Source organism: Actinomadura harenae (assembly GCF_003696215.1).
GTDB classification, from domain to species: Bacteria; Actinomycetota; Actinomycetes; order Streptosporangiales; family Streptosporangiaceae; genus Spirillospora; species Spirillospora harenae.
Genome location: NZ_RFFG01000002.1, coordinates 110,561 through 168,231, shown reverse-complemented (window position 1 = coordinate 168,231; position 57,671 = coordinate 110,561). Strand labels below are relative to the sequence as shown.

The following is a 57,671-nucleotide window of genomic DNA, read 5'->3' as shown; positions in this document are numbered from 1 at the left end:
GGCGACCTTGGTCTGGGTCATGTCGTCCACCCCGAGCACCACACGCCCCGCGGAACCCCCGCCAAGGTCCCGCTCATGGGTGAATCCCGGAACCGTCCAGCCGTCGACCACGGTGTGAGCCATCCCTCCGATCCGGCGGCGCCGGTGGAAACCCGGGGGTGCCGCCGCTCGCGACACCGACATCCCGCCTGAAGCATTCTCGCCTGTCCCGAAGGGGCAGACGACGCCTTTGCTGGAATATCGGCCGGTACCAGGCGAGGTCAAGGCGCGTCACCGAACTGCAACTGGTTGACTGGAGGGGTGACCGAAGCAGACAAGTCCCAGGAGTTGTTCGAACGGGCCGGACGGGTGATCCCCGGTGGCGTGAACTCGCCGGTGAGAGCGTTCCGGGCCGTGGGCGGCACCCCCCGTTTCATCGCGTCCGCGCGCGGGCCGTACCTCACCGACGCCGACGGCAACGAGTACGTCGATCTCGTCTGCTCGTGGGGGCCGATGATCCTCGGCCACGCGCACCCGGCGGTCGTCGAGGCCGTGACCAAGGCCGCCGGGCGCGGGACGTCCTATGGAGCGCCGTCGGTCGGCGAGGTCGAGCTGGCCGAGGAGATCGTCGCGCGGACGCCGGTGGAGGCCGTCCGGCTGGTGAACTCCGGCACCGAGGCGACCATGTCGGCGATCCGGCTGGCGCGCGGGTTCACCGGGCGCTCCAAGATCGTGAAGTTCGCCGGGTGCTACCACGGCCACGTGGACGCGCTGCTCGCCGCCGCCGGGTCCGGCGCGGCGACGCTCGCCCTCCCCGACACCCCCGGCGTGACCGGCGCGACCACCGCCGACACCATCGTGCTGCCCTACAACGACGTGATCGGGATCGAGCGCGCGTTCGCCGTCCACGGCGACGAGATCGCGTGCGTGATCACCGAGGCGGTGCCCTGCAACATGGGCGTCGTCCCGCCGACCTCGGGCTTCAACCTGCTGCTGAAGCAGCTGTGCGAGCGGTCCGGCGCGCTGCTGATCGTGGACGAGGTGCTCACCGGGTTCCGCGCGTCCCGGTCCGGCTGGTACGGCGTGGAGGGCGTCGCGGGCGACCTCATGACGTTCGGCAAGGTGATGGGCGGCGGGCTGCCCGCCGCCGCGTTCGGCGGCCGCGCCGACGTGATGGCCCGGCTCGCCCCGGCCGGCCCCGTCTACCAGGCCGGGACGCTGTCGGGGAACCCGCTGGCGACCGCGGCCGGGCTCGCCACGCTCCGGAACGCGACCGACGACGTGTACGCGGCGATCGACCGCAACGCGAAGATCGTCTCCGAGGCGGCGGCCGAGGCGCTGGCCAAGGAGGGCGTGCCGCACCGGCTGCAGCGCGCGAGCAACCTGTTCTCGGTCTTCTTCACGGACGTCCCGGTCGTGCAGAACTTCGCGCAGGCGCAGAAGCAGCACACCGCCGCGTTCGCCGCGTTCTTCCACGCGATGCTCGACCGCGGCGTCTACCTGCCGCCGTCCGCGTTCGAGGTGTGGTTCCTGTCGGCCGCGCACGACGACACCGCGCTCTCGAAGATCGTCGACGCGCTCCCGCACGCGGCCAAGGCCGCCGCTGCGGCGTCGGCCTAAGGGTTTTTTGGTTGGGGGCGCACCGCTGGGGCGCCCCCAACCTGCTTTCTTTTAGAAGGCGGCCTTGAGGGCGCGTTCCACGGTCTCCGGGCTCGGCGGCAGGAACGGCGCCCGGACGGACGCGTCGTCGATCAGCCCGCGAGCCGCCAGGCACGCCTTGAGGACGGTCGGTGACGGCTCCGAGAACAGGGCGTCCACCAGCGGGACGAGCCTGTCGTGCATGGCGAGATCGAGGTTCGCGTAGGCGGACGGCACGAGATTGCCCGTCGCGGCGATCACGCCTCCGGCGCCTAGCGCGCGCATGGGGAACGCGTAGGCGTCGTCCCCGCACAGCACCTTCTCGCCTGCCTCGGCCAGCAAGACGAGCGTGTCTCCGTCGATGCCACCCGGACAGTGCTTCATGCCCACGACGCCGTCCAAGTCCAGGACGCGCAGGAGGGCCTCTGCGGAGAGGGTCCGGCCCGTCCGGTACGGGATGTTGTACATGAGGACCGGCACGTCCACGGCGGATACGACGGACGCGTAGTGGGCGACGACGCCGTCCTCGGTGGGGCGCAGGTAGTACGGGGCGACGACGAGCAGCGTGTCCGCATAGGGAGCGCGCTCGCGCGCCTGCGCGATGGTGGCGTCCGTGCCCATCGTTCCGGCGCCGACGGTCAGCGGCACCCCGTACGCGTCGCAGACGCCCCGTGAGACGCGCAGGACGGTCTCCACCTCGTCCGGGGTGAGCGTCGCGGCCTCGCCGGTGGTGCCGAGCGCGACGAGGCCGTCCGCCCCGCCGTCCAGGACGTGCCGGGCGAGGCGTTCGAGCGACGCGGCGTCCACCTCGCCGTCGGGCGTGAAAGGCGTGACCAGCGGGACATGGATTCCATGCATGGGAGTCACCTCGTGGGAACGGGATCGGGAACCGGGTCGGCGACCCGGGACGTCCGGCGCGGCCGGATCCGGACGGCGCCGAGCGCGACCCCGCCGACGATCAGCGCGGCGGCCCCGAGCCGCGCCGGGCTCACGTTCTCGTTCAGGACGACCATGGCCGCGGCCAGCCCGAACGGCGGGACGAGCAGCGAGTACATGCCGACGGTGCTGGCCTCGTACGTGCGCATGAGGTGGCCCCAGAGGCCGAAGCCGAGCAGCGTGGACAGGTAGGCGATGTAGGCGAGCGCGCCCAGTCCGGCCAGGGACGTGTGGGCGAGCGAGTGCCCGATGTCGCCGGGGCCCTCGAAGAACAGCGACAGGGCGAGCATCGGCAGCGGCGGCACCAGCGACATCCACACCATGAACCCGAACGGGTCGACCGGGCCGGTGGCGTGCGCGTTCATCCGGCGCATCGCGACGTTCGCCAGACCCCACATGAACGCGCCCGCGACGCACAGCAGGAACGCGCTGAGGGGGCCGCTCGTCCCGCCGGACTGGAGGACGCCGAGCCACGCGACCCCGCCGAACGCGACCGCCATCCCGGCGATCTGCCCGGCGTGCAGCCGCTCCCGCAGCGCCGCCCACGCGATCAGGGCCGTGAACAGCGCGGAGAGCTGCATGACGACCGACGACAGCCCGGCGGGCATGCCGATCCGCATCGCGATGAACAGCAGGCCGAACTGCCCGACGCCGAGCGGCAGCCCGACCAGCAGCAGCCAGCGCGCCGGGACGGGCGGACGCCGCACGAGGAACACGGCGGGCACGGCGGCCGCGGTGAAGCGCAGGGCGCCGAAGAACAGCGGCGGATAGTGTTCGAGGCCGATCTTGATCGGCACGAAGTTGAAGCCCCAGACCGCGGCGATCAGCACGGCGAGCAGGACATGGCGGGGACGCATGCCTTGATCGTCCACAGAACGGTGTGTTTAGGACAAGCTAGAACTTCTTGACAGATGGATTTAGCATTGCTTCATGCTGGATCTGGAACGGCTGCGCGCCCTGCACTCGGTGGCGACCTACGGGTCGGTCAGCGCCGCCGCCGACGTGCTCCACGTCACCACCTCCGCCGTCTCCCAGCAGCTCGCCAAGCTGGAGCGGGAGACCGGCCAGAAACTCCTCGAACGCAACGGCCGCGGCGTCCGGCTCACCGACGCCGCCCAGCTGCTCGTCGGCCACGCCGGACGGATCCTGTCGCTGGTCGAGCAGGCCCAGGCCGACCTGGAGGCCCACCGGGGCGCCGTCGTCGGGCAGCTGTCGGTCGGCGCGTTCCCGACCGCGATCCGGGGCCTGTTCCCCGCCGCCATGCGCGCCCTCCGCGCCGACCACCCCGACCTCCGCGTCCTGCTGAGCGAGCAGGACCCGATGGAGAGCATGCCGCTCGTCCTGCGCGGCGACCTCGACATGGCCGTCGTCCAGGACTGGAACAACGAGCCGCTGCCGCTCGCCGAGGGCCTGGTCAAGGGCGCCATCTGCGCGGACGTCGCGGACGTCGCGCTGCCGCCCGGCCACCGCCTCGCCCGCCGGAGCGGGATCGACCTGGAGGAGCTGGCGGGCGAGACCTGGATCAGCTCCACCCCCGGCTCGATCTGCTGCGACTGGCTCCACCGGACGCTCCGCTCGATCGACTGCGAGCCGCACATCGACCACCACGCCTACGAGTTCGCGACCCAGCTCGCCCTGGTCGCGGCCGGGCTGGGCATCGCGATACTGCCCCGGCTCGGCCGCTGCGACGTCCCGCCCGAGGTCGAGATCGTCACGCTGAAGGCCCCGCTCACCCGCCGCGTCTACGCGGTCTGGCGCGAGGAGGCCGCCCGCCGCCCCGCCATCCGCGCGGCCCTGGACGCCTTCCGCACGGCCGTCCCCGCCGACGTCCCGGTCAGCGTCCCCACCGTCGCGCCCGCCGCCGTCCCGGCCGTTGGCCCCGCCGCCGTCCGGGCCTGACCGCGCCGGACGCCCGCGGCGGATCGGGGTGATCCGCTAGATTCGCCCGGATCGATCTTGATCGAGGGGTGCGGGCGATGGGCGGGTGGCGGGTTCCGGGGTTCACGACCCTCCGGGAACTCGGCGAGGGCGGGCAGGGCGCGGTCGTGCTCGCCCGGCACGACACCGCCGGGACGCTCGTCGCGATCAAGTACGTCGCCGCAGACGCCGACCGGGCCGTCCTCCGCCACGAGGCGGCCATGCTCGGACGCGCCGACAGCCCGCACGTCGCACGGCTCTACCGGCTGGTCGAGACCGACGAGGGCGCCGCGATCGTCATGGAGGCCGTGGACGGCGTGCCGCTGCGGACCGTCCTCGAACGGGAGGGCGCGCTCGCCCCCGAGGCCGCCCTCGGCGTCCTCAAGGGCTCGCTGCTCGGCCTCGCCGCGGCGCACGCCCTCGGGGTCGTCCACCGCGACTACAAGCCCGCCAACGTCGTCGTCCCGCCGGACGGCCGCAGCAAGCTGATCGACTTCGGCATCGCCGTCGGAGCCGGGCGGGAGAGCGGCGGCGCGGGCACGCCCCCGTACATGGCGCCCGAGCAGTGGCGGCGCGGCGTCGCCACTCCCGCGACCGACGTGTACGCCGCCACCTGCGTGTTCTTCGAGTGCGTCGCGGGCCACCGGCCCTTCGCCGGGTCCGTGGCGGAGCTCCAGAACGCCCATCTGAACGCTCCGCCGCCGGTCGAGGACGTCCCGGAGGCGCTGCGCCCGCTCGTCGGGCACGGGATGGCCAAGGACCCGGAGGGACGCCCGGCGAGCGCCGCGGACTTCGTCGCGGAGCTGGAGGCCGTCGCGTCCGCCGCGTACGGGCCGGACTGGGAGCGCCGGGGCGTCCGCGCCCTGGCCGCGTCGGCCGCGGCCCTGGCGTCCCTGTTCCCGATCGCCGCGCTCGTCGGCTCCGCCGGGGGCGGAGCGGCCGCCGGAGCCGGGGCAGGTGCCGGGGCGGCGGTGTCCCAGGGGCTGCTGGCGTCCACGACGGCGAAGATCGCGCTGGGCGTCGCGGCGACGGCCCTGGTCGCGGGCGGGGCGGCGACCGTCCGGCACTACACGGCCGCGCCGCCGCCCAAACCGCGCCCGACGGCGAGCCCGACGAGTCCGGCGGCGGCCGTGCGGCTCATCGCGTCGCACCAGTGCAAGGTCAGCGGGCCGCTCGGCGACGACCAGACCCCCAAGAGCGCGCCCCCGAAGGTCCGGACGGCCGTGAGCCTCCCGGCCGGGGCCGCCGTCTACCGCTTCGCCCAGGGCGACTACGTGGTCGGACCCGCCGGGCAGACCTGCTCGCGCACGTCCGGGAACAGCAGCGCCAGCGCGACCATCGGCCGCGGCGCGGCGTCCGGGAGCGTCTCCACCTACTCGCCGTTCTCGATCGGCTCGTTCAACATCGGCACGTGCCTGTACTTCCCGGACTCGCCCGAGGCGGCGAAGATCCGGAGGTCCGGCGAGTGCACGTCCGACCTGCGCGTCCGCCGCCCGCTCGACCTCGGCCGGACGGACCTGAAGGCGATGGTCGGGCTGGACCCGGTCTCGACCGAGGCCGCGCCGCCCTCGCCGTACGTCTCGGTCGTCCTGGGGATCCTGAACGGCCCGTCGCTCACCTGCCGCCTGCCCCAGGCCCAGGCGGACGTCTGCGCCGCCGCGCTCACCTTCGGCGTCGAGCGGGCGGCCGGGAAGCGGCCCTTCGCACCCGAGGCGCTGGAGAGGGTCCAGCGCCGGATCGCGGACGCGGTCGCCGCGTCCAAGCGCTGAGCTGGGATGATGAGGACATGACGTACGAGCTGCTGCTGTGGCGATCCGACCACCCCGTGACCCGGGAGGAGGCGGAGGCGATCGGCGAGTCCGGCGCCGAGCCGACCCCCGTGATCGGGGAGTTCGTCGTCGAGCTGCGCCGCCTGCACTCCGACGTCCAGGTCACCGAGACCGGCGTCGGTGGGCGGTTCGCGCGGGTCGAGATGGCCGACGACCGCGCCGACCAGGTGTCCACGGACGTCTACGCGATCGCCCAGGGCCACGGGCTGATCGTCTGGGACCCGGTGCGCGGGCTCGTCCACAACATCGCGCCCGTCGGCGTCTACCAGGGCATGCAGCTCCACACCGGCGACGGCATGATCGTGATCGACCCTGACCTGGGGCTCGTCCGGGACGTCCTGACCCGCCTGGGGACCGGCAACCCGTTCGCCGCGCTGGTCGTGTTCGGCCACCACTTCGTCCAGGTGTCCCCGGAGGACGGCGCCTACGAGCTCGAGTACAAGGACGGCGCGCGCGGCGAGCTCTACCGCGCGCGCGTCCCCGAGCTGGCCGAGGTGCAGCGGGCCTTCCACGAGTACGCCAACGACGACCGCGGCTTCCTGGACAGCCACACCTGGGCGAACGTCACCACCGGCTGAACGTCACCACCGGCCGGACGTCACTGTCCACTGAAGCTCAGTACCGGAAGATGGCGCCGGTCGAGGTGTCGGCACCGTCCCAGACGAACCGGCCCGTCGCCCAGACGGACGTGCCGCCGGGAACGTGGGACAGCTGGCCGACCCGCGTGGCCTTGCCCTTCACCGTGGGCAGGGCCACCTTCGCCCAGTGCCCCTTGGTGACGTGGAACAGTTCGCTGTAGGTGGCGGCCCACACGCCGCCCTTGCCGTCCTGGGCCATCGAGACGATGTCGTTCTTGGTCGGCGGGTCGAACCGCCGCCAGGACTTCCCGTCGAAGTGCAGCGCCATCGGCAGGGTGGCGTAGTTCGCCGGGTTCACGTACCGCGCGCCGGCGATCCACACGTCCGAGGACGAGCGCGCGGCGACCGTCCGCAGCTCCGCCGGGTGGCCGCCGACGACCGGCAGCGCGGGCAGCTTGACCGTGGACAGGGACTTGCCGTTCCAGTGCCGGGCGACCGGGGACGGCTTCGCGGCCCCGTTGTCGCCGACCGCCCACATGTTCTTGCTGGAGACCGAGGCTCCGGCGGCCATCCTGAACCCGGGCTTCACACGGCTCCAGGACCGCCCGTTGTAATGCCAGGTGCCGAACTTGAACCCGCCGTTCTCGGAGCCGTGGACCCAGACGTCCTTCGGGCCGTTGACGACCGCGCCCCCGACCTCCCACGTCGACTTCCAGGCATGGGCGACCGTCCACTTGCTGCCGTTCCAGCGCAGCGCGTAGGTGCTGGCCCCGTGGGCCGCGAAGACCCAGACGTTGTTGGACGCCGATCCCGCGACGGTGTAGAGGAGGGTGTTCTTCTGGAACGCCGTGGGGAGCTTGGTGTCGATCCAGCGCTTCCCGTCGAACCGCCAGGCGTGGGGCTTCGCGCTGACGCGTCCGACGACCCACACGTTCTTGCTGTTGACCGCGGCGACCCCGAAGTAGTCCGCCTTGGCGTTCGACTGGACGGTTCGCCAGGCCGGTGCGGCGGCGTCGGCGGCGACGGCCGGTACGAGCGCGGCGAGCGCGACTCCGGCGGCGGCGACGGCTGAGATTGAACGACGCATCATTGGCCTTTCTCGTGATCCTGCCAGTGGGACGCCCGAGTCGATCTTGAGGTTGTCACACCCCCAGGCGGTATTCTCCGGCGCGAACGGTGTCCGATTCGTCCTATCTTGTGTGACGAAGGGGAACGAGGTGGCGCGGCTCGCCCACGGGCCGGCGCGCCACCGGGGGCGAGGGGTGCGCCGTGTGCGGAGCCGGGGTCGGAGAGCTCATCGGAGCGGTCGAGCTGGCCGCCGTCGCGTCCAGCGTGGCGCTCGCGCGCCGGTTCGTCCGGGACGAGCTGGCCGGCGACCCGCGCCGTGACACCGCCGAGCTCCTCGTCTCCGAGGCCTGCACCAACAGCGTCCGGCACTCCCGCTCCGGCGACGGCGGCCGCTTCACCCTGGCCCTGCGCGACCTGGACGGCGTCCTGCGCTGCGAGGTCGTGGACGCGGGCGCCGAGACCGTCCCGACCAGGCGCGTCGGCCACGAACCCCGCGACAACGGGTACGGGATCGTCCTCATCGAGGCCCTGTCCGACCGGTTCGGGTTCTCCTCCGGCGCGTCGGGCTGCCTCCACACCTGGTTCGAGCTCGGCCCGGCCGGCTGACGCGCGAGCCGGGGGCCCGGAGTCGATCTTCAGTGCCGTCCCTCGCCGTGCGCGTGGGGGCGGGGCGGACGGCGTCCCGGGTGCGGGTAGCCTGGCGACGCGATGACTGAGAAGACGATCGTTCACCTGCTGCGGCACGGTGAGGTGCACAATCCCGACGGGGTCCTGTACGGCCGGCTGCCCGGGTTCCGCCTCAGCGAGGACGGAAACGAGATGGCCAAGACCGCGGCCAAATGGTTCGAGGGGCGCGACGTGACCGCGCTGTTCTCCTCGCCCATGCAGCGCGCCCTGGAGACCGCCGCGCCGCTGGTCGACACCTTCGAGCTGCCCGTCACGGTGGACGACCGCCTCATCGAGGCGGACAACCACTTCGAGGGCCTGACGTTCGGCGTCGGCGCGGGCAGCCTGAAGCGGCCCGAGCACTGGCGCTACCTGTGGAACCCGCTCCGTCCGTCCTGGGGTGAGCCCTACACCCAGATCGCGCGCCGGATGCGCTCCGCGGTGATCGCCGCCCGGGACGCCGCGACCGGCCACGAGGCCGTCTGCGTCAGCCACCAGCTGCCGATCTGGATCCTGCGCCTGCACGCCGAGCACCGCCGCCTCTGGCACCACCCGGGCCGCCGCGAGTGCAACCTCGCCAGCGTCACCAGCCTGGAGTTCGAGGGCAGCCGCCTCGTCGGCGTCTCCTACGCCGAACCCGCCGTGGGCATCGGCGGGGGGACCGGTGTCGCGGGCGCCTGACCCTGTCGCTACATTGAGTACTACGTCTTGTAGTAGGAGGGTGCGTTGAGTCTCCGGATCCCGCTCGTGAGCGCCGCCGCGACGTCGTCCGTCGTGCTGCTCGCGGGCTGCGCGGGCGGCGGCACCGGCGGTCCCACCGCCGGTGACAACCGGTTCATCGCCGGAAACGGCAAGATCCAGGAAGTGTCCGCGACGACCCGGCACACCGCCCCGCAGGCGGAGGGCAGCACCCTGGAGGGCAGGCCGGTCAAGCTGTCCGACCTGCGCGGCAAGGTCGCGGTGGTCAACTTCTGGGCGTCCTGGTGCGCGCCCTGCCGGGGCGAGTCCCAGTCGCTGGAGCAGGTCTACCAGCAGAACAAGAACAACGGCGTCGAGTTCCTCGGCGTCAACTTCAAGGACGACAAGGACAACGCCCTCGCCTTCGAGCGCGGGCGCAAGGTGTCCTACCCGAGCGTCTTCGACGGCGACGGGCGCATCGGCCTGGCGTTCAAGGACGTCCCGCCGAACGCCATCCCGACCACCCTCGTCCTCGACCGGCAGGGCCGGATCGCGGCGCGGGTGCTCGGCGCGACGACCTTCTCCACGCTGAACCCCATCGTGACCAAGGTCCTCGCGGAAAAGTGATCCTCGCGGCGGTGAACACCGAGACGACCGTCACCAGCGGCTCGCTGCTGGCGGCGGCCCCGCTGGCCGCGCTCGCGGGGCTCGTCTCGTTCGTGTCGCCGTGCGTCCTGCCGCTCGTCCCCGGCTACCTGTCGTACGTGACCGGGATGACCGGCGCGGACCTCGCCGAGCAGCGGCGCGGCCGCCTGCTCGGCGGCGTCGCGCTGTTCGTCGGCGGCTTCACCTTCGTCTTCGTCAGCATGGGCGCGGTCGCGGGCGGCCTCGGCCGCTGGATGCTGGAGTACCAGACCACGATCCAGCGCGTCCTCGGCGTCATGACGATCGTGTTCGGGCTGGCCTTCATGGGCTTCATCCCGGGCCTCCAGCGGACGTTCAAGTCGGGCCGGCTGCCGAACGCCGGCATCGCCGGGGCCCCGCTGCTCGGCGTGATCTTCGGCCTGGGCTGGACGCCCTGCATCGGCCCGACGCTCGCCGCCGTCCAGTCCCTGGCGATCACCGAGGCCAGTTCGAGTCGCGGCGCGCTGCTGTCGGTCGCCTACTGCGTCGGTCTCGGCCTGCCGTTCCTGCTCACCGCGCTCGCCTACCGCCGCGCGCTCGGCGCGTTCGCCGCCGTCAAGCGGCACTACGCGCTGGTCATGCGGATCGGCGGCGGCATGCTCGTGCTCATCGGAATCGCGCTGGTGACCGGGCTCTGGAACGAAATGACCATCCAGATGAAGTCGTTCATCGGCGGCTTCGAGACCCCGATTTGAGCCATGGCCGAGACAGACACTGAGAGCGCGAAGGCGGAGAAGGCGGCGACGACCGGCGAAGCGGCCGAGCCGGCCGCCCTGGACACCGCGTCCGACGAGGACACCGCGTCCGATCAGGACAACGCGTCCGATCAGGACAGCGCGGCCGACAAGACCGAGGAGGCGGCGACCGCCGCCCCCGCCGGGCGGACGCCCGCCCAGGAGGGCCCGCGTCCCAAGGGCATCGGCCCGATCGGCTGGCTCCGCTGGGCCTGGCGGCAGCTCACCACCATGCGGACGGCCCTGATCCTGCTGTTCATGGTGGCGCTCGGCGCGATCCCCAGCTCCTTCCTGCCGCAGCGCGGGCAGGCGCCGGAGAAGGTCGCCGCCTACTTCCAGCAGCACAAGGCCCTCGCACCCTGGCTCGACCGGTTCTCGCTGTTCGACGTGTTCGCCGCGCCCTGGTTCGTGGCGATCTACATCCTGCTGTTCGTGTCCCTCGCGGGCTGCGTCCTCCCGCGCCTGGTCAAGCACTTCCGGGCGATGCGCGCCCAGCCGCCCGCCGCGCCCCGCAACCTCGCCCGGCTGCCCCAGTCGGCCACGTTCGAGACGACCCGCACCCCGGACGAGGTGCTCGCCGAGGCCAGGGCGCTCCTCAAGAAGCGCCGGTTCCGCGTCGCGGACGGCACGGGGTCGGTGGCGTCCGAGAAGGGCTACGTCGGCGAGCTCGGCAACCTGATGTTCCACCTCGCCCTGCTCGGCCTGCTGTTCTCCCTCGGCGTCGGCAACCTGTTCGGCTACCGGGGCGACGTGCTGCTCCGCGAGGGCTCGTCCTTCGCGAACACCCTCGCCCAGTACGACCAGTTCAAGCCCGGACGGGCCTTCGACACCGGCGAGCTCTCGCCGTTCTCGATCACCCTGGACGACTTCCAGGCCAAGTACGAGCTCAAGGGCGAGAAGCGCGGCCAGGCCACCGACTTCCACGCGGCGATCACCTACCGCGACACCCCGGACGGCCCGCAGAAGCACTACAACCTGAAGGTCAACCACCCGCTGAAGATCGGCGGCACCAAGGTCTACCTGCTCGGGCACGGCTACGCGCCCCAGTTCACCGTCCGGGACGGCAAGGGCCAGGTCGCCTTCCGCGGCGCCGTCCCGTTCCTCCCGCAGAACCCGCGCACCCTCCAGTCCGAGGGCGTGATCAAGGTTCCGGACGCGCAGCCGACCCAGCTGGCCTTCTACGCGATCCTGTGGCCGACCGCGACCGCCACCTCCGACGGCAAGCAGATCGTCTCGGAGTTCCCGGCGGCGCTGCGGCCGGTGATCTCCATCGTCGGGTTCAAGGGCGACCTCGGCCTGGACAGCGGGAACGCCCAGTCGGTGTACCAGCTCGAGGGCCTCGGCAAGACGCTGAACCCGATCAAGCGCGGCGAGAAGCTCATGGAGCCGGGGGAGACCTTCAAGCTCCCCGACGGCTCCGGGTCCATCACCTTCGAGGGCATGAAGGAATGGACGAGCCTGTCGGTCAACCACGACCCGGGCCGCGTCCCCGCCCTCGCCGCCGCCGTCCTCGCCATCCTCGGCGTGATCGCCTCGTTCACCGTCCGGCGCCGCAGGGTGTGGGTCCGTGCGAGCGCCGCGGAGGACGGGCGTACCGTGGTGCATGTCGGCGGGCTCACGCTCGGGAACCCGACCCCGGAGTTCGACGACGTGGTGGCCGCGCTGCGCGGCACGCCACAGGGCTCCGAGACCTCGGAGCCGACGACCCCGGTGTCCGAGGAGACCGGAACGCCGGAGGACGCAGCCACCGGCGACAAGTCCGACCTGTCCGGAGCCGAGACGTCCACGTCGGCGGCGGACGACCCTTCTGACAAGGAGTGACGAGGGTGCATACCGCCGACCTCGCCAACCTGAGCGACAAACTGATGCTCAGCACCGTCGTGCTGTACATCGTCGCGCTGGTGGCCTACGCGGCCGACCTGGGCTTCGGCCGCAAGAGACAGCCCGCCGCCGCGGTCCGCACGGAGGCCAAGGTCCTCGTCGGGGCGGACGGCCCGGACGTGACCGAGGTCGTGGCGTCCCCGGAGCCCGCCGCCGAGGACGACCGCCGCCGGATCGACTGGGCCCGCCTCGCCGTTCTGCTGAACGCGCTCGGCTGGGCGTCCCACCTGGGGATCATCCTGTCTCGCGGCCTCGCGGCGCACCGCTGGCCGTGGGGCAACATGTACGAGTTCCTCACCGCCATCGCGTTCGCCGCGGTCACCGCGTACCTGGTCGTCCTGGTCCGCTACAAGGCCCGCTTCCTCGGCGCGTTCGTCATGGGCGCCGCCGTGATCGCCCTCGGCGTCGCCAACATCTGGCTGTACGACTCGGTCGGTCCCGTCACCCCGGCGCTGAACTCCTACTGGATCGCCATCCACGTGACCGCCGCGATCATCGCGACCGGCTCGTTCACCGTCGCGGGCGCCGCCACGATCCTGTACCTGCTGAAGTCCCGCCGCGAGGCCGGCGGCCCGATCGCCGAGGACTCGGTCTGGGCCCGCGTCCCCGCCATCGACGCCCTGGACCGCCTGGCCCTCCGCGTCACCACCTTCGCCTTCCCGATCTGGACGGCCGCCATCGTCATGGGCGCCATCTGGGCCGACGAGGCGTGGGGCCGCTACTGGGGCTGGGACCCCAAGGAGACCTGGTCCTTCGTCACCTGGATCGCCTACGCCGCCTTCCTCCACGCCCGCGCCACCGCCGGCTGGAAGGGCCGCAAGGCCGCCGTCCTCTCCCTGGTCGCCTTCGCCTGCCTGATCTTCAACTTCTTCGGCGTCAACTACATGTTCTCCGGCCTCCACTCCTACGCCTGACAGCACCGCGAAGGGCGTCCTCCCCAGGGGAGGACGCCCTTTTCGCATGCCCGGCCGGCCCGGCCCCGAGAAGGTCCGCGCCGTCAGTCCGCGCCGTCAGTCGTCGCCGTGGATCCGGCGGCTCAGGGCGTGGAGGAACGCCGGGTCGTCGTCGGGGCCCTTCGGGGCGTCCGGGTGGCGGTCGAAGCCGGCTCCGGGCGGCAGCAGCACCGACTCCAGCCGCCGTCCGCGCGGACGGCCCGCGAGCAGCCACAGGACGGAGCCGAGGACGAATCCGAGGAGGGCGATCAGCAGCCAGACGGGCTTCGGGAGGAGCCGCACCTGGCGTTCGTCGCTGGTGAGGACGTCCAACAGGCAGAAGAGCCAGCCTCCGACGAGGACGACGGCGATGAGCGCGTAGGCCATGGGTCAACGTTAGTCCTCGACTTGGGGGGATGACGGCGTGTCGGGGTTCGGCTTACGCTGCCCGGAGGCCCCGCACGGGGCCCCGCGAGAACGCGAGGAGCCCGATGCGGTTCAAAGGCATCCATCGCCGGTCCCCCGGAGTCGGGTCGCGCCGTGGGGACGCCCGGTACTCGCCCTCGCCGCCCGAGCCCGGGCGGTCGCGGGACTCGGGCGCCTGGCAGAGCCCCGAACCGGCGCAGATCCGTCCGCGGGGCGCGCAGCCCCGCGACCGGTTCGGGCGGTTCCGCAAGGGCGGCCGCGACGACGCGTACGCGGCCCGTCCCGAGGGCGACGTCCCCGGCCCGGACCCGGCGGCCGCGGCCGGACGCCACCGGATGCGCGCCGAGCAGCCCGCGAAGGTCTACTCGTGGAGCGACTTCGAGCTGGACGACGAGCCGGTCCCGCCGCGCGCCGCGCCGCGTCCGCCCGACAGCCCGCCCGCCCTGGACGGACTGCGCCACTGCGGCGTCCTGGAGAACGTCCTGCACCGGCAGTGGGACGCCCGGCAGGGCCCGCCGTCGCCCGAGGTCGTCCGCGCCGTGGAGAGCCTGGCCATGCTGCCGGACTCGCTGAAACGCAGGCTCGCGGACGGCCTCTCGGGGATCTACGTCGGCCCGGGCGGCGTCCCGCACCTGGACGACATGGGGCACCTGCGCGGCCGCCCGCTGCCGTCCGGCCGCGCGACCTGGGACATCTGCGCCGGAGCGTACGGCGACCGGAAGATCGTTGTCGGTGACCGTCCGTCCCCGACACCGGACGTGATGATGCACGAGGTCGGGCACGCGCTGGACGACGTCGACGGCGGCGACGGCGCCTGGCAGTCCGACACGCCCGCGTTCCGCGAGCTCTACGAGATGTGCGGGCCGTACCTGATGAGCGACTTCCACCAGCAGCCCGACGCCCTGGGGCGCCGGGAGTTCTTCGCCGACGCGTTCGCCGCGATTTCCTCCCGGCAGCGTCCGGCATTGGTGGATATGCTCTCCGGCAACATCCGCGCCGCCCTTGAGGTCATGCTCTTCTTCAACCGCCGATACGGAATCTGACCTTGCCCTCCGCCAACGGAAGACAAGCCAGCGAAGGTGATTCCCGATGTACGTGATCCGGCTCCCCGACGGCACGCTCAGGGTGCCGCACGGTGTCCTGCTCGACGGCGGTGACGGCGGACGGGTCATCGCCGACGCGTACGTGGAGATCGGCCCGGCCGACCCCGACTACGACCGCCTCCTCGGCCAGTCGCTCACCGAGCAGGAGCTCGAGGCCCGCCGCCGGTCCTGGCGCGAAGGCGACGCCGACCTCCAGGCCACCTTCGAATCCTGGAAACGCGACCAGGACTCCTGACCCCCGAGCGCCACCCCGCCACCCCGCCACCCCGAGGAGCGGAAGGCCCGGATCGCGCGCCCCTTGCGCCACTCGGTGAACGCCATGTCGCGCGCAGCTTGTTCTCCCAGGTGAGAGCCACTCTTTGCACCGTCCCCACGCTTAGTGCCCCGCATGTGAAGGGCGTCCGCAATGGCGCCGCGCGGTGTGAACGTCGTCGTTGCGCGTCTGCTGCCGTTTAGGGGGTGGGCGCGTAATCCCTTTGAGGGGAATGGTGGGGGCCGGGAGAAGGGGGTGGGGTGTGGAAAAGGGAAGCGTGGCGAGTGAGGGATGCGAAATCCGTGGACTAATGGCCCGGGGAGTGGTGGAAACGAGGTGCCGTGACGCGCGGGGAAGGCGCCGAGACGTGGGGCTGGAACGTTGCAAAAGGGGTGCGGGGAAAAGGGAGGGGTCGCGGGCGTCCAAGAGGCCTCGGGGTGAGGCGGGAGGCCCGGTGGCGCTGAGGACGCGCGGACTCGGCGGGTCGTCCGCGCGCCGTCAACGTGTTCGTTCGGGCACCCGCGAACGGGTGCCCAAAACAGAAGACCGCCTGCTACCGGCGGGTGTGCCGGTGAGGCGGGGCCGGAAAGTCGGTGCCGGGGCCGTCCGCGCCGGGCAGGCGCGGGCGGGTCCCGTCAGCGGACGGCCGAGTGCTCTGCGACCGGTTCGTCGCCGCGCAGCAGCGCGTGCACTTCGGACTCGCGGAAGCGGCGGTGGCCTCCGGGCGTCCGGATGCTGCTGATGCGGCCCGCAGCGGCCCATCGGGTGACCGTCTTGGGATCAACCCTGAAGAGCGCGGCGACCTCTCCGGGGGTCAGCAGGCGCTCGCTGGTGCTCTCCACGTTCTCTCTCCCCCTTTGTCCCGCTCTCGGTGCGGGTGGACTGTTTCCTAGTGTGGCGGAGCAAGACCGATTTCTCCCTTGTTTTCGCAAAACATCACGCTGCGTAGTTCGGCGAGCTGGAGAGATCACCGACCGTAAACATGGTTTTGGACACTACGGACACCGTGCCCACCTTCCGTACCTCGCGCCCCGCCCGTGACGGCCGCCGGGCGGTCCGTTATCGCGCGCCGATCGTGAGCGAATAACCTCGCTTCCATGCCCGCACTCGTGACCCTCGCGGACGTCGAGCACGCGGCCGGCCTGCTCGCCGGAACCGCCGTCCGGACGCCGCTCGTGCCGTTCCCGACCAATGACGGCGGCCGGCTGCTGCTGAAGGCCGAGTCGCTTCAGCCGGTCGGCGCGTTCAAGCTGCGCGGCGCCTACGCGACCATCGCCGGGCTGCCCGAGGACGAGCGCGCCAAGGGGGTCGTCGCGCATTCCAGCGGCAACCACGCCCAGGCCGTCGCCTGGACGGCCCGCGCCCACGGCGTCCGCTGCGTGCTGGTCATCCCGCACACGACGCCGGGCGTGAAGGTGGAGGCGTGCATCGCGCTCGGCGCGGAGATCGTCTACGTCGAGCCGACGCTCGAGGCCCGCGTCGAGACGGCGGAGAAGCTGGCCGCCGCGCACGGGTTCACGCTCGTCCCGCCGTTCGACGACCCGCGCGTGATCGCCGGGCAGGGCACCGTCGGGCTGGAGATCGTCCAGGACGAGCCGGACGTCGACCTGGTGCTCGTCCCCGTCTCGGGCGGCGGGCTGGTCTCGGGCGTCGCGGTCGCGGTCAAGGCGCTCCATCCGAACGCCAGGGTCATCGGGGTCGAGCCGGAGCTCGCGGCCGACGCGCGCGAGTCGCTGCGCGCGGGCCACCCCGTCCAGTGGGCCGCCGAGGACACCGGGCGCACCGTCGCCGACGCGCTGCGCGTCCAGCGGGTCGGCGACCTCACGTACGCGCACATCCACGAGCTCGTGGACGACATCGTGACCGTCACCGAGGACCAGATCAGGCTGACCATGCGCCGGATCGCGCGTGAGGCCCGTCTCATCGCCGAGCCGGGTGGAGCGGTCGCGGCCGCCGCGTACCTGTACCGCCGCCCGTTCCTGCCGCCCACGCGGACCGCCGTGGCCGTCCTGAGCGGCGGAAACGTGGATCCGGCACTCTTCCTGGAGGTCCTCGGGCAGGGGTGAACCGGGGCATCGGGAGACCGGGAGTAGCCTGGAGCCGCCATGCGTTCCGTTCTGTTCTACACCTCCGCGCGCCTGGGGATCTTCGTCGCCACGACGGCCGTCCTCTGGCTGACGCCCCTGCGCAAGGCGCCGATCTTCCTGCTCCTCGGCGCCCTCGTCATCAGCGGTGTCATCAGCTACGTGCTGTTGTCCACCCAGCGTGACGCGATGTCCGCGACGATCGTCAACGGCGTCCGCGACAAGAAGTCGAAGCTCGAGGATTCCCGCGGCAAGGAGGACTGACCTCCCGCCCGTCCGCGCCAGGCCCCGAGCGACCCCGAACATCGAAGCCCTCACGCCCGCCGTGGGGGCTTTCGCATGCCCGAGGGCGGTCCTGGAGCCGGCGATGCGGAGCCGGTGGTCCGAGGCCGGTGATCCGAGGCCGAACGGACCCCGGCCCGTGGCTGCCGTGACGCGGTTTCACCCGTGTGGCCGTGGACCGTTCGCACCGGCTCCGGGGCGGCCTCCTAGGCTGGTGGTATGACCCGCGCCAATCTCGACAAGAAGCCCGCCGACGTGGCGGCCATGTTCGACCGGACCGCCGACCGGTACGACCTGCTCAACACCCTCATGACCGGCGGAATGGAACGGTGGTGGCGGCGGGAGGTCGTGCGCGCCGTGGCCGCCCGGCCGGGGGAGAGGGTGCTCGACCTCGCGGCCGGGACCGGCACGTCCTCGGTGCCGTTCGCGGACGCCGGGGCCGAGACCGTCGCCTGCGACTTCTCCCTCGGCATGCTCCGCGTCGGACGCCAGAGGCAGGCCGGGGTCGGCAACCTCGCCTTCGTCGCGGGCGACGCCCTGCGGCTGCCCTTCGAGGACGGCTCGTTCGACGTCGTGACGATCTCGTTCGGCCTCCGGAACGTCCAGGACACCGAGGCGGCGCTGCGCGAGATGCGGCGGGTCGCCAAGCCGGGCGGACGGCTTCTGGTGTGTGAGGTCAGTCACCCTCCGAACCGGCTGCTGGACGCCGGGCACAAGGCGCACCTCAAGGTCGGGCTGCCGCTGCTGGCCCGGGTGTCCTCCAACCCGGACAGCTACACCTATCTCGCCGATTCCACGCTGGCATGGCCCGATCAGGCGGCCCTGGCCTCGATCGTGCAGTCCGCCGGCTGGACGAAGGTGCGCTGGAAGAACCTGACCTTCGGGGTCGCGGCGATGCACCACGCCGTCAACCCGGGCTGACCCCGCCACGTGGGTTTTGCACCGGTCCAAAACCGTCCGGGCGCAGAGGTACCCACGAGCGGCTCCAAAGGAATAGACTCCCCATCGGATTCTTGTGAAGTACTTCACAAGCGAACGAAGTAAGAGGAACGCTGTGACCGACTCCACCCGACACGCGGACGTCATCGTCGTCGGGGCCGGACCCGCCGGGTCGTCCACCGCCTACTGGCTGGCGCGCGCCGGCCTGTCCGTGTTCCTGCTGGAGAAGGCCACTTTCCCGCGCGACAAGATCTGCGGTGACGGCCTCACCCCCCGCGCCGTCCGGGCCCTGATCTCCATGGGCGTCGACATCGACGCGCCCGGCTGGAGCCGGAACAAGGGCCTGCGGATCTACGGCGGCGGCAACCGGATCGAGCTGCCCTGGCCCGAGCTGGCCAGCTTCCCCGACTTCGGCCTCGTCCGCTCCCGGATGGACCTCGACGAGCTGCTCGCCCGGCACGCCGCGTCCGCCGGCGCCGAGCTGATCGAGGGCTGCAACGTCACCGGCCCGATCATCGACGAGCGCACCGACCGCATCACCGGCGTGACCGCCCGGCACAAGGGCGAGGAGATCACCTTCCACGCGCCCCTGGTCGTCGCCGCCGACGGCAACTCGACCCGGCTCTCGGTGGCCATGGGCCTGGAGCGCCGCGCCGACCGTCCGATGGGCGTGGCCGTCCGGCGCTACTACGAGTCGCCGCGGTCCACCGACGAGTACATGGAGGCGTGGCTCGAGCTGTGGGACGGGCAGCGCCTGCTCCCCGGCTACGGCTGGGTCTTCCCCCTCGCGGACGGCACGGCCAACGTCGGCCTCGGCCTCCTCAACACCTCCAAGGCGTTCCAGAACGTGGACTACCGCGGCATGCTCAAGGGCTGGACGGCCCAGATGCCGCCGGAGTGGCGGTTCGACGAGGAGCACGCGACCGGGCCCGTCCGCGGCGCGGCGCTCCCCATGGGCTTCAACCGGCAGCCGCACTACGCGCGCGGCATGCTGCTGGTCGGCGACGCCGGCGGGATGATCAACCCGTTCAACGGCGAGGGCATCGACTACGCCCTGGAGTCCGGCCGGCTGGCCGCCGAGATCATGGTCCAGGCGCTCGCCCGGCGCACCCCGGCGCAGCGCGAGCGGACCCTCTACGAGTACCCCCGCATCCTCAAGGACGAGCACGGCGGCTACTTCACGCTCGCCCGGGTGTTCGTGCAGGCCATCGGTGACCCGCGGGTGATGAAGTTCCTCACCGCGCACGGCCTGCCGCATCCGACGCTGATGCGCTTCACCCTCAAGCTTCTGGCGAACCTCACCGACCCCAAGGGCGGGGACGCGTTCGACCGGATCATCAACGCCATGCAGAGGGTGGCGCCCGCCGCTTAGACCCCGACCCCCGGAGGGGAGTGCTATTGATCACCTTGGACAGGACGACGACCCGGCCGTGTGACCGCAGTCACGCGCGGGGCGTCGTCGAGGCGTGGGCTCCGCGTGCGCGGAGACCTCGCCTGTACAGCGTTGTACGCCCCGAGGAGAGGAAGTAGGACTCCGTGGACCTCTATATCCCGATCATCGTGTTGGGGGTTCTGGCGTTCGCGTTCGCCGCGGGTTCGGTGTTGATGGCCTCGATGACGGGGCCGAAGCGTTGGAACCGGGCGCGTCTGGACGCCTACGAGTGCGGGATCGAGCCGACCCCGCAGCCGGTCGGCGGGGGCCGTTTCCCCGTCAAGTACTACCTGACGGCGATGCTGTTCATCGTCTTCGACATTGAGATCATCTTCCTTTACCCCTGGGCCGTCACCTTCGACAGCCTGGGGGTCTTCGGTCTTGTGGAGATGGTCCTTTTCATCCTCACCGTGCTGGTGGCGTACGCCTACATCTGGCGGCGCGGTGGTCTGGAGTGGGACTAAATGGGTCTTGAAGAGAAGCTCCCCAGCGGCTTCCTGCTGACGACCGTCGAACAGGTCGCCGGCTGGGCGCGGAAGAGTTCGGTGTGGCCCGCCACCTTCGGTCTCGCCTGCTGCGCGATCGAGATGATGGCGGCCGGCGACCCCCGGCACGACTTCTCCCGGTGGGGGATGGAGCGTGCCTCGGCGACGCCGCGGCAGGCCGACCTGATGATCGTCGCGGGCCGGGTGAGCCAGAAGATGGCGCCGGTGCTGCGCCAGATCTACGACCAGATGACCGAGCCCAAGTGGGTCATCGCGATGGGCGTGTGCGCCTCGTCCGGCGGCATGTTCAACAACTACGCGATCGTGCAGGGCGTGGACCACATCGTCCCGGTGGACATCTACCTGCCCGGCTGCCCGCCGCGGCCGGAGATGCTGCTGGACGCGATCCTGAAGCTGCACGACAAGATCCAGAACACCAAGCTCGGTCCGCAGCGGGCCAAGCAGATCGCGGAGCTGGAAGAGTCCAGGCGCCGCCAGCTGCCGCTGCTCGGACAGGGGACGGTGCTGTGATGAGCGAGAACAAGCCCGAGCAGGACGCCGGCGGACTTCCCGCCCGGCGCGAGGACGTCCAGGCCGAGCCGCCGGTCGCCCGGATGGGCATGTTCGGCATCCAGGGCTCCGGCGACACCTCCGGGTACGGGGGTCTCGTCGTCCGGCAGGCGCCGAAGGTGTCCTCGCCGCGCCCGTTCGGCGGGCCCGAGGGCGCCGCCGACCCGGGCGAGTTCGACGAGGTCGCCGACACCCTCGAGGGGCTGCTGCCGACGTTCGGCGACGCGGTCGAGCGGATCGTCGTGCACCGCGGCGAGCTGACCCTCCACGTGCGGCGCGAGCACCTCGTCGAGGTCGCGACCACCCTCCGGGACGCGCCGGACCTGCGGTTCGAGATGTGCATGGGCGTGAGCGGCGTGCACTACCCCGAGGACGAGGGCGCCGAGCTGCACGCCGTCTACCCGATGCTGTCGATCACCCACAACCGGCGGATCCGCCTGGACGTGTCGTGCCCCGACGGCGACCCGCACATCCCGTCGCTGGTGCGGCTCTACCCGACCAACGACTGGCACGAGCGCGAGACCTTCGACTTCTTCGGGATCGTGTTCGACGGCCACCCGGCGCTGACGCGGATCATGATGCCGGACGACTGGGTCGGTCACCCGCAGCGCAAGGACTACCCGCTCGGCGGCATCCCCGTCGAGTACCGCGGCGCCGAGATCCCGCCGCCCGACCAGCGGAGGTCGTACCAGTGAGCCCCTCCACCAAGTACACCGAGTACGACGCGTACGCGGCCGCCGCCGAGGAGGCCGCCGAGGGCCGCGTCTTCGACGTCAGCGGGCAGGACTGGGACCAGGTGGTCGCGGACGCCCGGGACGCCGGCGACGAGCGGCTCGTGGTGAACATGGGTCCGCAGCACCCGTCCACGCACGGCGTGCTCCGGCTGATCCTGACGCTCGACGGTGAGACGGTCGACGAGTGCCGACTGGGCATCGGCTACCTGCACACCGGCATCGAGAAGAACATCGAGTTCCGCACCTGGACGCAGGGCACCACGTTCGTCACCCGGATGGACTACCTCGCGCCGATCTTCAACGAGACGGCGTACTGCCTGGGCGTCGAGAAGCTGCTCGGCATCACCGAGCAGATCCCGGAGCGGGCCTCGATCATCCGCGTGATGATGATGGAGCTCAACCGGATCTCCTCGCACCTGGTCGCGATCGCCACGTTCGGCCTGGAGCTCGGCGCGACGACCGTCATGCTGAACGGCTTCATCGAGCGTGAGTACACCCTCGACCTGTTCGAGGAGATCAGCGGCCTGCGGATGAACATGGCCTACGTCCGTCCGGGCGGCGTCGCGCAGGACCTGCCGTCCGGCGCGATGAGCAAGCTGCGCGACTACCTCGACCGGATGCCGAAGCGGCTGAAGGCGATGCGCAAGCTCATGGACGACAACCCCGTCTACAAGGCGCGCACCAAGGACGTCGCGTACCTGGACCTGACGGGCTGCACCGCGCTCGGCATCACCGGCCCGATGCTGCGCTCCACCGGCATCCCCTGGGACCTGCGCAAGTCCCAGCCGTACTGCGGTTACGAGACCTACGACTTCGAGGTGGCCACCGAGACCACCTGCGACGTCTACGGCCGCTACCTGGTCCGGATGAGGGAGATGGAGGAGTCGCTGAAGATCGTGGAGCAGTGCGTCGAGCGGCTCCAGTCGGTCAAGGGCCCGGTGATGGTCGAGGACAAGAAGATCGGCTGGCCGGCGCAGCTCGCGATCGGCGCGGACGGCATGGGCAACTCGCCCCGGCACATCGCGCACATCATGGGCACCTCCATGGAGGCGCTGATCCACCACTTCAAGCTGGTGACCGAGGGCTTCCGGGTCCCGGCCGGGCAGGTGTACGCGCCGGTCGAGTCGCCGCGCGGCGAGCTCGGCGCGCACATCGTCAGCGACGGCGGGACGCGCCCCTACCGGGTGCACTTCCGCGATCCGTCGTTCACCAACCTCCAGGCGGCGCCCGCGATGGCCGAGGGCGGCATGGTCGCCGACGTCATCGCCGCGGTCGCCTCGATCGACCCCGTGATGGGAGGCGTGGACCGTTGAGCGAGCAGCTGCTCAAGCTGGAGCCGCCGTTCCGCAAGACCGAGCCGTACGACCCGGAGACGCGGGAGCGGCTGGACCGGGACGCCAAGGACATCCTGGCGCGCTACCCCAAGACCCGGTCGGCGCTGCTGCCGATGCTGCACCTGGTGCAGTCGGTGGACGGCCACGTCACCGGGCGCGGCATCGAGTTCTGCGCGGAGACCCTCGGCATCACGGCCGCGCAGGTCACCGGCGTCGCGACGTTCTACACCCAGTACAAGCGGGAGCCGGTCGGCGACTACCACGTCGGCGTCTGCATCAACACGCTGTGCGCGGTGATGGGCGGCGACCAGATCTGGTCCGAGCTGAGCGACCACCTGGGCGTCGGCCACGACGAGGCCACCGAGGACGGCACGGTCTCGCTGGAGCGCATCGAGTGCAACGCGGCCTGCGACTTCGCGCCCGTCATGACGGTGAACTGGGAGTTCTTCGACAACATGACGCCGGAGAAGGCCAAGCGCCTGGTCGACGATCTCCGCGCCGGTAAGGAAGTGCTTCCTTCGCGCGGGCCGAACCGGCTCTGCACGTGGAAGGAGGCCAGCCGCGTGCTGGCCGGTTTCGACGACGGGCTCGCCCACGAGGGCGTCCCGGCCGGGACCGAGTCGCTGCGCGGCCTCGACCTCGCGCGCGAGCGCGGCTGGACGGCCCCGGAGCCGGGTGCCAAGCCGTCGTCCGACGCGGCCGAGGGGGGAGAGAAATGACCACGCTGACTCCCATCCTCACCAGGAACTGGGACCAGCCCGACTCGTTCACGATGGCCGGGTACGAGCGCGACGGCGGGTACACCGCCCTGCGCAAGGCCCTCGCCATGGAGCCGGACGCGATCGTCCAGACGGTGAAGGACTCCGGCCTCCGCGGACGCGGCGGCGCGGGCTTCCCCACCGGCATGAAGTGGGGCTTCCTGCCCGCGGACAGCCCGAACCCGCGCTACCTGGTCGTGAACGCGGACGAGTCCGAGCCGGGGACGTGCAAGGACATCCCGCTGATGATGGCGAACCCGCACGTCCTCGTCGAGGGCGTCATCATCAGCTCGTACGCGATCAAGTCCAACCACGCGTTCATCTACGTGCGCGGTGAGGTGCTGCACGTCATCAGGCGCCTGCAGCAGGCGGTACGGGACGCCTACGCCGCCGGATATCTGGGCCGGAACATCCTCGGCTCGGGGTACGACCTGGAACTGGTCGTGCACACCGGCGCCGGGGCCTACATCTGCGGCGAGGAGACGGCCCTGCTCGACTCCCTCGAGGGATACCGGGGTCAGCCCAGGCTCAAGCCCCCCTTCCCGGCGGTCGCGGGACTTTATGGCGGTCCCACCGTCATCAACAACGTCGAGTCCATCGCATCCGTTCCCTCGATCGTGGCGAACGGCGCCGACTGGTTCACCTCCATGGGCACCGAGAAGTCCGCCGGGTTCGGCATCTTCTCGCTGTCCGGGCACGTGACCAGGCCCGGACAGTACGAGGCCCCGCTCGGGATCACCCTGCGCGAGCTCCTCGACATGGCGGGCGGCATGCGCGGCGGACGCCCGCTGAAGTTCTGGACGCCGGGCGGCTCGTCCACCCCGCTGTTCACCGACGAGCACCTGGACGTCCCGCTCGACTTCGAGTCGGTCGGCGCGGCCGGGTCCATGCTCGGCACCCGGGCGCTGCAGATCTTCGACGACACGGTCTGCGTCGTGCGGGCCGTCCTGCGGTGGTCGGAGTTCTACGCGCACGAGTCGTGCGGCAAGTGCACCCCGTGCCGTGAGGGCACGTACTGGTACAAGCAGCTGCTGAAGCGGCTGGAGGCGGGCCAGGGCTCCGAGGAGGACCTGGACACCCTGCTGGACCTGTCCGACAACATCCTCGGACGCTCGTTCTGCGCGCTCGGCGACGGCGCGACCAGCCCGGTCGTGTCCTCGATCAAGCTCTTCCGGGACGAGTACATCCGCCACTTCGAGCAGGGCGGCTGCCCGTTCGACCCGGCCAAGTCCACCCTGTGGGGAGGTGCTGCGGTATGACCGTCGCCGACGAGAAGAGCACCGTCGAGCGGCAGCAGGTCGAGATGGTGACCTGCACGATCGACGGTTTCGAGATCAGCGTCCCCAAGGGCACGCTGATCATCCGGGCGGCGGAGCTGCTCGGCATCCAGATCCCCCGCTTCTGCGACCACCCGCTGCTCGACCCGATCGGTGCCTGCCGCCAGTGCCTGGTGGAGATCCCGGACATGGGCAACGGGCGCGGCATGCCGAAGCCGCAGGCGTCCTGCACCACCACGGTCATGCCGGGGATGGTCGTCAAGACGCAGCTGACCTCGCCGGTCGCCGACAAGGCGCAGCACGGCGTGATGGAGCTGCTGCTGATCAACCACCCGTTGGACTGCCCGATCTGCGATAAGGGCGGCGAGTGCCCCCTGCAGAACCAGGCGATGTCCAACGGGCGCGGCGAGACCCGGTTCACCGAGGCCAAGCGGACCTTCCCCAAGCCGATCCCGCTGTCCACCGAGGTGCTGCTCGACCGCGAGCGCTGCATCCAGTGCGCCCGCTGCACCCGGTTCTCCGACCAGATCGCCGGGGACGCGTTCATCGACCTGTTCGAGCGCGGCGCGAAGGAGCAGGTCGGAACGGCGACCGACAATCCGTTCCAGTCCTACTTCTCGGGCAACACCGTGCAGATCTGCCCGGTCGGCGCGCTCACCGGCGCGGCCTACCGGTTCCGGTCGCGGCCGTTCGACCTGGTGTCCACGCCGTCCGCGTGCGAGCACTGCGCGTCCGGCTGCGCGCTGCGCACCGACCACCGGCGCGGCAAGGTCACCCGCCGCCTCGCCGGGGACGACCCGCAGGTGAACGAGGAGTGGAACTGCGACAAGGGCCGGTGGGCGTTCACCTACGCCACCCAGCCCGACCGGCTCACGCACCCGCTCGTCCGGAACGAGAAGGGTGAGCTGGAGGTCGCGTCCTGGCCTGAGGCCCTGACGGTGGCCGCCCGCGGTCTCGCGCGCGCACGAGGCAACGCCGGTGTCCTGACCGGCGGACGGCTCACGCTCGAGGACGCCTACGCGTACAGCAAGTTCGCGCGGATCGCGCTCGGCACGAACGACATCGACTTCCGGGCGCGTCCGCACAGCACCGAGGAGGCCGAGTTCCTGGCCTTCGCGGTCGCGGGCCGTCCGATCGAGGTGTCGTACACCGACCTCGAGAACGCGCCGGTGGTGCTCCTCGCCGGGTTCGAGCCCGAGGAGGAGTCGCCGATCGTCTTCCTGCGGCTGCGCAAGGCGTTCCGCAAGAAGGGCCTGAAGGTCGTCTCGGTCGCGCCGTTCGAGACCCGCGGCCTCAAGAAGACCGGCGGGACGCTCCTGCCGGCCGCGCCCGGCGCCGAGGCGGAACTGCTCGGCGGCCTGGTCGCGGGCGAGAACGCCGAGGTCCGCGAGCTGCTGGAGAAGCCCGGCGCGGTGATCCTCGTCGGCGAGCGCCTCGCGTCGAGTCCGGGCGCGCTGTCCGCGGCCGTCCGGCTGGCGCACGTCACCGGCGCGGGCCTGGCCTGGGTGCCGCGCCGCGCGGGCGAGCGCGGCGCGATCGAGGCCGGGGCCCTGCCCGGGCTGCTGCCGATCGGGCGCCCGGTGTTCGACCCGGACGCCCGTGCCGAGACCGCCCGAGCCTGGGGCGTCGCGGAACTGCCCGCGTCGCCGGGCCGCGACACCGCCGGGATCCTGGCGGCCGCGGCGGCCGGGGAACGCGGTGCGCTGCTGGTCGGCGGGTTCGACCCGTACGACCTGGCGGACCCGCAGGCGGCTCTCGCCGCGCTCGACCGCACGCCGTTCGTGGTGAGCCTGGAGCAGCGGGTCAGCGCGGTCACCGACCGCGCGGACGTCGTGCTCCCGGTCGCGGCCGTCGTCGAGAAGGCCGGAACGTTCGTCGACTGGGAAGGCCGCGGCCGCCCGTTCGGGACCGTCCTGAAGACCGCCGGGAAGATGTCCGACCTGCGGGTCCTGGACGCGCTGGCGAACGAGATGGACGTCCACCTCGGGCTGCCCGACCCGGACGCGGCGCGCCGCGAGCTGACCGGCCTCGGCGCGTTCCGCGGCGAGCGCCCGCCCGCGCCGTCGGTCGCGACCGGCGTCCTGCCGCAGCCCGGCCGGGGCGAGGCCCTGGTGTCCAGCTGGCGGCTGCTGCTCGACCGCGGCACCCTCCAGGACGGCGAGCCCTACCTCGCCGGAACGGCCCGCGACGCCGTCGCCCGGGTCTCCCCGGCCACGGCCGAGGAGGCCGGCGCGGACGGCGAGCTCACGGTGCGCGGCCCGCGCGGCGAGGTCACGCTGCCGCTGGTGATCACGCCCGGCATGCCCGACCGGGTGGTGTGGCTGCCGGCCAACTCGCCCGGGGTCGCGCTGCACGCCGACCTGGGCGCGTCGGCCGGGGACATCGTCTCGATCGGAGGGTCCCGATGAGTCTGGTGAGTTCGGCGGGGGCGGCGGTGCTGGCGGGCCCGGCGCCCGCCGACCCGACCCTGTCCACCTTCGGCAAGGACCCGTGGTGGCTGATCGGCGGCAAGGTCCTGGCGATCTTCGTCTTCTTGGTCCTCACCGTCCTGATGTCGATGTGGGTCGAGCGGCGCGTCATCGGCCGCATGCAGCTGCGCGTCGGCCCGAACCGGACCGGCCCGTTCGGCCTGCTCCAGGGCCTCGCGGACGGCGTGAAGCTGGCCCTGAAGGAGGACATCGTCCCCCGGAACGTGGACAAGGTCGTCTTCGTCCTCGCGCCGGTGATGTCGGCGGTGCCCGCGTTCATCTCGTTCAGCATCATCCCGTTCGGCCCGACCGTGTCGGTCTTCGGCCACCACACCGCGCTGCAGGGCACCGACCTGCCGGTCGCGGTGCTGCTGGTCCTCGCGATGTCCTCGATGGGCGTCTACGGGATCGTCCTGGCGGGCTGGTCGTCGATGTCGCCCTACTCGCTGCTCGGCGGGCTCCGCTCGTCCGCGCAGGTGATCTCCTACGAGATCGCGATGGGGCTGTCGTTCGTCGCGGTGTTCCTGTTCGCCGGGTCGATGTCCACCACCGAGATCGTCAACGCGCAGGCGAACACCTGGTACGTGGTGCTGCTCTTCCCGTCCTTCGTGGTCTACGTGATCACGATGATGGGCGAGTCGAACCGCATCCCGTTCGACCTGCCCGAGGGCGAGGGCGAACTGGTCGGCGGCTTCCACACCGAGTACTCGTCGCTGAAGTTCGCGATGTTCTTCCTCGCGGAGTACATCAACCTGGCGACGCTGTCGGCGCTGTGCACCACCCTGTTCCTCGGCGGCTGGCGCGCCCCCGCGCCGATCACGACCGTGTGGGCGGGCGCGAACTCCGGCTGGTGGCCGGTGGCCTGGTTCATGGTCAAGCTCTGGCTGTTCATCTTCTTCTTCATCTGGCTGCGCGGCTCGCTGCCCCGCGTCCGCTACGACCAGCTCATGAAGCTCGGATGGAAGGTGCTGATGCCCTTCTCCATCGGGTGGATCCTGCTCGTCGCGGTCATCCGGGTGTGGAGGAACGAGGGCCACAACGCCACGGGCGTGATGGCCTCGGTCGCCGGGATCGCGATCGTCGTGATCCTGCTGACCTTCGTCTGGGAGTTCGCCCGAGGCGGCGGCTCCGCGGGGGAGGACGCCGTTCCACCGGCGCCCGATCCGGACGCGGGCGGCTACCCCGTCCCGCCGATGGACGCCCCGCACTACCACGGCCACCGCGACGTGCCCAAGCCGCGGATCACCGAAACCTCACGTGAGGAGGTCAGCAGTGGGACTCACTGACTTCCTGAACCCGGTGAAGGGGTTCGGGGTCTCCTTCCACCAGATGTTCATGAAGAGCGAGACCGTCCAGTACCCCGAGGTGAAGAAGCCGACGGCCCCGCGCTTCCATGGACGCCACCAGCTCAACCGCTGGCCGGACGGCCTGGAGAAGTGCATCGGGTGCGAGCTGTGCGCCTGGGCGTGTCCCGCCGACGCCATCTTCGTGGAGGGCGCCGACAACACCGAGGAGGACCGCTACTCGCCCGGCGAGCGGTACGGCCGGATCTACCAGATCAACTATCTGCGCTGCATCCTGTGCGGGCTCTGCATCGAGGCGTGCCCGACCCGGGCGCTCACGATGACCAACGAGTACGAGCTCGCCGACGACAGCCGCGAGTCGCTCATCTACACCAAGGACATGCTGCTCGCGCCGCTGCGCGAGGGCATGGAGAGCCCGCCGCACGCGATGCGGCTGGGCGACACCGAGGAGGACTACTACCGCCTCGGCCTGCAGCCCGAGGAAGGCGGTGAGAAGAAATGACCACCGCCCACGTCCTCGCGGGCCAGGCGACCACCGCGCACGTGCTCGCGGGCCACGTCGCCGACAGGCAGTCGGGTGAGCCGTTCTTCTTCTGGTTGCTGGCGATCGTGTCGGTCGCCGCGGCGCTCGGCATGATCTTCATGCGGAAGGCGGTGCACTCGGCGCTGCTGCTGGCGACCGTGATGCTGTCGCTGGCCGCGCTCTACGCCGTCCAGGACGCGCCGTTCCTGGCGTTCGTGCAGGTCATCGTCTACACCGGCGCGGTGCTGATGCTGTTCCTGTTCGTCCTGATGCTGGTCGGCGTCTCGTCCACCGACTCGCTGGTGGAGACGCTGCGCGGGCAGCGGTTCTGGGCCGCGGTCAGCGGCGTCGGGTTCGTCGCGCTGCTCGGCACCGGCTTCGCCAACGCCGCGCTCGGCGACTCGGCCGGCCTGAAGGCCGCCAACGCCGAGCACGGCGGGAACATCCGCGGCCTGGCGTACCTGCTGTTCGGCAAGTACGTGTTCGCGTTCGAGGCGACGAGCGCCCTGCTCATCACGGCGGCGCTCGGCGCGATGGTGCTGGCGCACCGCGAGCGCACCACGCCCAAGCCGACCCAGCGCGACCTGTCGGTCGAGCGCTTCCGCAAGGGCGCGGCGACCGGCGCCCACCCGGGCCCGCTTCCCGGCCCCGGCACCTACGCACGGCACAACGCGGTCGACATGCCCGCGCTCCTCCCGGACGGCACGCCGTCCGAGCTGTCGGTCAACCCGGTCATCGCGGCCCGGACCGACACCGCGCACCGGCACTCCGACCTGCGCGGCCAGACCGAGCGGCAGGCCCTGGACAAGGACGTCCGGGCCGTCCGCACGGTGACCGAGACCGCCGACTCCGAGGCCGGGGCCGTCGCCGAGACCGAGGAGGTCGAGAAGTGAGCCCGGGACACTACCTGGCGCTGTCGGCGATCCTGTTCACCATCGGAGCGGTCGGCGTGCTCGTGCGCCGCAACGCGATCGTGGTGTTCATGTGCGTGGAGCTCATGCTCAACGCCTGCAACCTGGCGTTCGTGTCGTTCTCCCGGATGCACGGGAACCTCGACGGCCAGATCATCGCGTTCTTCGTGATGGTCGTGGCGGCGGCCGAGGTCGTGGTCGGCCTCGCCATCATCATGACCATCTTCCGGACCCGCAGGTCCTCGTCGGTCGACGACGCGAACCTGCTGAAGTACTAGGGGGCCGCGGCCAGTGAAAGCGGAAGGGATCCAGGCCGCGGCCTGGTTGCTCATCGCGTTCCCGCTGCTCGGGGCGGCGGTCCTCCTCCTCGGAGGACGCCGCACCGACCGGTGGGGACATCTCCTCGGCGTCGCGATGTCGCTCGCGTCGTTCGTCGTCGGCGCCGGGATGTTCGTCCAGATGCTCGGCTACGACGACGCCGAGCGCCGCCGCACGCTGCACCTGTGGAACTTCTTCGACGTCGGCTCGCTGCACGTCGGGATGGACCTGCTGGTCGACCCGCTGTCGATCAGCTTCGTGCTGCTCATCACGGGCGTCGGCTCGCTGATCCACATCTACTCGATGGGCTACATGGCCCACGACGAGGACCGGCGGCGGTTCTTCGCCTACCTCAACCTGTTCGTCGCGGCGATGCTCACGCTGGTCCTCGGCGCGAACTACGTCGTGCTGTTCCTCGGCTGGGAGGGCGTGGGTCTCGCGTCCTACCTGCTGATCGGGTTCTGGCAGTTCAAGCCGACCGCCGCGGTCGCCGCGAAGAAGGCGTTCGTGGTGAACCGCGTCGGCGACCTCGGCCTGGTCACCGCGATCATGCTGATGTTCGCCACGTTCAACTCGGTCGACTTCACGACGATCCTCGGCACCGGCGCGGAGCACGTGGGCCTGGCGGCGAAGCTGTCGTCCGGCGTCGCGACCGCGCTCGGGCTGCTGCTCCTGCTCGGCGCGTGCGGCAAGTCGGCGCAGCTCCCGCTGCAGTCCTGGCTGCTGGACGCCATGGAGGGCCCGACCCCGGTGTCGGCCCTGATCCACGCGGCGACCATGGTCACCGCGGGCGTCTACCTGATCGTCCGGTCCGCCCCGATCTTCGAGATGTCGGCGGACGCCCAGCTCGTGGTGACGATCGTCGGCGCGGCCACGCTGATCGCCGGTGCGATCATCGGGTGCGGCAAGGACGACATCAAGAAGGCGCTGGCCGGCTCGACGATGTCGCAGATCGGCTACATGACCCTCGCCGCCGGGCTCGGCCCGGCGGGCTACGCCCTGGCCATCGCGCACCTCATCGCGCACGGCTTCTTCAAGGCGGGCCTGTTCCTCGGCGCCGGATCGGTCATGCACGCGACCGGCGACGACGTGAACATGCGCCACTACGGCGCCCTGCGCAAGGTCATGTACGTGACCTACGGGACGTTCGGCCTCGGCTACCTCGCGATCATCGGGTGCCCGCCGTTCTCCGGCTTCTTCACCAAGGACGGCATCATCGAGGCGGCCTACAACAAGGGCGGCACGTCCGGGGCGATCCTCGGCACGTGCGCCCTGGTGGGCGCCGGCATCACGGCGTACTACATGTCGCGCGTGATGTTCATGACGTTCTTCGGTGAGAAGCGCTGGCAGGAGGACGTCCACCCGCACGAGTCGCCCAAGGTGATGACCATCCCGCTGATCCTGCTGGCCTTCGGGTCGGTGTTCGCGGGCGGGTTCCTCGTCCTCGGCGGCTTCTCCGGCTTCCTGGCCCCCGTGGTCGGAGAGTCGGAGGAGCACGGTTTCAACCCGCTGACCGCGCCGGGCATCGCGACGTTCGTCCTGATGATCGTCGGCGTCGCGATCGCGTGGCGGCAGTACGGGGCGCGGCCGGTTCCGGTCGAGGCCCCGGCCGGGTCCTTCCTCACCCACGCCGCGCGCCGTGACCTCTATGGGGACGCCATCAACGAGTCGCTGCTCATGCGGCCCGGCCAGTGGCTGACCCGGCTCGCCGTCTGGTTCGACAACCGCGGCGTGGACGGAGCGGTCAACGGCATCGCCGCCGGCGTCGGCGGGACGTCCGGACGGATCCGGCGGGTCCAGACCGGGTTCGCCCGTTCCTACGCCCTCTCGATGTACCTCGGCGCGGCGATCGTGGTCGCCGCCCTCCTGGTGGTGAACGTGTCATGACCGACTTTCCCTGGCTGACCGTCCTCATCGCGCTGCCCGCCGTCGGCGCGCTGCTGGTGGGGCTGCTGCCGCGCGAGAACGAGACGCTGGCCAAGCAGGCCGCGCTCGGGATCTCGCTGGTCGAGGCCGTCCTCGCGATCGTGATGACGACCGCGTTCAAGGTCGGCGGCGACCGGTTCCAGTTCACCGAGAAGTACTGGTGGATCAAGCAGTTCGGCGTGCACTGGGCGGTCGGCGTCGACGGCGTCGCGCTCGTCCTCGTCCTGCTGTCGGTGATCCTCGTCCCGCTCGTGGTCATCGCGTCCTGGGACGAGGCGGGCCGCTCCGGCGGCACCGAGACCCCGCCCAAGCGCTCGGTGAAGACGTACTTCGCGCTGCTGCTGGCGCTCGAGGCGATGATGGTCGGCGTCTTCGCGGCGACCGACGTCTTCCTCTTCTACGTCTTCTTCGAGGCGATGCTCATCCCGGTGTACTTCATCATCGGGTCCTACGGCGGTCCGCAGCGGTCCTACGCGGCCGTGAAGTTCCTGCTGTACTCGCTGTTCGGCGGGCTGCTGATGCTCGTCGCCGTCGTCTGGCTCTTCCCGCTGTCGCAGGAGAAGCTCGGCCACGGCACGTTCATGTTCGACGAGCTGCGCACCATGCACGTCGACGGCATGACCGCCAAGTGGCTGTTCCTGGCGTTCTTCGTCGCGTTCGCGATCAAGGCGCCGATGGTCCCCGTCCACACCTGGCTGCCGGACGCCGCCGCGCAGTCCCCGGCGGGCGCGCTCGTGCTCGTCGTGGGCGTGCTCGACAAGGTCGGCACCTACGGCATGCTCCGGTTCTGCCTGGAGCTGTTCCCCGGCGCGGCCAAGTGGGCGACCCCGGTCGTCCTCGCCCTGGCGGTGATCAGCATCGTGTACGGCGCGGTCCTGGCGATCGGCCAGGTCGACCTGAAGCGGCTCGTGGCCTACACCTCGGTGTCGCACTTCGGGTTCATCGTGCTGGGCATCTTCGCGATGACCACGCAGGGCCAGTCCGGCGCGACGCTGTACATGGTGAACCACGGGTTCTCGACCGGCGCGCTGTTCCTGCTGGTCGGCTTCATGATCGCGCGCCGGAGGTCGGCGCGGATCGACGCGTTCGGCGGCGTCCAGAAGGTGGCCCCGGTGCTCGCCGGGACGTTCCTGATCGCGGGCCTGTCCGGCCTGTCGCTGCCGGGACTGTCCACCTTCGTGTCCGAGCTGATGGTGCTGATCGGCACGTTCAGCCGGCACCGGGTGCCCGCCGTGCTGGCGGCGTCCGGGATCGTGCTCGCCGCGATCTACATCCTGTGGACCTACCAGCGGACCATGGGCGGCCCCGCCCGCGAGGAGGTCAAGGGCATGCCCGACCTCTCGCTGCGGGAGAAGGTCGCGGTCGCCCCGATCATCGCGATCATCGTGGCGATGGGCCTGTTCCCCCAGCCGGTGCTCAAGGCCATCAACCCGTCGGTCAAGCAGGGCCTGGCGCGGGTCGAGGTCCAGGACCCGGCGCCGAAGATCATCGGTAACGTCGCCGAGAACGGAGCCCGGCCGTGAGCGTGTCATTGGTCGCCGCGGGACTCGCGGCCGCCCCGTCCGGTGGGGAGAGCTTCCCCACCCCGCACATCGAGTACGGCCAGCTCGCCCCGATGCTGATCGTGTTCGGCGTCGCGATCGCCGGGGTGCTGGTGGAGGCGTTCATCGGCCGCGCCTCCCGGTACTACGTCCAGGTGCCGCTCACCGCGGTCGGCCTGCTCGCCGCGTTCGCCTGGACGATCGGCCTGGCCGCCCGCGACAAGCCGTTCCACGCGGCCGCCATGGGCGCGATCGGCGTGGACGGCCCGACCCTGCTGATCCAGGGCACCATCCTCGTGCTCGCCCTGGTGTCGCTGCTGCTCATCGCCGAGCGGCAGCACAGCAGCTTCACCGCGCAGGCGGCGGCGCTGCCCGGCACCGAGGCCGAGCAGGAGACGATGGCGGCCGGGGTCACCCAGACCGAGGTGTTCCCGCTGATGCTGTTCGCGGTCGGGGGCATGCTCATGTTCCCGGCCTCGAACGACCTGCTGACGATGTTCGTCGCGCTGGAGATCATGTCGCTGCCGCTGTACCTGCTGTGCGGCCTGGCCCGGCGTCGCCGCCTGCTGTCGCAGGAGGCCGCGGTCAAGTACTTCCTGCTCGGCGCGTTCTCCTCGGCGTTCTTCCTGTACGGGACGGCGCTGCTGTACGGCTACGCCGGCTCGGTGCGGCTCGCGGACATCTCCGCGCAGCTCAGCAAGGACGCCGGCAGCGAGACGCTGATGCTCGCGGGTGTGGCGCTGCTGTCGGTCGGCCTGCTGTTCAAGATCGGCGCGGTGCCGTTCCACATGTGGAAGCCGGACGTCTACCAGGGCGCCCCGACCCCGATCACCGCGCTGATGGCGTCCTGCACGCTCGTGGCGGGGTTCGGCGCGGTGATGCGCGTCTATTACGTCGCGTTCGAAACGCTGCGGTGGGACTGGCGTCCGTTCACGTGGGGTGTGGCGATTCTCACGATGGTCGCGGGCGCGATCATCGCGATCACCCAGACCGACCTGAAGCGGCTGCTGGCCTACTCGTCCATCGCGCACGCCGGATTCCTGCTCACCGGGATCATCGCGGTGAACCGGGACGGCCTTGCGGGAGCGCTGTTCTACCTGGTCGCCTACGGGTTCACCACGGTCGGCGCGTTCGCGGTGATCACGATGGTCCGGGACGGCGGCGGCGAGGCCGCGCACCTGTCCCGGTGGGCCGGGCTGGGACGCAGGTCGCCGGTGGTGGCGGGCGTTTTCTCCTTCTTCCTGCTAGCCTTCGCCGGAATTCCGTTGACGTCCGGCTTCACGGGGAAGTTCGCGGTGTTCAAGGCGGCGGTCGAGGGACACGCGACCCCGCTGGTCGTCGTCGGCGTCCTGTCTTCGGCGGTCGCGGCGTTCTTCTATGTCCGGGTCATCGTGGTGATGTTCTTCAACGAGCCCGAGGCGGACGGCCCGACCGTGGTCGCGGGCCCGATGACCGCGGCTGCCGTGGCGCTCGGCGTGACGGCTACTGTGGTACTCGGCGTCCTGCCCCAGCCGATGCTGGACCTGGCGGGACACGCCGCGACACAGATGTTCGTCCGGTAGTGCGCCGTAGGGGGTTTGGGTGAGTAGCGCCGTTCCGTTCGGTCTGCCCGAAGGGCTGACCTCAGATGTGCGGGAGCGGCTCGCCGCGGTGGAGGAGATGCTGCTCTCCTCCGTGCGGGGCGAGGATCCGCTGCTCTCCGAAGCCTCCAAGCACCTCGTCGACGCGGGAGGCAAGCGGTTCCGGGCCATGCTCGTGCTGCTCGCCTCCCACTTCGGCTCCCCGGAGGCCCCGGGCGTCGTCCCGGCGGCCGTCGTCGTCGAACTGACCCACCTGGCGACGCTCTACCACGACGACGTGATGGACGAGGCGACCGTGCGGCGCGGCCAGCCGTCGGCGAACTCGCGGTGGAACAACACCGTCGCGATCCTCACCGGCGACTACCTGTTCGCGCGGGCCTCGGACCTGCTGGCCGACCTCGGCCCCGACGCCGTCCGGATCCAGGCGCGCGCGTTCGCCCGCCTCGTCCGCGGCCAGATCCAGGAGACCGTGGGCCCCGCCGAGGGCGTGGACCCGCTCAAGCACTACCTGGCGGTCATGGCCGACAAGACCGGCTCGCTGATCGCCGTCTCCGGCCAGTTCGGGGCGCTGCTCGCGGGCGCCTCGCCCGCCGTCGTGGACAGCATCACGTCCGCGTGCGAGAAGCTCGGCATCGCCTTCCAGCTGTCGGACGACATCCTCGACATCGCGTCCGAGACCGAGGAGTCCGGCAAGACGCCCGGCACCGACCTGCGCGAGGGCATCCGCACGCTGCCGATGCACCTGGTGCTCGAGGGCGTCGGCTCCGGCCCGGACGACGAGCGGCTGCGTGAGCTGCTGGTCACCGACCTCACCGACGACGCGCTGCACGCCGAGGCGCTCGTGCTCCTGCGCGCCCACCCGGCGATGGAGCGGGCCCGCGCCGACATGCGCTCCTGGGCCGAGGACGCGCGCGCCGACCTGCTCACGCTGCCGGACATCCCGGCGCGCGACGCCTTCATCGGCCTCTGCGACTACGTCGTCTCCCGCACCGGCTGACGACCGCGAAAACGAGAAAGGCCCTCCTCGGAGGGCCTTTTCCTTGTCCGCGGACTCCCGCGTCAGGGCTCAGCGGACCCCGGGCGTCAGCGGCGACGGGATCACGGCGGGCCACGGCTTGTTGGAGACGCGCAGCTTGGACACCAGGGTGCGGCTCCCGCAGTGGGCCGTCACCTTGTAGCTCCCGGACTTCAGGCCGCGCTTCACGATCACCTTGGCCTGGCCGTCGGAGCCCTTGCCGTAGATCGTGGCGTCCTTGGCGAACGCCTTCGACCCCACCCAGTGGCGCTTCTTGCCGACCGCGCACTTCAGGACGTCGATCCGGACGTGCTGTCCGGGCTGGGCGACGGTGGGGCTGAAGACGACGTCGCGGGACGCGGCCGTGGCCTCCCCGGAGACAGGGGCGAGCAGACCGGCTCCGACGATGGCCGCTCCGACGGCGGCCGTGCTGAGCAGACGCAACCCGGGGCTCCTCGGGGGTTCGAGTGGACGATCGCGGCACTGGACGGCTCGCGATGTGATCTCCCGCACTCTAGCGGGTGCGGGCATCTCACTCTATAGACAGGTTTAAAGCACGAAAGGTTGGCAGAGTCCTCAGGAAACTTTCAGGGTTTTCCCTAACGCCCGGCCGCCGGACCGTGTAAACGACGACCCCGCCGTGTCGCACGGCGGGGTCGCGTCGGACGTTCGGTCAGGTGGCGGGCTCGGTGATCGGCTCGCGTCCGGCGGCCGGGGCGCCCTGGCGGGCGAGGCGGCGGGCGCGGCGTCCGGTGAGCAGGCCGTCCACCGTGAGGACGATCAGCGCGACCCAGACCAGGAGGAAGCCGGCCCAGCGGCTCGCGGGCATCTCCTCGTGCTGCACGTACAGCCCGATGAGGAACTGCAGGATCGGCGCGAGGTACTGGAGCAGCCCGAGCGTGCTCATCGGCACCCGGATGGCCGACGCGTTGAACAGCATCAGCGGGATCGCCGTGACCACGCCCGCCGCCACGAGCAGCGCCACGTTCCCGGGGCCGTGGTGGGCGAACGTCGCCGACCCGTTCGCCTGCATGACGACCGTCGCCGTGAGCGCCGGGACGAACATGACCGCCGTCTCCACCGCGAGGCTCTCCGCGGACGGCATGGACGCGAACTTCTTCAGCAGCCCGTAGACGCCGAACGAGAACGCGAGGATCAGCGCGATGTAGGGGAGCCGTCCGTAGTCCACCGTCAGGACGACGACCGCCGCCGTCCCGAGGCCGACCGCGACCCACTGCCACAGGCGGAGCCGCTCCCGGAAGATGACCACCCCGAACAGGATGCTGATCAGCGGGTTGATGAAGTACCCGAGGGACGCCTCGATCGTCTTGCCGGTGTTCACGGCGAAGATGTAGGTGCCCCAGTTGACCGAGATGAGCACGGACGCGAGCGCCAGGAGCCCGAGCGTCCTCCGGTTCAGCGTCCGGATCCAGGCCCAGTTGCGTCCGGCGGCGAGGATCACCGCGACCGCGACGAGCGACCACATGATGCGGTGCGCCAGGATCTCCACCGCGTTCGCGGGTTTCAGCAGAGGCCAGTAGAGCGGGAACAGTCCCCAAAGTACGTACGCAGCGACACCAAATACCATTCCGCAACGGTTGACCACAAGATGCACGTTATCAGGGCGTAAGCAGTCAATCTAGGTGACACTGATGTACTGCGAAAGGGGTCACATCCGGACACACAGGACACCCCTCCGGTGTGATCGAGGCGGACGTAGTCTGGGAGGCATGTTCGGCTTCGCGAAGACCCAGATGGTCGCCCCGGAGAAGGCCCTGCCCGGCCGGGACGAGTCGATGCCCGTCCCGTCCCGCCACGAGGTCCTGGGCACCCCCCTCACCCCGCCGTTCCCCGGCCACGCCGAGGTCGCCGACTTCGCCCTCGGCTGCTTCTGGGGCGCCGAACGCAAGTTCTGGGAGACCGAGGGCGTGATCACCACCGCCACCGGCTACCAGGGCGGCTACACCGCCAACCCCACCTACGAAGAGGTCTGCTCAGGCCACACCGGCCACACCGAGGCCGTCCGCGTCGTCTACGACCCCGCCAAGGTCTCCTACGAGACCCTCCTCAAGGTCTTCTGGGAGTCCCACGACCCCACCCAGGGCATGCGCCAGGGCAACGACGTCGGCACCCAGTACCGCTCGGCGATCTTCACCCACTCCGACGCCCAGCAGGCCCAGGCCGAGGCCTCCCGCGCCGCCTACCAGCCCACCCTCACCGCCGCCGGCTACCCCGAGATCACCACCGAGATCGCCAAGGCCCCGCCCTTCTACTACGCCGAGCCCTACCACCAGCAGTACCTCCACAAGGTCCCCAACGGCTACTGCGGCCTAGGCGGCACCGGCCTGACCTGCCCCGTAGGCGTAGCCCCCGCCGAATGACCTCAGGCCACCCGTCCCGCCGTCGGGACGTCAGTGCCGATACGCGTTCGCGAGGGAGCGGCGTGGTGGAGAGGTCGGGGTGGTACGGGGTTCGTTGCCTGTTCCAGTGGCGGACGACGAGGTGGGGCTCTACGAGGAGAGCGTCACTGCGCCGCGGTTCTTCGACACGGGCGACGAGCGCCAGGGACGCGTCCCTGCGGAGTGAGGACGTCGGTCTGTCGCGCCCCCGTCGAGTGGTCGCTCGACGGGGGCGACATCGGTTCGGTCAGCCTGGTCCGCCCTGGGTGGCGGACCACCACCAGAGCCAGAGCAGGAACAGTGTGGTGATGACGCCCAGGAGCAGCGGCCAGTTGAATCCGGCCTGCCGGTTGGTTCGGTTGCGGGCCATAGGTGCGTCGCGTCCTTCCCTCGTCCGGACGGGGACGACCTCGTGCGCGTGCGCGGTATCCGCGAGCCCGAAGAGGCGGCGTGGGGCGAGGAACGCGGCGACGGCCACCTTGACGGCGGTGACCCCGGCGCGGGCTGCGGCCGGTTGAGCGCGCCTCCCTGCCGGGCCGTCGGCGAAGCATGAGCGCCTCGCTTCCTCTCCCCGTCAATGGGGAAGATGCGGCGAAGGCGGGGCGGGTAATCTCACGGCCGCGCAAAGTCATCGTGGCCGGATGGTCCGAGGCGAGCCGGTGCTTCGACGGGACGCGGTTTCGGGCACATTGTGACCATGACGGATTCTGACCTGCGGGTTGAACTGCACCTCGAGGTGGCACTGGGGGACACGGCGATCGCCGTCGGATCCGGGGACGTCCCGGTGCTGGCGACGCCGCGGCTGGTGGCCCTGTTCGAGGCCGCCACGGTGCGGGCGCTCGAAGGGCGGCTCGATGTGGCCGAGACGTCGGTCGGGACGCGGGTGGAGATCGACCACCTGGCGGCGAGCCCGGTCGGAGCCCGGGTGGTGATCGTCGCCGAGCTGAGCGAGAGGGACGCACGGCGGGTCGTGTTCGACGTCCGGGCCACGGGGGACGACGGGACGCTGCTGGCCGGCGGGCGGGTATGGCGTGCCGTGGTGAACCGGGACCGCTTCCTGGCCCGGCTGGAACGGACAGACGGGGCGTAGCGGGCACGCGTGCCTTGGTTCAGGGCGGCTGGGCGGGGGTGTTCGCTGTCGGCGAACAGGGGCCCGCGGAGCGCCGGGGCCCGTGGTGGGAGGGGATCCGGCGCTCGGCTGGGTGGTTCTGCCGGAAGCGGAAGGGGCGAGGTCAGTACGGCAGGAGACGGCCCGAGGGCGTCCTGAGGTCGAGCGGGCTCGGTTGACGTGGGGGTCGCGGGCGTTTGACGAGCTGCTGCCGTGCCATGGTGATCATCTCCCCCGTCGGGCCGGGTTTAACCCGTTCGATCGAGCCGATGTCGCGCTCACCTTGTTCGACGTGGCCGCCGAGCGTGAGGTTCGATGAGCTTATGCGACACCCTCTGCCCGTTCGACCGAATTTGCGGAAGCAGGTCGCGCTTTGTGTGGCGGCGGGATCGCCCGGGCCGAGGGGTGCGGAAGTGGGGGGGCGTCTTCTCCAGGGATCGTCAGGAGACGATGTCGCGGTTGCGGAAGCGGCGGAAGGCCAGGGCGAGTAGGACGAGGGCGTAGGCGACCGAGACCGCGGCGCCCTTGATCATGCCCGTCCACTGGATCTGCGGCTGGAGGGCGTCCGTCCACGCGTACATCCAGTGGGTGGGCAGGAAGTCGCGCCAGCCGCCGAGGGCCGTCACCGCGTCCAGGATGTTGCTGACGATCACCAGGCCGACCGCGCCGCCGACCGCGCCGAGCGGCGAGTCGGTGAGGACCGACAGCAGGAACGCCAGGGCCGCCACCACCAGCTCGCTGACCAGGGCGTACGCGACGACGATCGCCATCCGGCCGAGCGCTGTGCCGACCGGGACGGTGCCGCCGGTCGGCAGCCGCACGTCGTGCCAGCCGAACGCGACGGCGCCCGCGACCAGCGACATCAGCGGCAGGCTGACGACCGCGACGGTCGCGTACGCGAGCCCGACGATCAGCTTCTGGCGGAGCAGCCGGGCACGTGGGACGGGCGCGGCCAGCAGGTAGCGCAGCGACGACCAGTTCGCCTCGCTCGCGACGGTGTCGCCGCAGAACAGCGCCACCGCGACGACCAGCAGGAAGCCCGCCGAGACGAACAGGGCGAAGAGCGCGAAGTTCAGCGCGCCGGCGGTCGCGACGTCCACCAGTCCGGGCGCGCCCTGCCGGGACGAGTCGCCGCCGATCTCGAACGCGGCGACCAGCACCCAGGGGAGGACGAGCAGGATCGCGAACGCCAGCAGGGTCCGGCGGCGCCGGAACTGCCGGATCGCTTCCACGCGCAGCGGCAGCGTCCGCCCGACCGCGTACCCGGTGGACGAACCGTCCGCCGCGTGCGGCGAGCCCGTGCTTTCCGGCAGGGCCGGGACCGTGGTTTCGGGCCTGGAGGGGGCCTTGCCGTTGAGGGGTGCGGTTCCGGTCATGATCCCTCTCCGATGATCTCCAGGAACGCGTCCTCCAGGCGGCGCCCGGTGCCGGTGATCTCGCTGACCGGGCCCGCCGCGACGCGCCGTCCCCCGGCCATGACCACGGCGTGCGTGCAGCTCTGCTCGACCTCGGCGAGCAGGTGGCTGGACACGATCACGGTCCGCCCGGACGCGGCGTACCGCACCAGCACCTCGCGCATCTCCCGGATCTGCGGCGGGTCGAGCCCGTTGGTCGGCTCGTCCAGGACGAGCAGGTCCGGCAGGCCGAGCATGGCCTGCGCGATCGCGAGGCGCTGCCGCATCCCCTGCGAGTACGTGCGGACGGCCCGGTCGAGCGCGGCGCCGAGGTCCGCGATCTCCAGGGCCTCCTCGAGGTACGCGGACCCGGCCGGACGCCCCGTCGCGCGCCAGTACAGGTCGAGGTTGTCGCGTCCGGACAGGTGCGGCAGGAACCCCGGCCCCTCGACGAACGACCCGAGCCGCGACAGGACCGGCGCGCCCGGCGTCACCCGGTGCCCGAAGATCCGGATCTCGCCCTCGTCCGGATGGATCAGCCCCATCAGCATGCGCAGCGTCGTCGTCTTGCCAGCCCCGTTCGGCCCGAGCAGGCCGAGCACCTGCCCCCGCTCGACGCGGAACGACAACTCGGACACCGCCCGGTAGCCGTTCGCGTACGCCTTCGTCAGTCCGCTGATCTGCAACGGCACGTCCGCAAGCTCCGGATCGAACGCCGCGCGGACGACCCGCCGCGCCGCGCCCTCGGCTGTGTCGACGGGCGCTGGCCCCCCACGGCTCGACGCTTCGCGGAAGGACGCTTCGGCATCGGCGCCCTGTTCCTGGGCGTGCGGGCCTGTTTCGGCGGCGTCCTGGCCCTGACCGTTGGCCTGAGGCGCGGCACTGGCGTCGCCTTCGAGGGCTTCGACGCTGACGCCTTGAGGCGTGCGGTGGTCGCCGTTCGACGTCGCGTCGCCGGTTGTTCCTGCGGCCTCGCTCACTTCGGTGCTGCTGAGAGGCTCCTTTGCGTGGGTCGCCGAGTTTGGGTGGCCATTCGGCTTCGCGGGGGCCGGTGCGGCCGTGGCAGGTGTCGGGAGGACCGGCTTGCGGCGCCCGGTGAGGACGATTCCCGCGGCGATCGCGGCGGCGGCCACGGGAAGGGCCCAGACCCAGGCGGGAAGCGGCGCCCCCGGCGTCCGCAGGGACGGGACGGACGGGACGGTGATGCCCGACGTGGCCGTGATCGTGTACGAGGCGGGCTGGGGCGGCGTCGCGAAGCCCATGTCGGTCGTCGACACCACGACGCGGATGCGGTGGCCAGCCTCGAACCTGTAGTCCAGCGCGGGCAGCGTCACGGTCACGTCGTCCGGTGAGGACACGTGGAAGGGCGCGGCGAGCCGCCGGGCCGGGGTGGCGCCCCCGCCCGGGGCGACGTCGTAGAGCTTGGCGAACAGCGACGCGCCGTCCGCCGGCATGCCCGTGACCTTGAGGTGCACGGACGCCGCACCCGTGAGCTGGACCGCCTCGGTGAGGGAGGGCGTGTCGAACACGGCCGACTGACCGGGGACGTCCAGCGCGAAACCTCCGCTTCCGCTCGCGCCTCCGCCCCCGGAAGCCCCACCGCCGCCGCCGTCACCACCGCCGCCGCTGTCACCGCCGCCGTCGCTCCCGCCGCCCAGGACCTGGCCGCCGAGCGAGCCCAGCGCGTCCAGGCCACCGAGCCCGGGCAGCGCGGAGATCGACGCCGGCGTACCGCCCGCCGGGTTGTGGACGGTCTGCGCCGCACCCCGCAGCGGCAGCGTGCGCGGATTCGCCGAGAGCCCCGGATACGTCCTGGTGGACGCCGCGCGCACGACCACGCGTTGGCTGGACGAGTCGATGCCGCCCGCACGCGTCACCGTGAACCCGTCACCCGCCTCACCGCCCCCACCCGAGCCGGAACCCGACCCGCCGTGAGAAGCGAACGCCGGGCCCTGGCTCGTCCCGGAAGCCGCGCTGCCGCTCGAGCCGGATGCCGAGCCGCCGCTCGAGCCGGACGGTGAGGTGCCGCCTGCGGTGGACGCCGCCGTGCCGTTCTTCAGATAGGTATCGAACCAGGTGCGTACATAGCCCTCCAGTCGGCTCGTCTCGGGATCGCCGCCATCATGTCCCCCCTGATACCAAACGGTTCGCACGGGCGAATCGTTGTGGGCGATCGCACGCGCGTTCGCATCGGCCTGGTCCAGAGGGAACAATGAGTCGGATTGTCCCTGGATGAGCAGCGAGGGAACCCGGATTCGGTCCGCCACGGACGCCGGACTCGACGCGGCCAGAATCCGCACCGCCTCCTGCGTCGGACGCCCGGACTCGGCGACCCGCTGGTACATCGTGCACAGGGCGGGCAGGAACCGGCCGCAGGCCGAGCCGCCCGTGCCGCTGGTGAAGAAGAGCCCGGCCCACAGCTTCTTGAAGACGCCGGTCTCGGGGCCATGGCCGTCCGCGTTGGGGAAGAACACGTCGGGCAGGCTGTTCCAGGTGATCCGCGGGGCGATCGCGTCCACCCGGCGGTCGTATCCGGCGGTCATCAGCGCGATCGCGCCGCCGTAGGACTCACCGGTCATGCCCACGCGCGGGTCGCCCGGACCGTCCAGCCGGACCTCGGGACGCCGCGCCAGCCAGTCGATCAGCTGCCGGACGTCCTTGACCTCGTAGTCGGGGGAGTCCAGCGCGATCTCCCCGGTCGAGCGGCCGAAGCCGCGCGCCGACCAGGTCAGGACCGCGTAACCGTCGCGCGCCAGCCGCCGTGCCTCGGCGCGCATGTCGTCCTTGGTGCCGCCGAACCCGTGCCCGAGCAGGATCGCCGGGACGCGCCCGCTGCCGGGCGGACGGTAGAACGCGGTGTCCAGCCGGACGTGCTGGTCGTCGCGCGGTCCGTCCACCACGGAGATCCACTGGTCGGACGAGGTGACGGCCCGCTCGTCCGACACGCCGATCCCGTAGACCAGCCCGGACGCGGCGACCAGGGCCGCGACGCCTCCGGCGGCCGCCCATCGTCGTCGTCCCGGGCCTCCGATGGCCGCCCAGCGTCGCACGAAACCCCCTCCCACCCGCATATCCGGCAGACTACGTGGCCGCTCGCGCCGGCCGCTCGGCCGTTGGTCCAGTCCGGCCTGCGCCTGTCGACGTACCCCCGGCCGGACCGTCCTCCTCAGGCAGGACCCGCCCCGGCCACCTGGCCGCCCACGCGGACGACCAGCCCGTCCGGCTCAGCCCGCATGCCGCCCGCACGCCGCCCGCACGCGTACCCGGCTCGGCACCAGCCGTCCGTGCGGGGTCCGGCGCGGACGCAGCGTTGATCGCGCGGTGCGGGTGCCCGGCTCGGCTTCCTAGTCGTCGGAGCGGAGGGCGAGGGCGGCGGTGAACATGCCGGTGAGGCGTTCGACGAGGTCGGCCTGGTCGGCGGAGCGCAGGTCGCCGATGTCGAGCATCCGCCGGACCGGGCCGCCGCCCATGATGACCAGGGCGGCCATGGTGGCGCGGATGCGGGGGTCCGGGCCGTCGAGCTTGGCGATCAGTGGCCTGACCAGCACTTCGTCCATGTGCTCGCGGAGGATCTGCTGGACCTCGGGGTTGCCGACCGAGCGGTCCAGCATCCGGACGAGCGGACTCGGCGGCACCCGGTGCGTCTGCCGGGCGACGTGCTCGGCCAGCCGCCGGGGGAGCCGCGCGGCGTCCGGCGTCCCGGTGATCACCTCGCGCAGTTCGGACTCGCCCGCCAGGACCCGCGCGAACAGCGCCGACTTCGACCCGAAGTAGCGGTTGACCAGCGCGACGTTCGCGTCCGCGGCCGCGGCGATCATCCGGACGGTCACCCCGTCGTAGCCGAGCTCGCCGAACAGGTCGCGCGCGGCGTCCAGCAGGCGCCGCTCGGTCGCCTCGCGGTTTCGTTTCCGGACGACGTGCTCCCCGCACTCGTCGTCGGCGTCGACGGCGGCGGGCGGGAGGCGGACGCCGCCGGACAGATTGCTGGTGATGTCGGTCATCGCTCCCGGCTCCAACGTGATCCTGGTCGCTTCCAGTATCCCCGCGTTGCAAGTAAACGGACGTCTACATAACATATATGCAAAACACAGGTAATTGATGGATGGGGGCAGAGTGGCTCAGGCTGGCATGGTGCCGCAGAATCCGGGAGCGGCAGCGGCCGGGCGCGCGGCGCCGGTGCACTACACGCACCGGCAGATCCTGGAGATCCTCTCCGGGCTGATGATCGCGATGCTGACCACGATGATCTCGACGTCGGTGGTCGGCACGGCGCTGCCGACGATCGTCGGGGACCTCGGCGGCCAGGACCAGCTGTCCTGGGTGGCGAGCGCGTCGCTGCTGACGATGACCGCCTCGACCCCGCTGTGGGGCAAGCTGTCGGACATCCTCGGCCGCAAGCTGATGTTCCAGTCGGCGCTGGTCATCTTCGTCCTGGCGTCGGTCGGCGCCGGACTGTCGCAGAACATCGGCCAGCTCATCGCGGCCCGCGCGTTCCAGGGACTCGGCGTCGGCGGCGTGTCCGCGCTGGCACAGGTCATCCTCGGCGACGTCGTCCCGCCGCGCGAGCGGGGCCGCTACTCCGGCTACATGGGCGCGGTCTTCGGCGTCGCGACCGTCGCCGGGCCCATGCTCGGCGGCTTCATCGTGGACGCCGACGGGCTCGGCTGGCGCTGGTGCTTCTACGTCTGCGTCCCGCTGGCGATCATCTCGCTCGTGGTCATGCAGAAGGTCCTGAAGCTCCCGAAGATCAAGCGGGACACCCGCATCGACATCTTCGGCGCCTTCACCATCACCGGCGCGGCCACCGTCGTCATGCTGATCCTCACCATGGGCGGCAAGGAGTTCGACTGGAGCTCCATGTGGACCTACCTCCTCGCGGCCGTCGCCGTCGTCCTGGTGATCGGCGCGGTGTTCGCCGAGCGCGCGGCGCGCGAGCCGATCCTGCCGCCGCGGCTGTTCCGCAACCCGACCTTCGTGCTCTGCTCGATCGCCTCCCTGGCCGTCGGCGTCGCGATGTTCGGCGCGATGATCTACCTGCCGCAGTACCTGCAGATCGTCAAGGGCATGTCGCCGACCCGGTCCGGCCTGATGACGCTGCCGATGGTGGCGGCCATGTTCGTCACCTCGACCGGATCCGGCCAGGTCGTCACCCGCCTCGGCCGCTACAAGTGGTTCCCGGTCGTCGGCCTCGCGCTGGTCGCGAGCTCGATGTACCTGCTGTCCCGCCTGCACGTCGACTCCAGCAAGCTGGTCATCGGCGCGGACATCGCGGTGCTCGGCGCGGGCCTCGGCCTCACCCTGCAGATCATGATCCTGGCCGCGCAGAACGCCGCCGCGATCACCGACCTCGCCGCCACCACGTCCGGTGTCTCCTTCTTCCGGAACCTCGGCGGCGCGATCGGCACGGCCGCGTTCGGCGCGATCCTCAACAACCGGCTCACGCACCACCTCACCGAGGGCCTGGCCGCCGCGCACGTCCGACCTCCGGCGGGCGGCGGCACCTCGCTCGGCACGCCGGACGCCGTCCAGCACCTGCCGCAGCCGTTCAAGGGGATCGTCCTGGAGGCGTTCACCCAGTCGCTGCAGACGGTGTTCCTCGTGGGCGTTCCGGTCGCGCTCGTCGGCTTCGTCGTGGTCCTCTTCCTGAAGGAACTGCCGCTGCGCAGCTCCGTCAGCCGCGTCGACCAGGCCCCGAGCACGTCCCCCGCCCCGACGGACGCCCCGGCCTCGACCCCCGCGACCGCCCCCACCCCCAACACGACCGCGTAACCCCCACCGCCACCGTCCGGCCTGCCGCTGTCAGCGGCAGGCCGGACGGTTGACTGCGAACGGGAGCGCGGGCGGCCCATGGGCAGCACCGACGCCCCGGGCGGACGGGCTGCAGCGCTCTTGACGGCCACGACCTTCAGCGCGGCCGCCTAAACAGGAGGGCCATCGAGCTGGAGGTGCAGAGCCCGCACCGTCCCCGGGACTGCGGGTTCAGGGCGCCGCCGTCCAGCTCCACCATCTCCGCCGCCGACTGCTCGGCCTGAGCCGGCCTCTCAAACCCCCGGAGCGGCGGACCGTCCGCACCCTTCGGTCCGCCGCTCCGGGCTTTTGCTTGACCTGGCCACTGGACGAGGTGGTGCCAGGCAATGACCATCTGGATATTCCGGCAGCTCAGAGCGCTTCTCTCCCCAGCCACTCCTCAAGTTATCCACAGTCTGTGGATTGTCTTGAGGTCCCGCGCCCCCGCAGCGACGATGGAACGAAGTCGTCGATCAGTGCACAGGGGAGGAGCTCAGGATGAGCCGGCGGTACGAGCGGGCAGCTCCGGGACGTCGACCGGACGATCGGGGTCAGTGGCCCTTGAGGTCGCGCACCAGGCGGGTGGCGGAGGCGTGGTCCGGCGTGCCGGTGATGACGACCTTGCCGTCGGTGATGGCCATCTCCACACGCGGAGCGGTGATCAGGCGATTACCGATGACGAACGCGACGTCCCGCCCGACGGTCGTACGGGTGAGCTGGGCGAACGCCTTCCGGTCGGAGGGACGCAGCGTGACCGCGACGTCGTAGGCGCCGCCGGTGCGTCCGCGCTGGACGCGCAGGTCGGAGACCTTGCGGATGGACATGCCCTGGGTGAGCTGGTAGCAGACCAGGCCCGTGGTGGTCTGCCCGCTGACGCCCTGCGTGCCCGCCGGGCACGCCCCCGGGCTCGTCTGCATGACCGGGAAGATCTGCAGCGGCGAGGCCAGGGCGACGGGACGGTTCCGCATCGAGTTCGCGATCAGTCCGCCCGTCACGGCAACGGCGGCGATCAGGATGCCCAGCGTCAGCACCATCGTGACGAGGGCCGCGCGGTGCTCGCGGGCGGCCTGCTCCTGCCCGCTCTGCCTGGCGTGCCCGCCGCGCAGCTCGGCACGGCTCCGCTTGACGGCGGCGGCCTCCCGTTGCCGTGCCCTCGACCGTTCCCTCCGGCGCGCGTCGGTACTGTCCTCGTCGCCGTCGGCCTCGACGTCCAGTCGCAGGGTCAACGTCGAAGTGGCCGCCGTCCCAGCAGCCATGCTCTCTGCACCCGCCAGGTCACGACGGCCGTCGTCCACACCGCTCGACGCACCGCGTCCCCCCGAGCCGGACCCCTCGCCGATTCCGCTCACACCAGGCGCGGTTCTGCCTTCGTCCGTCCCGGTCGCGTTGGAGCGCTTGTCGTCGGCGGAGGCCGACGAGTCGCCGCTGTCCGGGGTGGACGTCGAGGCGCCGCCTGTGAGGCCGTCCTTGGCTGCGGTGTCAGCCGATGTCGGCGCGTCGCTTTCGGACGCGGACGCAGGCTGAGTGCTCGCGGACGCCGTCGCTTCGTCCCCGGAGGAGGTGGATGCGGTTGGGGTGAGGGGCGGTCCCTCAGGTGTGGATGACTCGGTTCCCGTTGTGGAGGAGGTGGTCGCGGAGGCCGGAGAGGATCTGTCGGCCTCGGGCTTCTTGCCCCGCTTCGACCGCTTGCGGCCCTTGGTGGCGCTGTGACGAGGCGAGGCGGGCGTGGAAGGTGTCTCGCCTGCGGATTCGTCGGAAGGGGCGTCGATCGACGGCGTCCCCGGTGCGGGCTCGGTGGCGGCTTCCGTCTCGCTGGGGAGCATGCTCGGGAGAGCGGCCGGTTCCTGGGCCGCGGTCGCCGCCTGGAGGCGTTCCAGGCGCTTGCGTTCGCGGCGGCCCAGCTTCGGTGGGTGCGCGGGGGCGGCGTGCTTCGGTGCGTGCTCAGCCTCGGCCCGGCTGTCCTCAGCCTCGGTGCGGCCGTCGTTGATGTCGGCTCGGCCGTCTTCGGCGTCCGGGGCGCTCGGAGCAGGGCTCGGCTGCTGGTCGGACGCGGGGGCGTCGGAGGATGCGCCGCGGTCGCGGCCCTCAGGGGCGCGTTCGGGCGTGGGATCGGCGGACGTGTCCTGACGATCCTTGCTGCGGCGCGGAACGACCCGCATCGTCACCTCCCCGACAGTTGATCTCCAAGTCTTGCAGGAAGGGCCCCACCGACGCACCCCTTGGCGGCGCGCAGGTCGCACGTTGCACCAAACCGGCCACGAACAAGTGAGCAAAACCGGGCCCCGGACGCGAACGAACCCGCCCGCAACACACAAGAACGCGCGTGTCGGGACATCCTGACACGCGCGCCAACGCCTCCGCGGGGCAGCGCACCCCATCGCCGTCCACCGACGCGGAGACAGACATCGACGCCCCCGGCGTGCGCCGTCCCCTTCAGGGTGCGCCGTCGCTCACCTCGGTGTGCGCCGTTGCTTCGGCGTTCGCCGTTGAGGGGTCGTGCGCTGTGTGCCGACGTGTGCCGTGTGTTGGCGCTGCGGTTGCCGGTCACCGGCCCGTGTGGCGGGGGCGAGTGGGTGGCTGGGGGGTGAGGGGGCCGGGGGCGGCCCCCTCACGGGGGTGTTAGTCGACTCGCCAGGTGTCGCCGCTGGCCAGGAGGGAGGCGAGGTTGCCTTGGCCCTGGGTTTCGGCGGCCTCGGTGAGCTGGTCGCGCATCAGTTCGTCGTAGGACGGGCGGTCCACGTTGCGGAAGATGCCGATCGGGGTGTGCTCGAAGGCGGGGGAGTCGAGGCGGGACAGGGCGAACGCCTGGGACGGGTCCGGGTTGGACGCGTCGTGGACGGCGATCTCGGACGGGTCGACGTCCGCGGTGGCCACGACCTCGAACGAGCCGGTGCGGGTGCGGCGCAGGGCCTTCTGGCCCTCGGCGCCGAACACGATCGGCTGACCGTCCTCGAGGCGGATCGTGATGTCGTCCCGGACCGAGGGGTCCTTGAGCGGGGCGAACGCGTCGTCGTTGAAGATGTTGCAGTTCTGGTAGATCTCGACGAGCGCCGTGCCGCGGTGCTCGGCCGCCGCGCGCAGCACCGACTGGAGGTGCTTGCGGTCGGAGTCGATCGTCCGGGCGACGAAGGTGCCCTCCGCGCCGATCGCCAGCGAGAGCGGGTTGAACGGGGAGTCCAGCGAGCCCATCGGGGTCGACTTGGTGATCTTCCCGGTCTCGGACGTCGGCGAGTACTGGCCCTTGGTCAGCCCGTAGATCCGGTTGTTGAACAGCAGGATCTTCAGGTTGACGTTGCGGCGCAGCGCGTGGATCAGGTGGTTGCCGCCGATCGACAGGGCGTCGCCGTCACCGGTGACGACCCACACCGACAGGTCGGGCCGGGACGTGGCGAGCCCGGTCGCGATCGCCGGGGCGCGCCCGTGGATCGAGTGGAACCCGTAGGTGTTCATGTAGTACGGGAACCGGGACGAGCAGCCGATGCCGGAGACGAAGGTGATGTTCTCCTTGCGCAGCCCGAGCTCGGGCAGGAAGGACTGGACGGCCGCCAGGATCGCGTAGTCCCCGCAGCCGGGGCACCAGCGGACCTCCTGGTCGGTCTTGAAGTCCTTCATCGTCTGCTTGGCGTCGGTCTTCGGCACCAGCGACAGCGACAGCGGGCCACCGTCCGCGGCGCCGTTTCCGTTGAGGTCACTCACTGTCGATCACATCCCGGATCACGCCCGCGAGCTCCTCGGCCTTGAACGGCAGGCCGCGCACGCGGTTGTAGCTGACGACGTCGATGAGGTACCGGCCGCGCAGCAGCTGCGCGAGCTGGCCGAGGTTGATCTCCGGCACCACGACCTTGTCGTAGGAGCGCAGCACCGCCTCGGTGTTGGCCGGGAACGGGTTGAGGTGACGCAGATGGGCCTGGGCGATCGTGCCGCCGGCCTTCCGGACGCGCCGGACGGCCGCCGAGATCGCGCCGTACGTGCCGCCCCAGCCGAGCACGAGCACGCGGGCCTCGCCGGACGGGTCGTCCACCTCGAGGGGCTCGATGTCGGACGCGATCCCGTCGACCTTGGCCTGCCGCAGCCGGACCATCAGGTCGTGGTTCGCCGGGTCGTAGGAGATGTTGCCGGAGCCGTCCGCCTTCTCCAGGCCGCCGATCCGGTGCTCCAGGCCGGGCGTTCCGGGCACGGCCCAGGGCCGGGCGAGCGTCTCGGGGTCGCGCTTGAACGGCTGGAAGTCCTCCTGGTTCGGCTCGGCGAAGCCCGGCTCGATGACCGGCAGCGCGTCGACCGCGGGGATCTTCCAGGGCTCGGAGCCGTTGGCGAGGTAGCCGTCCGACAGGACGATGACCGGGGTGCGGTACTTCACGGCGATCCGGGCGGCGTCGAGCGCGGCGTCGAAGCAGTCCGACGGGGAGCGCGGCGCGATGACCGGGACCGGGGCCTCGCCGTTGCGGCCGTGCATGGCCTGCATGAGGTCGGCCTGCTCGGTCTTGGTCGGCAGTCCGGTGGACGGCCCGGCGCGCTGGACGTCGATGACCAGTAGCGGGAGCTCGGTCGCGACCGCGAGGCCGATCGTCTCGGACTTCAGCGCGAGGCCCGGCCCGGACGTGGTGGTGACGCCCAGCGAGCCGCCGAAGGACGCGCCGAGCGCGGCGCCGACCGCGGCGATCTCGTCCTCGGCCTGGAACGTCCGGACGCCGAACCGCTTGTGCTTGGACAGCTCGTGCAGGATGTCGGAGGCCGGGGTGATCGGGTAGGAGCCGAGGAACACCGGCAGGCCGCTGCGCTCGCCGGCCGCGACGAGCCCGTAGGCGAGAGCGGTGTTGCCGGTGATGTTGCGGTAGAGGCCGGGCTCGTGGTCGGCGGGCTTGATCTCGTACTGGACGGAGAACGCCTCGGTGGTCTCGCCGAACGACCAGCCCGCCTGGAAGGCCGCGATGTTGGCCTTCATGATCTCGGGCTTGCGGGCGAACTTGCGCTCGAGGAAGGCGACCGTGCCCTCGGTGGGACGGTGGTAGAGCCAGGACAGCAGCCCGAGGGCGAACATGTTCTTGGCCCGCTCGGCGTCCTTCTTCGAGATGTCGAAGCCCTCGAGGGCCTTGACCGTCATCGAGGTGAGCGGCAGCGCGTGCACCCGATACTCGCTGAGCGACTCGTCCTCGACGGGGTTCGCCGCGTACCCGACCTTGGCCAGGTTCCGCTTGGAGAACTCGTCGGTGTTGACGATCAGGTCGGCGCCGCGCGGGAGGTCGCCGAGGTTGGCCTTGAGCGCCGCGGGGTTCATCGCGACGAGCACGTTCGGCGCGTCGCCGGGGGTCAGGATGTCGTGGTCGGCGAAGTGCAACTGGAAGCTGGACACGCCGGGGAGGGTGCCGGCCGGGGCGCGGATCTCGGCCGGGAAGTTCGGCAGGGTCGACAAGTCGTTGCCGAACGCCGCCGTCTCCTGGGTGAAGCGGTCACCGGTCAACTGCATACCGTCGCCGGAGTCACCGGCGAAGCGGATGATGACGCGGTCGAGTTGCTGGACCTGTTTGGTCACAGAGGAAGACCTCCTCGACGCGCAGCGTCCGTCCCGGAGGAGGCACCCGGGATCATGGCGCTACTTAGGCTTACCTTCATCGTATGTCCGGGCCGCGGTGCCTCGGTCGGCTTCCGTCGAGCTCCGGCCCCGCAATTTCAGGGCTATCGCCCGGTCGGGGGCCATGGTGTCGCCGCTCCTGCGCGGTCCGGGATCCGGAGCGTCCGGGGGACGCCGGTTCCGAGGGGCGCCGGGAGCGGCGGGATCGGCGGCGGCCGCCCGTGGGCAGGGGCGTCCGCCGGGGTCCCGTACCTCGGTCCGGCCCGCGTGGGCCCCTGGTTCAGGGGGATCGCGGGTCAGTCCGTCAGGTGCGACGTCGACACAGGCAGCTGGTCAGGAGGCAGTAGTCGACGTGGAGTCGCCGGACGAGCACGGCACGTCGGGGGCTCCCCGGGGGCACGGGTTTCACGCCACGCACTATAAGCAGCGGCTTGCGGGCCGGTGCGACCGCCCCTGCCCCGAGCTCGTCCCTGTGTCCCAGGTCACGGCCGTCGCCGGGGTGTCCCGTGTCGCGGGACGGTGACAAACCGCAGGCGGTCAGGGGGTGGTGGTCGGACGGTGCCGGTCGAGCTGCGCGAGCAGCTGCGGGACGCGGGACGACGAGACGGCCTCGCCCAGCACCCTGGCCTGCGCCTCGTACGCGTGCGCGCCCGGATCGTCCAGCGCGGACCGCATCCAGGATCGCCACCCCGAGCTCGTCACGGTGCAGCGCAGGACGAGCGAGCCGTTCGACGGGACGGCCCCCGAGCCCGTGCAGGTGCCGAGCGCGCGATGGTCCGCCAGGATCGTGACGCGCAGCGTGGCGCGCGCGCCCTGCGGCGGGGTCCCGGCCGGGCGGGCGAGCGTGGCCGGGACGCTGACCGTGCAGCTCTCGACGTTCTGGTCGCAGTTGACGAAGCTCAGCTTGCCCGGACGGAACCGCATCGCCGGGTCGGCCGCGCCCGCGAGCGCGGCGACGCGCGCGCGGACCTCGGCGAACGCCTTCTTCGGGGCGAGGACGGAGCCGACCGTGAACACCGGCTGGTCGCCGACCGCCGCCTGGACCCGCAGGAGCGCGTTCGGCGCGCCCGCCTCGACGAGGTAGTCGGCGCGCGGCGTCTTCACCCGGTGGGCGCGGATGCTCCCGAGATTCTCGGTGGACGGCTTGCCGGGCGCGGACGCGAGCCGCTTGGCGATCGTGTCCGGCGCGAGCACGTTCCTCACGTCCAGGCCGGGCAGGTTCGCGGGGGCCTTCGTCCAGCGTCCCGCGTAGTCGGCGGCGTGCTCGACCTCGCCGCCGTAGGTCTTCCAGAAGGACGCGGCGGCGCGGAGGTAGGTGTCGCCGTCCACCGCGACGACGTCCGCGTGCTCGCGCCCCGCGGTCAGCGTCCCGGACGCGGCGCCGCCGGCGAACACGGTCAGCGTGAGGTGGACGGGCCTGCCGTCGCTGTGGACCGTTCCGTCGTAGCGGACGGCGGTCGTCGCCAGCAGCCGCTGCCGCGCGGCCGACGCCCACGGCGCGGTCGCGACCGGTTTCGCTCCGCCGTGCCGCTTCTTGCCCGAGTCGCCGCCGGACATCATGAACGCCGCGGCGCCGAGCGCGATCGCGATCACCGCCGCACCGGCGATGAGCAGCGGCGACGGCACCCCGAGGACCCGTCCCAACGCCTTCTTCCGAGCCCCGGACGCCCCGGACGCCCTGGACGCGCCGGACGCCCCGGACGCGCCGGGCCCGTCCGGCCCGGCGGCCGCGGTCGGACCCGTTTCGGATGGACGCACCGGACCGGCCCCTGCCGGGTCGGACGCCTCGAACGGACCGTTCTCGACGGGGGGAGAAGGGGGTGCGGGGGAGGTCCCCTCCTGGTGCGAACTCACGCAGCGCTCTTCCTGCCGACGACCTGATCAAGAACAAAGAGTGCCGGACGGGATGCGATGCCGCAGCCCGTCCGGCACTCTTCCACCGGCCTCACCGGCCGACGCCCACGGCGCTGACGCCGTGCGCCGTGCGTCAGCCGGTGCTCGTCACTCGGAGTCCAGGCCCTGCTGGAGCGACTGGATGTCGGCGGAGGACGCCGCGAGCGAGATCGCGTACGGCGTCACCCACACCCGGGTGTAGTTCTTGCCCGTCCGGGCCCACTCGCCGCCCGTGATCGAGCACTGGACGGTGGCGTTGTCGGTGGACGTGACGTTCCCCGTGCTCGTGCAGTCGCCGAAGTACTTGCCGCCGTCCTGCTTCTCGGTCAGCCGGAAGGTGACCTTGATGGTGATGGACGGCAGCGTGCCGCGGGTGCTCCAGACGTCCGCCTTGACCGTGCAGGGGTCGCCGAACGTCTTGCAGCTGACGAACTGCGCCTTGCCCATGACGCGGGCGGTGTGGTCGGAGTCGACGGCGTCGGTGAGCTGGCCCATCGAGGACCGGATGTCGGCGAGCGCCGGGGAGGCCGCGCCGGCGGCCAGCGGGGTGACGTCCGCGCTGATCGCCGGGTAGCTGCTCTCGATGCGCAGCAGTTGCGGGTCGCCGTCGGCGGTGACGAAGTAGCTCGTCCCGATCGCGGTGATCTTGAGCGCCTTCTTGCCCTGCGCCGTCGTCTTGGTCGAGGTGAGGCGGTACTTGCTGTACTTGCGCATCTGGTCGGCGACCGCGGTCGGGGTGAGGCCGCCCTTGAAGTCGACCGAGAGGTCGCTGGAGCCCAGCGCGCCCCACTGGTCGCCGTCCTTGAGCATGCCGGAGTTGATCGTGGAGGTGAACTTGCCCGTCCAGTACGACTTGGGCGCCTTCACGAACAGCTTGTCGTCGGCCGACAGGAACGTGACGTTCTGCCCGCTCCAGGAGACCGGCCCATAGGCGCGGCCGCCCTTGGTGACCTTGACCTCGCCGTTCAGCGAGTCGGTCGACGAGCCGACCGTGCCCTTGTAGGTGAGCACGCGCGCGGCGCCGACGGCGTCGGCGGCCTTGGCGAGCCGGTCGCCCGGCTTCTGGCCGCTGTTGGCGACCACGACGACGACCACGACCGCGACGATCGCGATGAGCACCACCACGCCGCCGACGATCGCGGCGATCAGGCCGCCGTTGCCGCGGGGCTTGCCGGGCGGCGGCGGCATCATCCCCGCTCCGGGCGGCATCCCCGGCCCGGGGGGCATCCCGGGCATGGGCGGCATGCCGGGGCCGGGCGGCATGCCTGGGCCGGGTGGCGGCGGGTTGTAGAACGGCGGCGGCGTCTCGGGGCCGCCATAGCCGGGCGCGCCCGGCGTTCCGGGCGGCCCGTATCCGGGTGTTCCGGGCGCGCCGGGATACCCGGCCCCGCCCGCCCCACCGGGACCTCCGGGGCCCTCGGGCGGCGGAGGCGGCCAGGAGGGACCGGCCGGGGGGTCCCATCCGGGCGGTGGCGGCGGCGGACTGCTCATCCGGTCACATCCTTCCAGGTCATATGACCTCAAATGCCTGTCCAGTGTGCAGCAAAGCGGGGGGTGAGTGATCCCCGGGTCCCCAATTGACGGATAATTGTGAGGTTGGAGTTATTCGTCGGCCAGTGCACGTTCCATTCTTGGAACGTCCTGGAGCTCTATCGCCAGCTGGAACGCCGCCGTGTAGACCCACACCGTCTTGTACTCGCTTCCGTGTTTCGCCCACTCCCCGCCGGAGATCGTGCACTGCACCTGCTGCGTCCGGCCCGCGGGGACGTCCCCGTCCGCCCGGCAGTCGCCGAACACCTTGCCGCCCCCGTTCCGCTGCGACGCCAACCGGAAGTACGCCCTGATCCGGGCGGTTCCGGACGTGCCCGGATCAGGCTGGACCTTCACGCCGACCGAGCAGGGACGGCCGAACGTGCCGCAGCTGGTGAACTCCACCTTCGCGGCGACCTTCGCGCGCCGGGACGCGTCGAACGCGTCGCCGAGCCGTCCCATGTCGGCCGTCATGTCGGCGACCGTAGCGGGACCCCCTGACACGGGCTGCGCGGTGACGTCCGCCGCGATCTTCGGATAGGACGACTCGTACCGAAGCAGTTCATGCCCGCCTGTCCGGGAAATGTAGAACGCGACGTCACTCGTGCTGATCTTGATCGCCTTGCGTCCGCGCGCCGTCGTCTCGGATCGTGCCGTGCGCAGCCCCGCGTAGCGGCGCATGAGGGCGGCCATGGCGGGCGGCGACAGCGTGCCCTTGAAGTCGAGGCCGAGCTCGTTCGGGTCGATGGATCCCCAGTAGTCGCCGTCCGGGAGGAGCGCGGCGTCCGTCGTGTCCACTTGCATGCGACCGACCAACGACGACTTCGGTTCCCTCAGGAAGACGCGCCCGTCGGCGGCCAGCAGGGTCGCGCTGGTCCCGCTCCAGGTCACGGGGCCATAGGCGCGGCCACCTTTGGTCACTTTCAGCTTCCCGGTGAGCGTCTGCGACGTCGAGCCGATCGTCCCGGAGTAGGTGAGCGTCCGGACGTCGCCGAGCGCGGCGGCCGCCTTCAGCAGCGTGTCGCGCGGCTTCTCCCTCGTGTTCTCCTGGACGGTCAGGATGATCGCCGCGGACGCGAGCCCGATGAACACGAGCGTCGCGAACGCCATGCCGACGATGAGGCCCGTCCGGCGAGGCGGACGCGACGGACGCGACGGACGCGATGGAGGAGCGCCGCCCAGACCTCCTGGGGGGAACGGCGGCGGAG

52 protein-coding genes (1 of these 52 cut by a window edge) are annotated in these 57,671 nt (G+C 71.3%); 34 read left to right on the top strand and 18 right to left on the bottom strand.

Going from position 1 to position 57,671, the window contains the following annotated elements:
- Positions 1-123, bottom strand: partial view of a protein kinase domain-containing protein gene (locus EBO15_RS01925; RefSeq protein WP_158628100.1) — the 5' end (the start) only. The gene continues 1,578 nt to the left of window position 1, outside the view; 123 of the gene's 1,701 nt are visible here — the first part of the coding sequence; the start codon lies at positions 121-123; its stop codon lies off the left edge, out of view.
- A 177-nt stretch (positions 124-300) separates the two neighbouring features.
- Here EBO15_RS01925 and hemL point away from each other — a divergent pair, with 177 nt between their 5' ends.
- On the top strand, positions 301-1,599 hold the full coding sequence (hemL, locus tag EBO15_RS01920) for a glutamate-1-semialdehyde 2,1-aminomutase (protein WP_122192526.1): 1,299 nt from the start codon (positions 301-303) through the stop codon (positions 1,597-1,599).
- Positions 1,600-1,650: 51 nt separating this feature from the next.
- Here hemL and EBO15_RS01915 read toward each other — a convergent pair whose 3' ends face one another.
- Entirely contained in the window at positions 1,651-2,475 is an 825-nt protein-coding gene (locus tag EBO15_RS01915; protein WP_122192525.1) for a dihydrodipicolinate synthase family protein, read from the bottom strand.
- Positions 2,476-2,480: 5 nt separating this feature from the next.
- Positions 2,481-3,410, bottom strand: a complete 930-nt coding sequence (locus EBO15_RS01910; protein ID WP_122192524.1) for an EamA family transporter — start codon at positions 3,408-3,410, stop codon at positions 2,481-2,483.
- Between the two features lie 73 nt (positions 3,411-3,483).
- Here EBO15_RS01910 and EBO15_RS01905 point away from each other — a divergent pair, with 73 nt between their 5' ends.
- From EBO15_RS01905 to EBO15_RS01895, 3 genes are all read left to right on the top strand, one after another.
- Positions 3,484-4,452: a LysR family transcriptional regulator gene (locus EBO15_RS01905; RefSeq protein ID WP_122192523.1), complete on the top strand. Its 969-nt coding sequence runs from the start codon at positions 3,484-3,486 to the stop codon at positions 4,450-4,452.
- A gap of 77 nt (positions 4,453-4,529) precedes the next feature.
- On the top strand, positions 4,530-6,239 hold the full coding sequence (locus EBO15_RS45080) for a serine/threonine-protein kinase (RefSeq protein WP_199744276.1): 1,710 nt from the start codon (positions 4,530-4,532) through the stop codon (positions 6,237-6,239).
- Between the two features lie 17 nt (positions 6,240-6,256).
- Positions 6,257-6,877, top strand: coding sequence for a hypothetical protein (locus EBO15_RS01895; protein ID WP_122192522.1), 621 nt, complete (start codon positions 6,257-6,259; stop codon positions 6,875-6,877).
- Positions 6,878-6,914: 37 nt separating this feature from the next.
- On the opposite strand, the gene EBO15_RS01890 is transcribed toward EBO15_RS01895, so the two are convergent.
- Positions 6,915-7,967 (bottom strand): hypothetical protein, encoded by a 1,053-nt coding sequence (locus EBO15_RS01890; RefSeq protein WP_122192521.1) that lies wholly within the window; start codon positions 7,965-7,967, stop codon positions 6,915-6,917.
- Between the two features lie 179 nt (positions 7,968-8,146).
- Between EBO15_RS01890 and EBO15_RS01885 the strand changes: the two genes are divergently transcribed.
- The 6 genes from EBO15_RS01885 (at position 8,147) to ccsB (ending at position 13,502) form a co-directional block, all read left to right on the top strand.
- Entirely contained in the window at positions 8,147-8,551 is a 405-nt protein-coding gene (locus EBO15_RS01885) for an ATP-binding protein (protein ID WP_122192520.1), read from the top strand.
- A gap of 102 nt (positions 8,552-8,653) precedes the next feature.
- On the top strand, positions 8,654-9,292 hold the full coding sequence (locus EBO15_RS01880; RefSeq protein WP_122192519.1) for a histidine phosphatase family protein: 639 nt from the start codon (positions 8,654-8,656) through the stop codon (positions 9,290-9,292).
- Between the two features lie 45 nt (positions 9,293-9,337).
- A complete protein-coding gene (locus tag EBO15_RS01875) occupies positions 9,338-9,916 on the top strand; it encodes a TlpA family protein disulfide reductase (RefSeq protein ID WP_122192518.1) in 579 nt (192 codons plus the stop codon).
- An 11-nt stretch (positions 9,917-9,927) separates the two neighbouring features.
- The gene (locus tag EBO15_RS01870; RefSeq protein WP_122192575.1) at positions 9,928-10,668 is read left to right on the top strand and encodes a cytochrome c biogenesis CcdA family protein; all 741 of its coding nucleotides are present in this window, start codon (positions 9,928-9,930) and stop codon (positions 10,666-10,668) included.
- Between the two features lie 3 nt (positions 10,669-10,671).
- Positions 10,672-12,528, top strand: coding sequence for a cytochrome c biogenesis protein ResB (gene resB / locus EBO15_RS01865; protein ID WP_122192517.1), 1,857 nt, complete (start codon positions 10,672-10,674; stop codon positions 12,526-12,528).
- Positions 12,529-12,533: 5 nt separating this feature from the next.
- A complete protein-coding gene (gene ccsB / locus EBO15_RS01860) occupies positions 12,534-13,502 on the top strand; it encodes a c-type cytochrome biogenesis protein CcsB (protein WP_233615856.1) in 969 nt (322 codons plus the stop codon).
- Positions 13,503-13,598: 96 nt separating this feature from the next.
- Here the strand turns inward: ccsB and EBO15_RS01855 are convergent, their stop codons facing one another.
- Positions 13,599-13,907 (bottom strand): PLD nuclease N-terminal domain-containing protein, encoded by a 309-nt coding sequence (locus EBO15_RS01855; protein ID WP_122192516.1) that lies wholly within the window; start codon positions 13,905-13,907, stop codon positions 13,599-13,601.
- A gap of 104 nt (positions 13,908-14,011) precedes the next feature.
- Here EBO15_RS01855 and EBO15_RS01850 point away from each other — a divergent pair, with 104 nt between their 5' ends.
- Both EBO15_RS01850 and EBO15_RS01845 read left to right on the top strand, forming a co-directional pair.
- On the top strand, positions 14,012-14,989 hold the full coding sequence (locus tag EBO15_RS01850; protein ID WP_199744275.1) for a hypothetical protein: 978 nt from the start codon (positions 14,012-14,014) through the stop codon (positions 14,987-14,989).
- Between the two features lie 46 nt (positions 14,990-15,035).
- Complete coding sequence (locus EBO15_RS01845) at positions 15,036-15,284, top strand: hypothetical protein (RefSeq protein WP_122192515.1); 249 nt, start codon at positions 15,036-15,038, stop codon at positions 15,282-15,284.
- Positions 15,285-15,937: 653 nt separating this feature from the next.
- On the opposite strand, the gene EBO15_RS01840 is transcribed toward EBO15_RS01845, so the two are convergent.
- Positions 15,938-16,144 (bottom strand): BldC family transcriptional regulator, encoded by a 207-nt coding sequence (locus EBO15_RS01840; RefSeq protein ID WP_122192514.1) that lies wholly within the window; start codon positions 16,142-16,144, stop codon positions 15,938-15,940.
- Positions 16,145-16,399: 255 nt separating this feature from the next.
- Between EBO15_RS01840 and EBO15_RS01835 the strand changes: the two genes are divergently transcribed.
- The 19 genes from EBO15_RS01835 (at position 16,400) to EBO15_RS01745 (ending at position 36,765) form a co-directional block, all read left to right on the top strand.
- A complete protein-coding gene (locus EBO15_RS01835; RefSeq protein WP_122192513.1) occupies positions 16,400-17,368 on the top strand; it encodes a threonine ammonia-lyase in 969 nt (322 codons plus the stop codon).
- Between the two features lie 39 nt (positions 17,369-17,407).
- Positions 17,408-17,650 carry a DUF4229 domain-containing protein gene (locus EBO15_RS01830; protein ID WP_122192512.1) on the top strand — a complete coding sequence of 81 codons (243 nt, stop codon included), beginning with the start codon at positions 17,408-17,410 and terminating at the stop codon, positions 17,648-17,650.
- Between the two features lie 237 nt (positions 17,651-17,887).
- Positions 17,888-18,589: a demethylmenaquinone methyltransferase gene (locus EBO15_RS01825; protein ID WP_122192511.1), complete on the top strand. Its 702-nt coding sequence runs from the start codon at positions 17,888-17,890 to the stop codon at positions 18,587-18,589.
- A 133-nt stretch (positions 18,590-18,722) separates the two neighbouring features.
- A complete protein-coding gene (locus EBO15_RS01820; RefSeq protein WP_122192510.1) occupies positions 18,723-19,979 on the top strand; it encodes a geranylgeranyl reductase family protein in 1,257 nt (418 codons plus the stop codon).
- Positions 19,980-20,143: 164 nt separating this feature from the next.
- Positions 20,144-20,503, top strand: a complete 360-nt coding sequence (locus tag EBO15_RS01815; protein ID WP_026414223.1) for an NADH-quinone oxidoreductase subunit A — start codon at positions 20,144-20,146, stop codon at positions 20,501-20,503.
- Entirely contained in the window at positions 20,504-21,055 is a 552-nt protein-coding gene (locus EBO15_RS01810; protein WP_122192509.1) for a NuoB/complex I 20 kDa subunit family protein, read from the top strand.
- Complete coding sequence (locus EBO15_RS01805; RefSeq protein ID WP_122192508.1) at positions 21,055-21,789, top strand: NADH-quinone oxidoreductase subunit C; 735 nt, start codon at positions 21,055-21,057, stop codon at positions 21,787-21,789. Before EBO15_RS01810 ends, EBO15_RS01805 begins: the two co-directional genes overlap by 1 nt.
- Before the next feature lie 101 nt (positions 21,790-21,890).
- Positions 21,891-23,141 (top strand): NADH-quinone oxidoreductase subunit D, encoded by a 1,251-nt coding sequence (locus EBO15_RS01800; RefSeq protein WP_233615868.1) that lies wholly within the window; start codon positions 21,891-21,893, stop codon positions 23,139-23,141.
- Positions 23,138-23,881, top strand: a complete 744-nt coding sequence (nuoE, locus tag EBO15_RS01795; RefSeq protein WP_233615855.1) for an NADH-quinone oxidoreductase subunit NuoE — start codon at positions 23,138-23,140, stop codon at positions 23,879-23,881. Before EBO15_RS01800 ends, nuoE begins: the two co-directional genes overlap by 4 nt.
- Positions 23,878-25,179 carry an NADH-quinone oxidoreductase subunit NuoF gene (gene nuoF / locus EBO15_RS01790; RefSeq protein WP_122192506.1) on the top strand — a complete coding sequence of 434 codons (1,302 nt, stop codon included), beginning with the start codon at positions 23,878-23,880 and terminating at the stop codon, positions 25,177-25,179. Before nuoE ends, nuoF begins: the two co-directional genes overlap by 4 nt.
- On the top strand, positions 25,176-27,605 hold the full coding sequence (locus EBO15_RS01785) for an NADH-quinone oxidoreductase subunit G (protein WP_122192505.1): 2,430 nt from the start codon (positions 25,176-25,178) through the stop codon (positions 27,603-27,605). The genes nuoF and EBO15_RS01785 overlap by 4 nt, the downstream gene beginning before the upstream one ends.
- A complete protein-coding gene (gene nuoH, locus EBO15_RS01780) occupies positions 27,602-28,951 on the top strand; it encodes an NADH-quinone oxidoreductase subunit NuoH (protein WP_122192504.1) in 1,350 nt (449 codons plus the stop codon). Before EBO15_RS01785 ends, nuoH begins: the two co-directional genes overlap by 4 nt.
- A complete protein-coding gene (gene nuoI, locus EBO15_RS01775; RefSeq protein WP_122192503.1) occupies positions 28,938-29,471 on the top strand; it encodes an NADH-quinone oxidoreductase subunit NuoI in 534 nt (177 codons plus the stop codon). The genes nuoH and nuoI overlap by 14 nt, the downstream gene beginning before the upstream one ends.
- Positions 29,468-30,385, top strand: a complete 918-nt coding sequence (locus EBO15_RS01770; protein ID WP_122192502.1) for an NADH-quinone oxidoreductase subunit J — start codon at positions 29,468-29,470, stop codon at positions 30,383-30,385. Before nuoI ends, EBO15_RS01770 begins: the two co-directional genes overlap by 4 nt.
- Positions 30,382-30,681, top strand: a complete 300-nt coding sequence (gene nuoK, locus EBO15_RS01765; RefSeq protein ID WP_122192501.1) for an NADH-quinone oxidoreductase subunit NuoK — start codon at positions 30,382-30,384, stop codon at positions 30,679-30,681. Before EBO15_RS01770 ends, nuoK begins: the two co-directional genes overlap by 4 nt.
- A gap of 13 nt (positions 30,682-30,694) precedes the next feature.
- On the top strand, positions 30,695-32,608 hold the full coding sequence (gene nuoL / locus EBO15_RS01760) for an NADH-quinone oxidoreductase subunit L (RefSeq protein ID WP_122192500.1): 1,914 nt from the start codon (positions 30,695-30,697) through the stop codon (positions 32,606-32,608).
- Positions 32,605-34,170: an NADH-quinone oxidoreductase subunit M gene (locus tag EBO15_RS01755; RefSeq protein WP_122192499.1), complete on the top strand. Its 1,566-nt coding sequence runs from the start codon at positions 32,605-32,607 to the stop codon at positions 34,168-34,170. Before nuoL ends, EBO15_RS01755 begins: the two co-directional genes overlap by 4 nt.
- A gap of 2 nt (positions 34,171-34,172) precedes the next feature.
- The gene (gene nuoN, locus EBO15_RS01750) at positions 34,173-35,750 is read left to right on the top strand and encodes an NADH-quinone oxidoreductase subunit NuoN (RefSeq protein ID WP_267898373.1); all 1,578 of its coding nucleotides are present in this window, start codon (positions 34,173-34,175) and stop codon (positions 35,748-35,750) included.
- A 19-nt stretch (positions 35,751-35,769) separates the two neighbouring features.
- Positions 35,770-36,765 carry a polyprenyl synthetase family protein gene (locus EBO15_RS01745; RefSeq protein ID WP_378238715.1) on the top strand — a complete coding sequence of 332 codons (996 nt, stop codon included), beginning with the start codon at positions 35,770-35,772 and terminating at the stop codon, positions 36,763-36,765.
- A 69-nt stretch (positions 36,766-36,834) separates the two neighbouring features.
- Here EBO15_RS01745 and EBO15_RS01740 read toward each other — a convergent pair whose 3' ends face one another.
- A complete protein-coding gene (locus EBO15_RS01740; RefSeq protein ID WP_122192497.1) occupies positions 36,835-37,227 on the bottom strand; it encodes a hypothetical protein in 393 nt (130 codons plus the stop codon).
- Between the two features lie 229 nt (positions 37,228-37,456).
- Positions 37,457-38,371 (bottom strand): EamA family transporter RarD, encoded by a 915-nt coding sequence (gene rarD, locus EBO15_RS01735; RefSeq protein WP_122192496.1) that lies wholly within the window; start codon positions 38,369-38,371, stop codon positions 37,457-37,459.
- Between the two features lie 142 nt (positions 38,372-38,513).
- On the opposite strand from rarD, the gene msrA reads away from it, so the two are divergent.
- The gene (gene msrA, locus EBO15_RS01730) at positions 38,514-39,164 is read left to right on the top strand and encodes a peptide-methionine (S)-S-oxide reductase MsrA (protein WP_122192495.1); all 651 of its coding nucleotides are present in this window, start codon (positions 38,514-38,516) and stop codon (positions 39,162-39,164) included.
- Between the two features lie 265 nt (positions 39,165-39,429).
- Here the strand turns inward: msrA and EBO15_RS43505 are convergent, their stop codons facing one another.
- A complete protein-coding gene (locus EBO15_RS43505) occupies positions 39,430-39,660 on the bottom strand; it encodes a hypothetical protein (protein WP_147481346.1) in 231 nt (76 codons plus the stop codon).
- Between the two features lie 219 nt (positions 39,661-39,879).
- On the opposite strand from EBO15_RS43505, the gene EBO15_RS01725 reads away from it, so the two are divergent.
- Entirely contained in the window at positions 39,880-40,272 is a 393-nt protein-coding gene (locus tag EBO15_RS01725; protein ID WP_199744274.1) for a thioesterase family protein, read from the top strand.
- A gap of 458 nt (positions 40,273-40,730) precedes the next feature.
- On the opposite strand, the gene EBO15_RS01720 is transcribed toward EBO15_RS01725, so the two are convergent.
- The 3 genes from EBO15_RS01720 to EBO15_RS01710 form a co-directional block, all read right to left on the bottom strand.
- Positions 40,731-41,666 (bottom strand): ABC transporter permease, encoded by a 936-nt coding sequence (locus EBO15_RS01720; protein WP_122192494.1) that lies wholly within the window; start codon positions 41,664-41,666, stop codon positions 40,731-40,733.
- The gene (locus EBO15_RS01715; protein WP_233615854.1) at positions 41,663-44,734 is read right to left on the bottom strand and encodes an alpha/beta fold hydrolase; all 3,072 of its coding nucleotides are present in this window, start codon (positions 44,732-44,734) and stop codon (positions 41,663-41,665) included. Before EBO15_RS01715 ends, EBO15_RS01720 begins: the two co-directional genes overlap by 4 nt.
- A gap of 294 nt (positions 44,735-45,028) precedes the next feature.
- Positions 45,029-45,685: a TetR/AcrR family transcriptional regulator gene (locus EBO15_RS01710; RefSeq protein WP_122192493.1), complete on the bottom strand. Its 657-nt coding sequence runs from the start codon at positions 45,683-45,685 to the stop codon at positions 45,029-45,031.
- A 112-nt stretch (positions 45,686-45,797) separates the two neighbouring features.
- On the opposite strand from EBO15_RS01710, the gene EBO15_RS01705 reads away from it, so the two are divergent.
- A complete protein-coding gene (locus tag EBO15_RS01705; RefSeq protein ID WP_325051858.1) occupies positions 45,798-47,453 on the top strand; it encodes an MDR family MFS transporter in 1,656 nt (551 codons plus the stop codon).
- Between the two features lie 569 nt (positions 47,454-48,022).
- Here EBO15_RS01705 and EBO15_RS01695 read toward each other — a convergent pair.
- The 6 genes from EBO15_RS01695 to EBO15_RS01665 all read right to left on the bottom strand — a co-directional run bounded on the left by EBO15_RS01695 (position 48,023) and on the right by EBO15_RS01665 (position 57,573).
- Complete coding sequence (locus EBO15_RS01695) at positions 48,023-48,697, bottom strand: SecDF P1 head subdomain-containing protein (protein WP_122192490.1); 675 nt, start codon at positions 48,695-48,697, stop codon at positions 48,023-48,025.
- A 1,393-nt stretch (positions 48,698-50,090) separates the two neighbouring features.
- On the bottom strand, positions 50,091-51,167 hold the full coding sequence (locus tag EBO15_RS01685) for a 2-oxoacid:ferredoxin oxidoreductase subunit beta (RefSeq protein ID WP_233615853.1): 1,077 nt from the start codon (positions 51,165-51,167) through the stop codon (positions 50,091-50,093).
- A complete protein-coding gene (locus EBO15_RS01680; RefSeq protein ID WP_122192488.1) occupies positions 51,160-53,001 on the bottom strand; it encodes a 2-oxoacid:acceptor oxidoreductase subunit alpha in 1,842 nt (613 codons plus the stop codon). The genes EBO15_RS01685 and EBO15_RS01680 overlap by 8 nt, the downstream gene beginning before the upstream one ends.
- Positions 53,002-53,577: 576 nt before the next feature.
- Positions 53,578-54,798, bottom strand: a complete 1,221-nt coding sequence (locus EBO15_RS01675; RefSeq protein ID WP_147481345.1) for a hypothetical protein — start codon at positions 54,796-54,798, stop codon at positions 53,578-53,580.
- Positions 54,799-55,041: 243 nt separating this feature from the next.
- Entirely contained in the window at positions 55,042-56,424 is a 1,383-nt protein-coding gene (locus EBO15_RS45075) for a hypothetical protein (RefSeq protein ID WP_199744272.1), read from the bottom strand.
- A gap of 111 nt (positions 56,425-56,535) precedes the next feature.
- Entirely contained in the window at positions 56,536-57,573 is a 1,038-nt protein-coding gene (locus tag EBO15_RS01665) for a hypothetical protein (protein ID WP_122192486.1), read from the bottom strand.
- Positions 57,574-57,671: the final 98 nt, after the last annotated feature.

What these genes read in the sequence shown, in the direction of transcription:
- EBO15_RS01915 (WP_122192525.1), bottom strand. Translation starts at nt 2,475, where the DNA reads ATGCATGGAATCCATGTCCCGCTGGTCACGCCTTTCACGCCCGACGGC.
- EBO15_RS01910 (WP_122192524.1), bottom strand. Translation starts at nt 3,410, where the DNA reads ATGCGTCCCCGCCATGTCCTGCTCGCCGTGCTGATCGCCGCGGTCTGG.
- EBO15_RS01905 (WP_122192523.1), top strand. Translation starts at nt 3,484, where the DNA reads ATGCTGGATCTGGAACGGCTGCGCGCCCTGCACTCGGTGGCGACCTAC.
- EBO15_RS45080 (WP_199744276.1), top strand. Translation starts at nt 4,530, where the DNA reads ATGGGCGGGTGGCGGGTTCCGGGGTTCACGACCCTCCGGGAACTCGGC.
- EBO15_RS01895 (WP_122192522.1), top strand. Translation starts at nt 6,257, where the DNA reads ATGACGTACGAGCTGCTGCTGTGGCGATCCGACCACCCCGTGACCCGG.
- EBO15_RS01890 (WP_122192521.1), bottom strand. Translation starts at nt 7,967, where the DNA reads ATGATGCGTCGTTCAATCTCAGCCGTCGCCGCCGCCGGAGTCGCGCTC.
- EBO15_RS01880 (WP_122192519.1), top strand. Translation starts at nt 8,654, where the DNA reads ATGACTGAGAAGACGATCGTTCACCTGCTGCGGCACGGTGAGGTGCAC.
- resB (WP_122192517.1), top strand. Translation starts at nt 10,672, where the DNA reads ATGGCCGAGACAGACACTGAGAGCGCGAAGGCGGAGAAGGCGGCGACG.
- EBO15_RS01855 (WP_122192516.1), bottom strand. Translation starts at nt 13,907, where the DNA reads ATGGCCTACGCGCTCATCGCCGTCGTCCTCGTCGGAGGCTGGCTCTTC.
- EBO15_RS01850 (WP_199744275.1), top strand. Translation starts at nt 14,012, where the DNA reads ATGCGGTTCAAAGGCATCCATCGCCGGTCCCCCGGAGTCGGGTCGCGC.
- EBO15_RS01845 (WP_122192515.1), top strand. Translation starts at nt 15,036, where the DNA reads ATGTACGTGATCCGGCTCCCCGACGGCACGCTCAGGGTGCCGCACGGT.
- EBO15_RS01835 (WP_122192513.1), top strand. Translation starts at nt 16,400, where the DNA reads ATGCCCGCACTCGTGACCCTCGCGGACGTCGAGCACGCGGCCGGCCTG.
- EBO15_RS01830 (WP_122192512.1), top strand. Translation starts at nt 17,408, where the DNA reads ATGCGTTCCGTTCTGTTCTACACCTCCGCGCGCCTGGGGATCTTCGTC.
- EBO15_RS01825 (WP_122192511.1), top strand. Translation starts at nt 17,888, where the DNA reads ATGACCCGCGCCAATCTCGACAAGAAGCCCGCCGACGTGGCGGCCATG.
- EBO15_RS01810 (WP_122192509.1), top strand. Translation starts at nt 20,504, where the DNA reads ATGGGTCTTGAAGAGAAGCTCCCCAGCGGCTTCCTGCTGACGACCGTC.
- EBO15_RS01805 (WP_122192508.1), top strand. Translation starts at nt 21,055, where the DNA reads ATGAGCGAGAACAAGCCCGAGCAGGACGCCGGCGGACTTCCCGCCCGG.
- nuoF (WP_122192506.1), top strand. Translation starts at nt 23,878, where the DNA reads ATGACCACGCTGACTCCCATCCTCACCAGGAACTGGGACCAGCCCGAC.
- EBO15_RS01785 (WP_122192505.1), top strand. Translation starts at nt 25,176, where the DNA reads ATGACCGTCGCCGACGAGAAGAGCACCGTCGAGCGGCAGCAGGTCGAG.
- nuoH (WP_122192504.1), top strand. Translation starts at nt 27,602, where the DNA reads ATGAGTCTGGTGAGTTCGGCGGGGGCGGCGGTGCTGGCGGGCCCGGCG.
- EBO15_RS01770 (WP_122192502.1), top strand. Translation starts at nt 29,468, where the DNA reads ATGACCACCGCCCACGTCCTCGCGGGCCAGGCGACCACCGCGCACGTG.
- EBO15_RS01755 (WP_122192499.1), top strand. Translation starts at nt 32,605, where the DNA reads ATGACCGACTTTCCCTGGCTGACCGTCCTCATCGCGCTGCCCGCCGTC.
- rarD (WP_122192496.1), bottom strand. Translation starts at nt 38,371, where the DNA reads ATGGTATTTGGTGTCGCTGCGTACGTACTTTGGGGACTGTTCCCGCTC.
- msrA (WP_122192495.1), top strand. Translation starts at nt 38,514, where the DNA reads ATGTTCGGCTTCGCGAAGACCCAGATGGTCGCCCCGGAGAAGGCCCTG.
- EBO15_RS01725 (WP_199744274.1), top strand. Translation starts at nt 39,880, where the DNA reads ATGACGGATTCTGACCTGCGGGTTGAACTGCACCTCGAGGTGGCACTG.
- EBO15_RS01720 (WP_122192494.1), bottom strand. Translation starts at nt 41,666, where the DNA reads ATGACCGGAACCGCACCCCTCAACGGCAAGGCCCCCTCCAGGCCCGAA.
- EBO15_RS01710 (WP_122192493.1), bottom strand. Translation starts at nt 45,685, where the DNA reads ATGACCGACATCACCAGCAATCTGTCCGGCGGCGTCCGCCTCCCGCCC.
- EBO15_RS45075 (WP_199744272.1), bottom strand. Translation starts at nt 56,424, where the DNA reads ATGAGCAGTCCGCCGCCGCCACCGCCCGGATGGGACCCCCCGGCCGGT.
- EBO15_RS01665 (WP_122192486.1), bottom strand. Translation starts at nt 57,573, where the DNA reads ATGGCGTTCGCGACGCTCGTGTTCATCGGGCTCGCGTCCGCGGCGATC.